This is a genomic window from Mycobacterium sp. NGS59, from assembly GCF_059812345.1.
Genome location: NZ_JCALCN010000004.1, coordinates 1 through 55,844 on the forward strand (window position 1 = coordinate 1; position 55,844 = coordinate 55,844).

The window sequence follows — 55,844 nt, forward strand, 5'->3', positions numbered from 1 at the left end:
ATCCCCCGACTGAAGTCGAGGGCTTGCGCCGAAGAAAGCTTCGGTCACGCTTGGACGTCGGCCACGACACCGCGCATCGGCTAGGAGTCGGACTTCGGCGGCAGTTGCGCGGGACAGTAGACGCCCGCCGCGATAGCGGTGAACCGGGCGGCGTTCTCTTGCGACAGACCGGGATTCGCTCCCTGGAGCATCTGGACGACCTCGACTCCCGACTCACCCGATGCGGCCATGTCGCACACGGCTTTTCCGGTGGTGATCACGCTCGCGGGGTCCTTGTACTTGATTCCGGCCGCGTTCAGGGATACCAGCAGGGCTTGGTCCTGGCTGGGATCTGCGTGCACCGGCGCCGCTGCGGCAGTCAGCGCGACGAGACCGGTCAATGCCAGCAGCACCCTCATAGCTTGGTGATGGTCCCAGAGGTGGACCGCACCCGCATCTCGAACGGAAGGCCAGCGCAGCCAGCCGTCAACCCACGGTTGACTCAGGCCACCGCGTCAACCTATCGTTGACGGCATGGTCGAACCGACTCAAATTGCCTACCCGGTCCGCCTGGACGATCTGATCGACGTGATCAAGACCGTGCACACCGGCGCACTGGACCAACTGACCGACGCCGTCCTGGCGGCCGAAAGCCTCGGCGAGATCGCCGACCACCTGATCGGGCACTTCGTCGACCAGGCCCGCCGTTCGGGTGCCTCCTGGACCGAGATCGGCAAAGCGATGGGCGTCACCAAACAGGCCGCCCAGAAGCGATTCGTACCCAAGGCCGACGCCGCTCCACTGGACCCCGATCAGGGCTTCTCACGGTTCACCCCCCGGGCCCGCAACGCGGTGGTCGCTGCCCAGAACGCCGCGCACCAGGCCGGCAACAACCAGATCGCACCCGACCATCTGCTGCTTGGCGTTCTTGCCGATCCGGCCGCACTGGCCACCGCGCTGCTTCGACAACAGCAGGTCGACACCGAAGCATTGGGTCAGTCCGTCGAACTTCCTGCGCGCGCCGAGGAAGTACCCGCGCTGATCCCATTCAGCGGACCCGCACGCAAAGTGCTCGAACTGACCTTCCGCGAGGCACTCCGGTTGGGCCACAACTACATTGGCACCGAACACATGTTGCTGGCGCTACTCGAACTCGAGGACGGCGCCGGGCCGCTGCACCGAGCGGGCGTCGACAAGCAACGGGTCGAGACCGATCTGCGGGTCGCCCTACAGTCACTGACCACCGGCGGGCCCAACCCAACCTGAACAATCCCCTCCCCTCGGCGTCACCGCATGTGTAATCATGCGATGATGCGCCGCTGGTTGATCGTCCTTTCCGCCTTCCTCGTCATGGGGTCCGGCGTGCTGTCGGTGGATGCCGCGCTGCCGCGCGCCCACGCCGGCGACGCACCGATCGGTCACCTGGGCGACACCTTGCGGGTGGACACCGGCACCTATGTCGCCGACGTCACCGTCACCAGCGTGGTGCCGGTCGAACCGCCGCCGGGATTCGGCTACACGCGCAGCGGCGTCCCGGTCAAGAGCTTCCCCGACAGCACGGTGGCCCGCGCCGACGTGGTGGTTCGTGCGGTACGGGTGCCCAATTCCTTCATCATGGCGAACAACTTCAGCTTCGACGGGGTCACGCCGTTCGCCGACGCCTACAAGCCGCGGCCGTGCGACGCCCCCGACTGGCTGGACGCCGCCCTGGCCAGCGCGCCGCAGGGTTCGGTGGTGCGGGGCGGGGTCTACTGGGACGCGTATCGGGACCCGGTGAGCGTGGTTGTCCTGCTGGACCGCAAGACCGGCGTGCACCTGGCGCAATGGAATCTCTGATCTGAAGATCGAACGCGCCGATCCCGGTGACGCCCAAGAATTGGCCGACGTTGCCGCGCGCACCTTTCCGTTGGCTTGCCCTCCGTGGTCGCGTCCGCAGGACATCGCCGCGTTCGTCGACACCAATCTGTCGACGGCCTGTTTCGCCGCGTACCTGAACGATCCCCGGCGCGCGATATTCGTCGCCCGCGAACAGAGCCGAATCGTCGGTTACGCCATGCTGATTCGCGGTGTTCCCGACGACGAGAACATTCAGCGCGCCGTGCCGCTGCGGCCGGCGGTCGAATTGTCGAAGCTGTACCTGTTGCCCGACTTTCATGGCAACGGTGTGGCCACGGAGCTGATGAACGCCGCAGTGGCCACCGCCGCAGCATGGGGCGCCCGCTGCATGTGGCTCGGCACCAACGAGAAAAACACCCGCGCACTGCGTTTCTACGTCAAGAGCGGCTTTGCGATCAACGGCGCCAAGACGTTTCAGATGGGCGAGTTCGTCGAAGACGACCACGTCATGATCCGGGAAATCCCCCCGCCGTGAGCGCCAGCAACCGCGACGTGGCCCGCAGGTACTTCTTGCGGTAACCACCGTCCAGCATCTCGTCGCTGAAGACGGTGTCCAGCTTCGCCCCGGAGGCAACCACCGGAATGCCTGCGTCGTACAGCCGGTCGGTCAGCGCCACCAACCGCAACGCCACGTTCTGGTCGTCGAGACGGTGCACGCCGGTCAGAAACACCGCCGTCACGCCCTCGATCAACGTCAGGTACCGGGACGGGTGCATCGTGGCCAGGTGCGCGCACAGCGCGTCGAAGTCGTCCAGCGTGGCCCCCGGCCGATCGGCGGCGCCGGCGGCTACCTCCTCGTCGGACAACGGCGGCGGTGCCGGCGGCAGGTCGCGGTGCCGGTAGTCGGGTCCCTCGATCCGCACGGTGCTGAAAATGCTTGCCAGCGTGTTGATCTCACGCAGAAAGTCCTGCGCGGCGAACCGGCCCTCGCCGAGTTGTTCGGGCAGCGTGTTGGATGTGGCGGCCACCGACACACCGCGCTCGACCAAAGACGACAGCATTCGCGAGATCAGCGTGGTGTTGCCCGGATCGTCGAGTTCGAACTCGTCGATACAGACCGCGGTGTAGTCGGCCAGCAGCTCGATGCATTCGGCGAAACCGAAAACCCCGGCCAGCTGGGTCAATTCACCGAACGTCGCGAACGCCTTGGGTTTGTCGTCGGGCAGTTGGTAGTACGCCGACGCCAGCAGATGCGTCTTGCCGACGCCGAAACCGCCGTCCAGATACATCCCGACGCCGGGCAGCACCTCGCGGCGACCGAACAGCTTTTTGCGGCCTGCCCGTCGCTGCTCGGCCTGCTCGCAGAACTCCCGGCAGGACGCGACGGCGGCGGCCTGGGTGGGTTCAGCCGGATCCGGTCGGTACGTCGCGAAGCTGACGTCGGCGAACGTCGGCGGCGGCCGCAACTGGCCGATCAGCCGTTCCGAGGACACCGACGGGTGCCGATCCACCAGGTGCCCAACCTCCCCCGAATCGGCCCCGTGCATGAAGGAACTGTATCGGCGTGTTGCAATCAACCTCGTGTCCGAGTTCGACGCCACGCTGCGACTGCTCGGCCCGGCGCGCGAAGTCGGCGACGCCGAACTGCCTCAGCTCTACTTCTATCCCCCGGACCGCAGCTGGGTCCGCGCGAACTTCATCACCAGCCTGGACGGCGGTGCCACCGTCGAAGGCCTCAGCGGCGCCCTGGGCAGCGCCGGTGACCGGGCCGTCTTCGTGGTGCTGCGCGAACTTGCCGACGTCATCGTCGTCGGCGCGGGAACGGTGCGCTCGGAGGGTTACGCCGGTGCGCACCTGAGCGTGGCCGCGCGCCAACAGCGGCAGGCCCGTGGCCAGGGCGAGGTGCCGCCGATCGCGATCGTCACCAAGACCGGCCACCTGGACCACGAATTGGCCGTCTTCACCCGCACCGAGGTGGCCCCGCTGGTGCTGACCTGTGCCGCTGCCGCCGACGACGTCCGCCGGCGACTGGCCGGACTGGTCGACGACGTCGTCGCCTGCTCGTCCGACGATCCCGGCGAGGTCGATGTGGCCACCGTCGTGACCGCCCTGCAGTCCCGCGGCCTGTCGCGCATCCTGACCGAGGGAGGGCCCACCCTGCTGGGTGCGTTCATCGAACGCGACCTGCTCGACGAGCTGTGCCTGACCATCGCGCCCTTCGTCGTCGGCGGCGTGGCCCACCGCATCGCCGCGGGGCTGGGCCAGGTGCAGACCCGGATGCGCTGTGCCCACGTTCTCGCCGACGACGCCGGCTATCTGTACGCGCGCTACGTCAGGGAGTAGTCGGGGGGTCCCGCTACTGTGGTCCGCATGAGTCGGCGCATCATGCCCGCCACGATCCTGATCGTGGTGGCCGCCATGCTGTCCGGCTGCGTCCCGCTTTTCGGCGCCGACCCCCGGTTCGCCACCAATTCCGGAGCCCGCCCGCAGGGCGTGTCCACCACCAAACCGCCGCCCAGCGGCCCGGCGCCGATCGCGGTACCCAAGAACGACCTGTCCTGGCGCGACTGCACGTCCAAGGTCAACGCCGACGCCGGTGTACCCGGCGCACCCGGGGTCAAGCTGGAATGCGCCACCTTCGACGCCGACCTCGACCCGGTCAACGGCAGTTCGGGATCGGTGAGCATCGGCGTCGTCCGTGCCCGCTCCGGCCAAACCCCCAAGGACGCCGGGCCGCTGATCTTCACCACCGGATCCGACATCGCGTCCTCGACGCAGCTGCCGGTCTGGCTGTCCCGCGCCGGGGCGGACGTGCTGCGCAGTCATCCCATCGTCGCCATCGACCGCCGCGGCATCGGCACGTCGAGCCCGATCGACTGCCGCGACCGCCTCGACCGCGAAGAGATGCGCGACCAGGCGCAGTTCCAGACCGGCGACGACCCGGTGGCCAACCTGTCTGAGGTCTCCAACACGGCCACCACCAACTGCACCGACGCGATCGCGCCCGGCGACTCCGCCTACGACAACACCCACGCGGCGTCCGACATCGAGCGGCTGCGCAACATCTGGGACGTCCCCGCGGTCGCGCTGATCGGCATCGGCGACGGCGCGCAGGTGGCACTGACGTATGCCGGGTCCCGCCCGGACAAAGTGGCCCGGCTGATCCTGGACTCGCCGGTCGCGCTGGGCGCCAGCGCCGAGGCCGTCGCCGAACAACAGGTCAAAGGTCAGCAGGCCGCGCTCGACGCGTTCGCCGGACAGTGCGTGGCGGTCAACTGCGCTTTGGGACCCGACCCGAAAGGCGCCATCAGCGCGCTGCTGTCGTCGGCGCGCAGCGGTCAGGGCCTGGGCGGCGCCTCGGTGGCCTCGATCGCCATGGCCATCACCACCGCGCTGGGGTTCCCGGTCGGCGACCGCGTCGGCAACACCACCAACCTGGCCAACGCGCTGGCCGCCGCCCGCTCCGGCGACATGAACCAGCTGAACAACCTGATCAACCGCGCTGAGACCGTCCAACACAGCGACGGGCAGTTCGTCAACGACTGCAGCGACGCGGTGAACCGGCCGACTCCGGACCGGGTGCGCGAGCTGGTGGTCGCCTGGGGCAAGCTCTACCCGCAGTTCGGCACCGTCGCGGCGCTCAACCTGGTCAAGTGCGTGCACTGGCCGACCGGTTCTACGCCGCAGCCTCCCAAACAGCTCAAGGTCGACGTGCTGTTGCTGGGCGTGCAGAACGACCCGATCGCCGGCAACGAAGGGGTCGCGGCGACGGCGGCCGCCGTCATCAACGCCAACGCCGCCAGCAAGCGGGTGATGTGGCAGGGCATCGGCCACGGCGCCAGCATCTACTCCTCCTGCGCGGTTCCGCCGCTGACCGGCTATCTCGACAACGGCAAGCTGCCCGGCACCGACACCTACTGCCCCGCCTGAACGCCCCGTAGTACGGTGCGCTGGTGACGGCAGCTGACTCGACCAGAACCGGCTTGCGGGAATCCGCGCAGGCCGCTTTCCGTCCCGGTCCCACGAGCACCGCATCAGTCCTTCGGGCAGTGCTGTGGCCGGTCGCCATCCTCTCGGTGCTGCACCGCAGCATCGTGCTGACCACCAACGGAAACATCACCGACGACTTCAAACCGGTCCACCGGGCGGTGTCCAATTTCCGGCACGGCCTGGAGATCTACAACGAGCATTTCGACTACGTCGACCCGCACTACCTGTACCCGCCGGGCGGCACGCTGCTGATGGCGCCGTTCGGGTATCTGCCGTTCGCGCCGTCGCGCTACCTGTTCATCTCGATCAACACCGTGGCCATCCTCGTCGCCGCCTACCTGCTGCTGCGGATGTTCAACTTCACGCTGTCCTCGGTGGCGGCTCCCGCGCTGACCCTGGCGATGTTCTGCACCGAGACGGTGACCAACACGCTGGTATTCACCAACATCAACGGCTGCATCCTGCTGCTCGAGGTGCTGTTCCTGAAGTGGCTGCTCGACGGTAGGGCCAGCCGGCAGTGGGCGGCCGGACTGGCGATCGGGCTGACGCTGGTGCTCAAACCGCTGCTCGGACCGCTGCTGCTGTTGCCGCTGCTGAACCGGCAGTGGCGGGCGTGGGTCACCGCGCTGGTCGTGCCATTGGTCGTCAACCTCGCTGCGTTCCCGGTGGTGCCGCACGCGACGGACTTCTTCACCCGCACCCTGCCCTACATCCTGGGCACCCGGGACTACTTCAACAGCTCGATCCAGGGCAACGGCATGTACTTCGGTCTGCCGACCTGGCTGATCGTCGGGCTGCGGCTGCTGTTCACCGCGATCGCGATCGGCGCGTTGTGGCTGCTGTACCGCTACTACCGCACCCGTGACCCGCTGTTCTGGTTCACCACGTCCTCGGGCGTGCTGTTGCTGTGGTCGTGGCTGGTGTTGTCGCTGGCCCAGGGTTACTACTCGATGATGTTGTTCCCGTTCCTGATGACGGTGGTGCTGCCGAACTCGGTGATCCGCAACTGGCCGGCCTGGCTGGGGATCTACGGCTTCATGACCCTGGACCGCTGGTTGCTGTTCAACTGGATGCGGTGGGGCCGCGCGATGGAGTACCTGAAGATCACCTACGGCTGGTCGTTGCTGCTGATCGTGACGTTCACGGTGCTCTATTTCCGCTACCTGGACGCCAAGGCGGAGAACCGGCTGGACGACGGCATCGATCCGGTGTGGCTCACCCCGCCCGCCGACCGCGCTAGCGTGGAAGCAGCACCCGTACCAGATCTGGGAAGGAGCGGCGCGACGTGACCGACATCGCCCGTCCGAAACTGCAGCTGTCCGACGACGAGTGGCGCAAGAGGCTCAATCCGCAGGAGTTCGACGTGCTGCGCCGCGCCGGCACCGAGCGTCCGTTCACCGGCGAGTACACCGCCACCAAGACCCAGGGCATCTACCAGTGCCGGGCCTGCGGCGCCGAATTGTTCCGCAGCACAGAGAAATTCGAGTCGCACTGCGGCTGGCCGTCGTTCTTCGACCCGTCGAGTTCCGACGCGGTGATCCTGCGCCCCGATCACTCCTTGGGCGCGATCCGCACCGAGGTGCTGTGCGCGAACTGCCACAGCCACCTGGGCCATGTGTTCTCCGGCGAGGGTTACCCGACGCCGACCGATCAGCGGTACTGCATCAACTCGATCTCGCTGCGGTTGGTCCCGGACCAGGCTTGAGGCCCCCTAGCCGGCTGCTGCGCCGAGTGGGAATCTGGCGACACGCAATCGGCGTGTCTCGTCGTGGAATTCACCCTCGGCCGGCGCGTCAGGGCAGCGCGTTGACCAATTGCTCGACCCCCACCCGCGGCCCGGTGAAGAAAGGCGTCTCCTCCCGGGTGTGCCGCCGGGCGTCGGTGGCGCGCAGTTCGCGCATCAGGTCGACGATGCGGTCCAGTTCGGGCGCCTCGAAGGCCAGGATCCACTCGTAGTCGCCCAACGCGAACGCGGGCACCGTGTTGGCGCGAACGTCCTTGTACTCCCGCGCGGCCATCCCGTGCTCGGCCAGCATGCGGCGCCGCTCCTCGTCGGGCAGCAGGTACCACTCGTAGGACCGCACGAACGGATACACGCAGATGTAGTTGCCGGGGTCCTCACCGGCCAGGAACGCGGGAATGTGGCTCTTGTTGAACTCAGCCGGGCGGTGCAACGCCACGCTGCTCCACACCGGCGTGCACGCGCGACCCAGCGTGGTGGTGCGCCGGAAGTCGGCGTAGGTCGCCTGCAGCGCTTCGACCCGCTCGGCGTGGGTCCAGATCATGAAGTCGGCGTCGGCGCGCAGACCCGCGACGTCGTAGAGACCGCGGACCACGACGCCGCGTTCCTCCTGCTGCTTGATGAAGGTGGCGGTTTCGTCGACGACGGCTTCGCGGTCCTCGCCCAACTCGCCTGCCTTCACCGAGAACACCGAGAACATCAGGTAGCGGATGGTGGCGTTGAGGGCGTCGAAGTCGAGGCGTGACATGCCTTCTATGGTGCCATCACGCTGGCGACCGCCCGGCCGGCCGCCCCGATGCAGGCCGGCACACCGATCCCGTCCAGATAGCTGCCCGCCACGGCCAGTGTCGGCGGCAGGCCGGCGCGCAACTCGGCGATCAGTCCGGCATGCCCGGGCCCGTACTGCGGCATGGCGTCGATCCAGCGCTGCACCCGGGCGTCGAGCAATTCGACGGACAGATCGAACACGTCGACCAGGTCGCTCAGCGCCCAACCCAGCAGCTCGTCATCAGACGCTCGCACAGCGAGGTCGTCGCCGAATCGTCCGAACGACAGCCGCAACAGCTGCACCTCCCCTGCCATCCCCCATTTGCGCGACGACAACGTGATCGCCTTGGCGCGCAAGCGTTCTCCGGTGGCGACCAGCACACCGGACGACTGTGGGAACGGGGTCTCGGCCGGTACCGCGAGCGCTACGACCACCGACGAGGCCGTCAGGATCCGGGAGGCGGCCGACGACGCGGAAGGGGCCACCGTCTGAACCAGACGCGCGACCTCCGCCGCCGGAACCGCCAGAATTACGCCGTCGGCCTGCCAACAGCCACCGGTCGAATCGCGCAACGTCCAGCCCGGTTCCAGCGCGTCGATCCCGGCCCGAACCCACCGGACGCCGCTGCGCTTCACCAGCTCGTCGAGCAGCACCTGGTAGCCGCCTCGCAGCGAGCCGAACACCGGTCCGCCGCCGGCCGGCGGCAAGACGCCCCGTAACGCGTCGGTCAGGCTGGCCGCACCGCGGTCCAGCGCCGCCGCCACGCCGGGAACCGCCGCGCGCAACCCGATGGTCGCCGCCGAGCCCGCGTACACCCCGCCCAGCAGCGGGTCCACCGACCGGGCTACCACCTGCTCGCCGAACCGGTCGGCCACCAACTCGGCCACCGCCGGGTCGCTGCCCGGGGTCCAGCGCAATGCCCGTTCGGGTTCGGCTTCGATGCGCGCGACCGTCGCCTCGTCGACCAGACCCACCACTGAGGCGGCCGACGAGGGGATCCCGGCCACCGTGTCCGACGGCAAAGGATTCAACCGTCGCCCGCTGTAAATCAGCGGCCGCACCCCGGTGCTGGCCCGCTGCTGATCCGACAGGCCCAGTTCGGCCAGCAGCGCCGGCATCTCGGGACGACGCAGCACGAACGCCTCGGCGCCCAGGTCCATCGGCTGCCCGCCCACCAGCTCGGTCCGCAGCACCCCGCCGAGCCGGTCTGCCGGGTCGAACAGCGTGATGTCCGCATCGGCATCGGCCAACCGCAGTCGGTACGCTGCCGTCAGCCCCGAAATGCCGCCGCCCACAACGCAATACGAGCGGGCTGTCATAGCGAGTGGACCAGCGACACCAACTCGGTCAGCACACCGGGATCGGTCTCCGGCAGCACACCGTGACCGAGGTTGAAGACATGTCCCGCAGCCCCGGCATCGACGGCGCGGCGCCCGTCGTCGACGACGGCCCGCGCCACCCGCTCGGTCACCGCCCAGCCGGCCAGCACCACCACCGGATCGAGGTTTCCCTGCAGCGCCGTGCCGGGAACGACCCGGGCGGCGGCGTCACTCAACGAGGTCCGCCAATCCACCCCGACCGCGCGAGCACGTCCCGGCTGCACCGCCTCCGACATCGCGCCCAGCAATTCCGCGGTGCCGACCCCGAAGTGCGTCATCGGCACGTCATGTTCGGCCAGCGTGGCGAACACGCGCGCGCTGTGCGGCAGCACGTACTCGCGGTAGTCGGCCAGCGACAGCGTCCCGGCCCACGAGTCGAACAGCTGGATCGCGTCCACGCCGGCACCGATCTGGCCGCGCAGAAACTCGATGGTCAGGTCGGTCAGCCTGGTCATCAACGCATGCCAGTTGGCCGGTTCGGCCAGCATCATCGCTTTAGTGCGGGCATGGTTGCGGCTCGGCCCGCCCTCGACCAGATAGGACGCCAACGTGAACGGTGCCCCGGCGAACCCGATCAGCGGAACGTCACCCAATGCCGCCACCAGCAGGCCGACAGCATCCAGCACCGGCTGAATCGCTTGCGCATCAAGGGGTTTCATGGCTTCGATGTCTGCGGTCGTGCGGATCGGGTCGGCGATCACCGGCCCCACGTCGGGAACGATGTCCAGGTCGATGCCGGCCGCGCGCAACGGCACCACGATGTCGGAGAACAGGATCGCCGCGTCGGTGCCGTAGCGGCGAATCGGCTGCAACGTGATCTCGCATGCCACCTCGGGCTCGAAGCAGGCCGCCAGCATGCTGTGCCGTTCCCGCAACGCCCGGTACTCGGGCAGCGAACGCCCGGCCTGCCGCATGAACCACACCGGTGTGCGGGTGGGCTTACGACCGGCGACCGCGGCCAGGTAGGGCGACTGCGGAAGGTCACGACGGGTACTCATCGGCATCAATGCTGCCACGCGGCCGCGGCGGCCCGGCCCGTAACATCACGCCAATGCCCGCCACCTACGACGACTTCCCCAGCCTGCGCTGCGAACTCACCGGTAACGGCCTGCTCAACCTGGTGCTCGACGCACCCGGACTGAACTCGGTTGGCCCGCAGATGCACCGCGACCTCGCCGACATCTGGCCGGTGATCGACCGCGACCCCGCGGTGCGGGTGGTGCTGGTCCGCGGCGAAGGCAGGGCGTTCTCCTCGGGCGGCAGCTTCGAGTTGATCGACGAGACCATCAACGACTACGAGGGCCGGCTGCGCATCATGCGCGAGGCCCGCGACCTGGTGCTCAACCTGGTCAACTTCGGCAAGCCGGTGGTGTCGGCGATCACCGGCCCGGCCGTCGGCGCCGGACTGGTGGTGGCGCTGCTCGCCGACATCTCGGTGGCGGGCCGGTCGGCGAAGATCATCGACGGACACACCAAGCTGGGCGTGGCGGCAGGCGACCACGCCGCGATCTGCTGGCCGCTGCTGGCCGGCATGGCCAAAGCCAAGTACTACCTGCTCACCTGCGAACCGCTCGACGGCGAAGAGGCCGAGCGCATCGGCCTGGTCTCGACCTGCGTCGACGACGGCGACGTGCTGGCCACCGCAACGCGGCTCGCGGAGAACCTCGCGGACGGCGCCCAGAACGCGATCCGCTGGACCAAACACAGCCTCAATCACTGGTACCGCATGTTCGCACCCGCGTTCGAGACCTCCCTCGGCCTGGAATTCATCGGGTTCGCCGGCCCCGACGTGCGCGAAGGCCTGGCCGCGCACCGGGAAAAGCGGCCCGCCCGCTTCAATGAACGCCGCGACAGCTGAGTGCGGATCGGCGCGCCTGATTTCGCTGGTTGGACGATGGGTCTACCGTCGGAAGCTGTGAGGCGGGCCCACAACGATGCGAAGCGCGGCTTAGAGCTGGAGCTGCGTTCATGACCTCGGCCGAACCCCAACCGTTCCGCGAGGCGGTCGCGGCGATGAACGCCGTCACCGTGCGTTCAGAGATCGAGCTGGGCCCCATCCGTCCCCCGCAGCGCCTGGCGCCCTACAGCTACGCGCTGGGGGCCGAAGTCAAACACCCCGAACTCGACATCGTCCCCGAGCGGTCCGAGGGCGACGCCTTCGGTCGGCTGATCCTGCTGTATGACCCGGAAGGCTCCGACGCCTGGGACGGCACCTTGCGGCTGGTCGCCTACATCCAGGCCGACCTGGACTCGCACGAGGCCATCGACCCGCTGCTGCCGGAAGTCGCATGGAGCTGGCTGTCCGAGGCGCTGGATTCGCACACCGAACACATGACCGCGCTCGGCGGCACCGTCACCGCGACCACGTCGGTCCGCTACGGCGACATCTCCGGTCCGCCTCGCGCGCACCAGCTGGAACTGCGCGCATCCTGGACGGCCACCACCCCGGACGTGAGCAGCCACGTCCAGGCGTTCTGCGATGTGCTGGAGCACGCGGCGGGTCTGCCGCCGGCGGGAGTCACCGACCTGAGCTCACGGTCACGCGCCTGACATGCCTGCGGAGACTGATCCGCCGGGTGGCACCGAACCCGAGCCCACCCCGCTGTTGCACCCGGCCGACGGCATGCCCGACCTCTCCGTCACCGCCCGCCAGATCGCCTCGGCCGCAGCGCAATTGGACCGCGGACGCGGCCCGTTCGCGGTGGACGCCGAACGGGCTTCGGGTTTCCGGTACTCCAACCGGGCCTATCTGATCCAGATCCGGCGCTCCGGCGCCGGCACCGTGCTCATCGACCCGGTCAGTCATGGCGGTGACCCCCTGACGGTGCTGCAGCCGGTCGCCGAGGTGCTCGGGCAGGACGAATGGATTCTGCACTCCGCGGATCAGGATCTGCCCTGCCTGGCCGAGGTCGGTCTACGGCCGCCGGCGCTCTACGACACCGAACTGGCCGGACGGCTGGCCGGCTTCGACCGGGTGAACCTGGCCACCATGGTCGAACGGCTGCTCAGCCAGGGACTGGCCAAGGGGCACGGTGCGGCCGACTGGTCCAAACGGCCGCTGCCCCCGGCGTGGCTCAACTACGCCGCCCTGGACGTCGAACTGCTCATCGAGCTGCGCGCGGCGATCTCCGACATCTTGGCGCAGCAGGGCAAAACCGATTGGGCCGCACAGGAATTCGAGTATCTGAGAACGTTCGAGGACCGGGTGGCCCCGATCACCCGCCGGGACCGCTGGCGGCGCACGTCGGGCATCCACAAGGTGCATGATCGACGGGCGCTGGCCGCGGTGCGGGAATTGTGGACCACCCGCGACCGGATCGCCGAGCGCCGCGACATCGCGCCGCGGCGGATCCTGCCGGATTCGGCCATCATCGACGCCGCCATCGCCGACCCGGCAACGGTCGACGACCTGACCGCACTGCCGATATTCGGCGGGCGCAACCAGCGTCGCAACGCCTCGATGTGGCTGTCGGCGTTGCAGAAAGCGCGGGCGAACCCGGATCCGCCGCAGGTGGCGGATGCGCCGTACGGTCCGCCGCCGCCGGCGCGGTGGAGCCGGCGCAAACCCGATGCGGCCGCCCGGTTGGAGGCGGCCCGTGCGGGGCTGGCCGAATTGTCGGAGCGGGTACAGATCCCGGCGGAGAACCTGATCGCCCCCGACCTGGTGCGACGGCTGTGCTGGGAATGGGACACATTGGCGCCGGCGTCCGGCACCACCGATGCGGTCGCGGTCACCGAGGGATATCTGCGCGCCGGGCAGGCCCGGCCGTGGCAGCGCGAACTTGTAGTGCCGGTGCTGAGCGCGGCGGTGCTGCGGGCAGCGCAACCGGAAAGTTAGTCGAGCTGCTCGCTGATCTTCGTCTGCTCCACCGGCGAACTCGCCAGTGCGGCAACCCAACCCGTGATCCGGCGAGCCACATCCTGGTCGGTGAGTCCCAGATCGGCCAGCACCTCGCCCCGCGACGCATGGTCGTAGAAGTCCTGCGGCAACCCGACATCGCGGCACGGGACGTCGACGTCGGCACGCCGCAACGCCGCCGACACCGCGGAACCGATACCGCCGGCCACCCCGTTGTCCTCCAACGTCACCAGCAGCTTGTGCTCAACTGCCAACTCGCGCAACACCTCCGGCACCGGCAACACCCAGCGCGGGTCGATCACCGTCACGCCGATGCCCTGCTTGTGCAGTCGCTTGGCGACCGCGAGGGCCATCGACGCGAACGGGCCGACCGCGACCAGCAGCACATCCTTGTTCAGGCCCGCGGCCGGGAGCGCCAGCACGTCCACCCCCGCAAGACCCGCGCCCCGCCGTTCCAGGGCCGGAATGTCCTCGCCCACATCGCCTTTCGGGAAGCGCAACGCCGTCGGTCCGTCGTCGACATCCAGGGCTTCGCCGAGTTCCTCCCGAAGCCGGGCGGCGTCGCGCGGGGCGGCCACCCGCATGCCGGGCACGACGCCCAGGATGGACAAGTCCCACATGCCGTTGTGGCTCGGGCCGTCGTTGCCGGTGACACCGGCGCGGTCGAGCACCATCGTGACCGGCAGCTTGTGCAGCGCCACGTCCATCATGATCTGGTCGAACGCCCGGTTCAGGAACGTCGAATAGATCGCCACCACCGGGTGGATGCCGCCCATCGCCAGCCCGGCCGCCGATGTCATCGCGTGCTGCTCGGCGATGCCGACGTCGAACAAGCGGTCCGGGAAGGCTTCCCCGAACGCCTTCAACCCGGTGGGACCGGGCATCGCGGCGGTGATGGCGACCACGTCGCGCCGGGTGCGGCCGATCGCGATCAGCGCGTCGGCGAACGACGCGGTCCATCCGGGCCCGGCGACCTTGGTGGACAGGCCGGTCAGCGGGTCCAGCGGTCCCGTCGAGTGCATCTGCTCGGCCTCGTCGGCCTCGGCGGGGCCGTAACCCATCCCCTTGCGGGTGACGACGTGCACGATCACCGGGCCGCCGAAGCCGCGGGCGCTACGCAGCGCGACCTCCACCGCACGCTCGTCGTGACCGTCGACCGGGCCGACGTACTTCAAACCGAGGTCGGTGAACAGCAGTTGCGGCGCCAGGGAGTCCTTGATGCCGGCTTTGACGCTGTGCATGAGGTGGTAGGCGGCCTCGCCGACCAGCGGCACCGACCGCATCGCGTTGCGGCCACGCTCCAGCAGCTGTTCGTAGGCCGGCTGCAATCGAAGCGTGGCCAGGTGATCGGCGACGCCGCCGATGGTCGGGGCGTAGCTGCGTCCGTTGTCGTTGACGACGACGATCACCGGCCGGTTCGAAGCGGCGATGTTGTTCAGTGCCTCCCAGCACATGCCGCCGGTGAGCGCGCCGTCGCCGACGATCGCGACCACGTGCCGGTTGCGGTGCCCGGTCAGTTCGAACGCCTTGGCCAGGCCGTCGGCGTAGGACAGCGCCGCGCTGGCGTGGCTGGACTCCACCCAGTCGTGCTCACTCTCGGCCCGCGACGGATAACCCGACAGGCCGCCCTTCTTGCGCAAGGTCTCGAAATCCTGCGCGCGCCCGGTCAGCATCTTGTGCACGTAGGCCTGATGACCGGTGTCGAAGATGATCGGGTCGTGCGGCGAATCGAACACCCGGTGCAGCGCGAGCGTCAGCTCGACGACACCGAGGTTCGGGCCGAGATGTCCCCCGGTGGCAGCAACCTTGTGGATCAGGAACTCGCGGATTTCCTGCGCCAGGTCGCGAAGTTGCTGTTGGGAAAGGTGCTGCAGATCGGCGGGCCCCCGGATCTGTTCGAGCATCAGGCCAGTCTACGCAGCAGGCACGAGAGCGACACTCCTACGAAGCGCCGAACACTTCGGCCAAGGAGCCGCGCAGGTCGGGGTCGGCCAGTACGACGACCTCGTCGCCGGCCCGCAGTTCGGTGTCGCCGCGCACCGGCACCAGTCCGGTGTTGCGCACCACGATGCTGACCCAGATGTCGCCGACCCGGTCGCCGAGACCTTCGATGGTGCATCCCTCGGCAGCCGAGCCGGCCGCGACGTGCAGGCGATGGACGCCTTCCGGTTCGTCCTGGAGGCGGACACCGATCTCCCACGGTTGCGGTTCCACGGTCCGCATGGGCAGCCGCAGCAGTCGCGCGACGCCGGGCACCGAGCTGCCCTGCACCAGCACGGAGAAGGCGACGACAACCACCACGATGCCGTAGAGGCGTTCGGCGTCGGGCACATGAGCCGCCCGCAGGAACTCACCCAGCAGAATCGGGACCGCACCCTTGAGGCCCGCGAAGAGAATGAAGAGTCGCTCGTTGCGCGCCAGGTCGACGGGAACCAGGCAGGCGCCCACCGCCAGTGGTCGGATCAGCACCGTCAGGGCCACCCCCAGGATCAACCCGGGAATCCATACCTCGGGCCGGACCAGCACGTCGACGTTCACAGTCAAACCCAACACCGCGAACGCGACTATTTCCGCCAGCCCGGCCAGGGCGGCGTGGAATCGCTTGATGTCGGGTTTGTGGGGTGCCCGCGCGTCCCCGATCACGATGCCGGCGACGAAGACCGCCAGGAAACCCGATCCGTGCGCCAGCGTGGCGAGCCCGTACAACATCAGGCAGGACGCCAACGTACGTAGCGAGTACAGCCCTTCGCTGGGCAGCGCCACCCGCCGCATGAACACGAGCAGGGCCCGCCCGCCGATCACCCCCACCGCCAGGCCGATCGCCATCTGCAGCGCGAATTCGGTTCCTACGCGGGCGAATCCGGCCGCGCTGAGGCCACCGGCGGCGATCAGACTGCTCAGCAACGAGATGCCGACCGGATCGTTGGCACCGGATTCACCCTCCAGGATGGTGCTGCTGCGGCCGGCGATCTCACGTTTGCCCAGGACCGAGAAGACGACCGCCGGGTCGGTGGGGGCCACCGCGGTGGCCACCAGTGCCGCTGCGTACCAACTGATTCCGCATGTGTAGTGCAACAGCACCGCCGCACCGGCAGCGGTCAGGGCGGTACCGATGACGCCGACCGAGAGGATCGGGACCATCGCGGCCCGGAAGCGCGCCGCTCCGATGTGCATTCCCCCGTCGAACAACACCAAGACCAGCGCGATGGTGAGCACCCGTTCCACGGTCCGTTCGGACGGCGGCTGCACCGCGGGCACCAGCCGCACCGCGGCGGCAGCACCGAGCAGTACCAGCAGAGCCACTGGGACTTTCACCTTCTCGGTGAGACGGTTGGCGAGCACGGCAACCAATCCGACGGCGCTGCAGAACAAGACGATCAGCGCGTAGCGCAGAGTCTCGCTCACAGCGGGGAAGCCTTCCGGTCGGTCGACAACGACAGCGCCGACCAGACTTCCCGGCACACCGCGACGGAGTCTAGCGGGTCAGCAACGCGACGCATTCCACGTGATGTGTCAGCGGGAACGCGTCGAAAACCCTGATCGCCTCGGCGACATAGCCGTGCCCTCGGTAGAGGCCGACGTCACGCGCGAAAGACGCTGCCTCACAGCCGATATGAACGATCCGGGGCACTCCGGCCGCGGCCAGCAGGTCGATCAACTCGCGTCCGGCGCCCGTTCGGGGCGGGTCCAGCACCGCGACGTCGGCAGTCATGTCCCGGGCCGCCAGCACCCGTCGCACCGAATCGGTGACGACGTCGACCTGGGGTAGGTCAGCCAGCGCGGCACGCGCCGCTCCGGTCGCGCCCCGCGAGGTGTCGACCGTCAGCACCCGGCCGGACTCCCCCACCGCGGCAGCGAGCTGCGCGGCGAAAACTCCGGCCCCGCCGTAGAGGTCCCAGGCCGTCATCCCAGAACCCACACCCGACCAGTCCGCGATCAGGGCGCTGTACACCCGCGCGGCGTCGCGATGCGACTGCCAGAACGCGGTCACCGGCACCCGCCAGCTTCGCGTCCCGACCCGCTGTACCGCGTGGTAGTCGCCTTCGATCACCTTGGCGACGGTCCGCTTACCCTGCCGCACGGTGCGCACCACGTGTCGTTGCCCGTCGTCGTCGACGGCGACATGCAGGTGCGCCCCCCGCGGCCAGTCGGGGTGATCCAGCCCGTCCAGCATCTCGGTGGGCAGTTGCCCGCAGTGCAGATCGGTGACAAGTTCGTCGCTGTGGTAGCGGTGAAACCCGGGGCGTCCGTCCGCTCCGACTTGCAGCCGAACGCGGGTACGCCACCCGGTGACGCTCTCCGACAACGGCTCCGCCGTCCCCGACCATTCGTGCCCGCCGAGCCGTTCCAGCTGATTGGCCACCACCGCCGCCTTGAGCGCGCGGGCCGCCGCGGGCTGCGCAAACGCCAGATCGCAACACCCGGCGCCGTCCACACCGGCGATCGGGCACAACGACTCGGTGCGATCCGGCGACGGTTCGACTACCTCGATGACCTCTGCGTGCCAATAGGATCCACGCTCCTCGGTCACCCGCACCCGGACCCGTTCCCCCGGCAGGGCATAGCGAACGAAGACCACCCGGCCGTCATGATGCGCTATGCAGCTGCCGCCGTTCGCTGCGGCTTCGGTGGTTAAAAGCGCTTCCCGACAGGGGAATTCGGAATTCAATCGAAGATGCCCCGGCGCGCGTCACCGGGAGCCGACTGCGGTTGCAACGCTTTGACCCGATCCGACGAAGTCAGCTGCCACGGAACCGAAGTCACCATCACCCCGGGCATGAACAACAGCCGCCCTTTGAGCCGTAGCGCACTCTGGTTGTGCAGCAACTGTTCCCACCACCGGCCCACCACATACTCCGGGATGAACACCGTGACCACGGTGCGCACCGACTCCTTGCTGAGCCGCTTGACGTATTCCAGCACCGGACCGGTGATCTCCCGGTACGGGGAAGCGATGACCTTCAGCGGAATGCTGATGTCGCTCTCCTCCCATTCACGCTGCAACTGCCTGGATTCGCCTTCGTCGACGCTGACCGTGACGGCCTCGAGCACGTCGGGCCGGGTCGCGCGCGCGTAGGCGAGCGCGCGCAGCGTGGGCAGGTGCAGTTTCGACACCAGCACCAACGCGTGATTGCGGCTGGGCAGCACGATCTCGTCGCCGTGCTCGGCTGCCTCCTCGGCCAGTTCCCTGCTGACCCCGTCGTAATGACGGCGGATCAACCTCATCAGCATGAACAGCATCGCCATGGTGACCAGGGCGATCCACGCCCCGGCCAGGAACTTGGTGACCATGACCACCAGCAACACCGTCCCCGTCGCGATGAACCCGATGGTGTTGACGACCCGCGAGCGCATCATGCGCCGACGCGCCACTTGGTCGGTCTCGGTGCGCAGCAGCCTGGTCCAGTGCCGCACCATGCCGATCTGGCTCAGCGTGAACGAAATGAACACACCCACGATGTACAGCTGGATCAGCGCGGACAGCTCGGCCCGGAAAGCCACGATCGCCAGCAGGGCCGATATCGACAGGAACGCGATGCCGTTGGAGAACGCCAGCCGGTCGCCGCGGGTGTGGAACTGGCGAGGCAGGTAACTGTGCTGGGCCAGCACCGAACCCAGCACCGGGAAGCCGTTGAACGCGGTGTTGGCCGCCAGCACCAGGATCAGTGCGGTCACGGCGGTGATCAGGACGAAGCCGATGTGGAAGTTGCCGAAGACCGTTTCCGCCAGCTGAGTGACCAGCGTTTTCTGGTAATAGCCGGCCGGTGTCCCGGACAGCTGCGATGCGGGATCACTGACCAGCTGAACCCCGATCCGCTTGGCGAGCAGGATGATGCCCATCAACAACGCCACCGCGATGGCGCCCAGCATCAGCAGAGTCGTCGCGGCGTTCTTCGACTTCGGTTTCTCGAAGGCGGGCACCCCGTTGCTGATCGCTTCCACACCGGTCAGCGCCGCGCAGCCGGAGGAGAACGCGCGCGCCATCAGGAACACCAACGCGAACCCGGCGATCTGACCGTGCTCGGAATGCATCTGGAATCCCGCGGATTCGGCTTTGAGCGGATCGCCCAACACCACGATCCGGAACAGTCCCCAGCCCAGCATCCCGGCCATGCCGATGATGAACGCGTAGGTGGGGATGGCGAACGCCAGCCCGGACTCCCGCACTCCGCGCAGATTCAGCGCCGTCACCAGCAGGATCGCGCCCACGCAGAACCACACCTTGTGGTGAGCCACCAACGGAACCGCCGAGCCGATGTTCGACATCGCCGAAGCCGTCGAAACCGCAACGGTGAGAACGTAATCCACCATCAGGGCACTCGCCACGGTCAGGCCCGCGTTGGCCCCGAGGTTGGTGGTCACCACCTCATAGTCGCCGCCGCCGGAAGGGTAGGCATGCACGTTCTGCCGGTAGCTGGCCACCACCACCAACATGACCGCGGCCACCGCCAGCCCGATCCACGGGGACAGCGAGTACGCGGCCAGGCCACCCACCGACAGCATCAGGAATACCTCTTCGGGGGCATATGCCACAGAAGACAGCGCGTCCGAGGCGAACACCGGCAGGGCGATCCGCTTCGGCAGCAGCGTGTGGCTCAGCCGGTCGCTACGAAACGGCCGCCCGATGAGCAGCCGGCGCGTAGCGGTTGAAAGTTTGGACACGAGAGCCAAGAGTAAGCCCACGCGGGTTTGGCGGTAGCGTTCCGTAGGCGAGAATCTTCACGACCGGAATCCACGCAGTACACAACCGAAAGGACCTCCACGTGCGGGTGGTTGTGATGGGCTGTGGCCGGGTCGGGTCTTCGGTGGCGGACGGACTGTCGCGGATCGGCCATGACGTCTCGGTCATCGACCGCGACAGCGCCGCATTCAACCGGCTCAGCCCGGAATTCGCCGGCGACCGGGTGCTCGGCCAGGGCTTCGACCGGGACGTGCTGCTGCGTGCGGGCATCGAAGGCGCCGACGCGTTCGCTGCCGTGTCCTCCGGTGACAACTCGAACATCATCTCCGCGCGGCTGGCCCGCGAGACTTTCGGTGTGCGGCGCGTGGTCGCCCGGATCTATGACGCCAAGCGCGCCGAGGTCTACGAACGCCTCGGCATCCCGACGATCGCCACGGTGCCGTGGACTACCGACCGGCTGCTGAACGCCCTGACGCAGGAGACCGAGACCGCGAAGTGGCGGGACCCGACCGGTACCGTCGCCGTCGCCCAGGTGGTGCTGCACGAGGACTGGGTGGGGCACCGCGTCACCGCTCTCGAACAGGCCACCGACGCGCGAGTCGCGTTCCTGATCCGGTTCGGCAAAGGCGTCCTGCCCGAGCCGAAGACCGTCTTGCAGGACGGCGACCAGGTCTACGTCGCGGCCATCTCGGGCCGGGCCGCCGAAGCGGTGGCCATCGCGGCGCTGCCGCCCAGTGAGGACCTGGACAGATGAGGCGCGCATGAAGGTAGCTGTCGCCGGGGCGGGCGCCGTCGGCCGCTCGGTCACCCGTGAGCTCGTCGCGAACTCGCACGACGTCACGCTCATCGAGCGCAACGCCGACCACCTGGACACCGACGCCATCCCGGCCGCGCACTGGCTGCTGGGTGACGCCTGCGAACTGAGCCTGCTTGAGCAGATGCACCTGGAGGACTTCGACGTCGTGGTGGCCGCCACCGGCGACGACAAGGTCAACGTGGTGCTCAGCCTGCTGGCCAAGACCGAGTTCGCGGTGCCCCGGGTGGTGGCCCGGGTCAACGACCCGCGCAACGAATGGCTGTTCACCGATGCCTGGGGCGTCGACGTGGCCGTCTCCACCCCGCGCATGCTGGCCTCGCTGATCGAAGAGGCGGTCGCCGTCGGCGATCTGGTGCGGCTGATGGAGTTCCGCAAGGGTCAGGCCAATCTCGTCGAGATCACCCTGCCCGACGACACGCCGTGGGGCGGCAAAGCGGTGCGCAAACTGCGGCTACCGCGCGACGCCGCGCTGGTGACCATCCTGCGCGGACCCCGGGTGATCGTGCCGCAGGGCGATGAACCGCTGGAAGGCGGTGACGAGTTGCTGTTCGTCGCGGTCGCCGAGGTGGAAGAGGAGCTGCGCGGGTTGCTGCTGCCGGCTTCCGACCGCGTCGACTAGTCGAGGACGGCCCTGCCGTCGATATCCGCGTCGTCGGGCTCGGTCTCGGGCTCGGTCTCGGCCTCGGTCTCGGCGGGACCCTGCGCGGTCGCGCGCAGCACGGTTTTGATCGCCGCATACGTCGCCAACGCCGCCAGCGCGGTCAGCGGCCACCCCATCGCTATCCGAGTCGCCCCGAGCCAACCGGTCTTGCCCAGCTCATAGAGCTGCCCTTGGACGACGAACCGAGCGACGAACACCAACGTCCAGCACAGCGTCGCCAGATCGAACGCGTAGAGCGCCCGCGTCACCCCGCGCCAACTGTTGTCGCGTCCGCTGGCCCAGCTCCACAGGTAACCCACCACCGGCCGGCGGATCAGTATCGACACCGCGAACACCACGGCCCACGCCAACGACATCCAGATGCCGAGCAGGAAGTAGCCCTTGGACTGCCCGACCAGGTAGGCGATCAAGGCGCAAACGGCGACTCCGAAGAACCCGGACACGGCCGGTTGCACCGATTCCCGCCGGATCAGCCGCCACAGCATGATCAGAGCCGCCGCGCCCAGAGCTGCGCCGATAGCGGGCAGCAGTCCGGCGACGCTGGAGGCGATCACGAACACCAGCACCGGCAGCGACGAGTAGATGAGACCGCCGAGGCCACCGGCCTGTGCCAGTAGACGTTCGGCCCGGTGGCTGCTCACGGGGATCCGGTGCGTCCCAGGATGGAAAAGCCCGTCACCGCTGAATTTCGTAGTGCGGGTTGTAGATGGCCTTCGTCCCGTTCTCCAGCTTGCCGAGACGACCGCGCACCCGCAGCGTGCGACCCGAGTCGATGCCCGGGATGCGCCGTTGACCCAGCCACACCAGCGTCACGGTGTCACTGCCGTCGAACAATTCCGCGCGGACGCCGCCCGCACAACCCTTGCCGTTGGTCTCGACACTGCGCAGCGTGCCCACCATGGTGACCTCCTGGCCACGCTGGCAGTCGATGGCGCGCTGCGCGCCGGTATTGAGGACTTCGTCAGAGAGTTCTTCGACGTCGCGTTGCTCCGGGTCCTCCGTCAACCGACGGGTGAGCCGGCGTAGATAACCTTGGGCCCCCATGGCCACTCCTGAAAATTCGACGTCGTTGTGAATGCTCTATAGCCGACAACATTCCACCATGCCAACGGTCACCGTAGACGTGTTGGTTCCCGTATGCCACACCGGTGAAACCACCGATTCCTGGGCGTCCGCGGCACCGGGCACTATGAGGAGGTGGCTGTCGAGTTGCGTGGTGTCACCACGGTGCTGTTAGCGGGCACCGGATCCGACGACGACTACGTCTACCGGGCGTTTTCCGGTCCGCTACGCGACGTCGGTGCGGTGTTGGTCACACCCGCGCCGCAGCCGGACCGGTTGATCGACGGCTACCTGACCGCCCTGGACGTCGCCGTTGCCGCCGCGGGTGGCCGGAGGATCGCAGTCGGCGGTGTGTCCATCGGCGCCGTGGTCGCAGCGACGTGGGCGCTGGCCCATCCCGAATGCACCGTGGGTGTGCTGGCCGCGTTGCCGCCGTGGACCGGGGACTCGAGCTCGGCTCCGGCCGCCCACGCGGCGCGATACACGGCGTCGCAGTTGCGCCGCGACGGACTGGACGCAACGACGTCGCAGATGCGTGCCTCCAGCCCGCCCTGGCTGGCCGACGAGCTGTCCCGATCCTGGCGGGTGCAGTGGCCGAAGTTGCCCGACGCCATGGAAGAAGCGGCGGCGTATCCGGCGCCGACGTGCGCCGATCTGGCCCGATTGGCCCCGCCGCTGGGTGTGGCGGCGGCGGTCGATGATCCGATCCACCCGCTGCAGGTCGGCGTCGATTGGGTGACCGCGGCGCCCCATGCGGCGCTGCGCACCGTGACACTCGACGAGATCGGTTGCGACACAGCCGCTTTGGGCGCGGCATGCCTGGCAGCGCTGGCCGCGGCGACCCCGCCGGCTTAGCCGCCGGTGATCGTGGAGCGCAACTGCTGCATCGCCGAACCCTCGGCGCTGCGACGCGCGACCGGCTCGTTGGACGGCTGGACCGGATCGGCCTGTGCTTGTGCCTCTGCTTGTTCGGAGGCCTGCTGGGCGGCCGCGGCCTCCCGCAACTGCTCCACCATCGGTTCGGGCAGCTGCACCGGCAACGGTGTGCGCACCGGCAGCGGGGTGTCGCCGCGGCGAACCACCGTGTCGGTCAAGGCTTCCCGCGCTTCCTCGGTGAGCGCGTCGATGGTTTCGTGCGGGCCGTTGACCACGCACCGGATCATCCAGCGGTACCCGTCCACCCCGATGAAGCGCACCACCCCGGAAGCGGTGCCGACCACTTCCCGTCCCCACGGACCGTCCTTGATCGAGACCTTGGCCGAGTCCTTTCGCAGCGACTCCGCGAGCTCGCCGGCCACTTCGCGCCACAGGCCGGGGCTCTTCGGAGCGGCGTAGGCCGCGATGGTGAAACGACCGTTGGGAGTCACCACCCACACCGCGCTGGGAACTCCGGTCTCGGTCAACTCGACCTGCACCTGACCTGCCGTCGGCATCGGGATCAGCACCGACCCCAGGTCCAGTCGGGCCACCTCGGCCGCGGCCGGGTCGTCGAAGTCTTCGATGTCGAACGGGCCCTCGAGTTCCCCGTCGGCTGGGGGCTCTTCGACGACGGCTTCGTTCTCCGCCGGGTCCTGAGTCGGTTCGCCCGAAGTGTCGTCTTTGCGTCTACCAAATGCCATCACAAACTCGCATGTCCGCCGGAGGAACCGTGACCGCCTTCGCCACGGGAGGTTTGGGCCAGCCCGGCTTCGTCGAACGACGACACCTCGACCAGCTCGACTAATTCGACCCGCTGCACCAGCAACTGCGCGATGCGGTCACCTCGGTGCACCACGATCGGCGTGGCAGGGTCCAGATTGATCAGCGCAACCTTGATTTCGCCACGATAACCCGCGTCGATGGTGCCGGGACTGTTGACGATCGAAAGACCCACGCGCGACGCCAAACCCGAGCGCGGATGGATCAGCCCGACCATGCCGAACGGAACCGCGACCGCGACGCCCGTCCCCACCAGCGCCCGGTGGCCGGGTGCCAACTCCACGTCCTCGGCACTGAACAGGTCGACCCCGGCGTCACCCTCGTGCGCGCGATTCGGCAACGGGAGCCCGGGGTCGAGACGGACGATGGCCAATCTGGTCGACACGGGGGCACAGATTACCCTTGACCGCGTGTCCGATACGCGCGACATCGCGCCGCAGAGCGTGCGATATCGCGAGCGACTGTGGGTGCCGTGGTGGTGGTGGCCGCTGGGCTTTGCGCTCGCCGCACTCATCGCCGCCGAAGTGAACGTGGGTATGCGCTCGCTGCCTGACTGGTTGCCGTTCGGCACGATGTTCGCGGTCGCCGCCGCCACGTTGTTGTGGCTGGGCCGCGTCGAGGTGCGGGTGAGCGCCGGCGCCGGCGGGGTCGAACTGTGGGTCGGACAAGCACATCTGCCCGTCACCGTGATCTCCCGCTCCGCCGCGATCGCCCGTAGCGCCAAGTCAGCGGCATTGGGCCGCCAACTCGACCCGGCGGCTTTCGTGGTGCACCGGGCCTGGGTAGGTCCGATGGTCTTGTTGGTCCTCGACGATCCTGATGATCCGACGCCGTACTGGTTGGTGAGCTGCCGCCACCCCGAGCGGGTGCTGTCGGCCCTGAGAAGTTGATCAGGCCGCGCAGTCCGTACAGATCATCACGCCGTTCTTCTCACTGGCCAGCCGGCTGCGGTGTTGCACTAGAAAGCAACTCGAGCAGGTGAACTCGTCGGCCTGCTTGGGAACCACCCGCACCGACAGTTCTTCGCCGGACAAGTCGGCGCCGGGCAACTCGAAGTTCTCGGCGGATTCGGATTCGTCGACGTCGACCACCGCCGACGCAGCCTCGTTCCGCCGCGCCTTGAGTTCCTCCAGCGAGTCCTCAGAGACGTCGTCGGTCTCGGTGCGTCGTGGAGCGTCGTAGTCGGTAGGCATCTTCTTTCCCCGTCCTGTCCCCTCAAAGCACGCACAAGTTCAAGCAACGCTTTGTACCAGCGTCGAACGCATGCACCAAATGATTCGTGCCCGTATTGCGGGTGAATAGAGTGTGATTTGCGTCACAGAGGCGCATCGGGGCTCGTGGTCGGCCCGAAACGGTGCGATTACGGTGCGATTAGAGTGCATGTGTGGTTGCACACATCACCGAGGGTACGGCCTTCGACAAGCACGGCCGGCCGTTCCGGCGGCGCAATCCGCGCCCCGCCATCATCGTGGTGATTTTCCTGGTCGTCGTGACGGGCGTGGTGTGGACGGTCGCGCTCACCCGTCCAACCGACGTCCACGAGGTCGCGGTGTGCAACCCTCCGCCGGAGCCCGCGGGCACGGCCGCCAACTCCGGACCAGCCAAGCTCGGTGAGCCGGTGTCGCGCTCGGACATGGTCGACGTGACACCGGCCAAACTCAGCGAAACAAAGGTCCGCGTGCTCAATGCGAGCGGGCGCGGCGGTCAGGCCGGCGACATCGCCGGTGCCCTGCAGGATCTGGGCTTTGCGAACCCGACCGCCAGCAACGACCCGATCTACGCAGGCACCCGCCTGACCTGTCAGGGTCAGATTCGGTTCGGCACGGCCGGACAGGCCACGGCGGCAGCGCTCTGGCTGGTCGCGCCGTGCACCGAGTTGTTCCGCGACAGCCGCGGCGACGATTCCGTCGACCTGGCGCTGGGCACCGACTTCAACTCGCTGGCCCACAACGACGACATCGACTCCGTGTTGGCCACCCTGCGTCCCGGTGCCACCGAGCCGGCAGATCACGCGCTGCTGACCAAGATCCACTCGAACAGCTGCTGACGCGGTCAGCCCAGCGGTTCCAGGGCTCCGATGTCCGCTAGCGTCGCCAGCAACGCGTCCGCAATGCCGGGCGCGGCCGCCACCACCAAGCCGGCACCGTCGACATCGGGTGCGGGCAGCAGAACCCGGGCACCGGCCTCCGCGGCGATCAATGCGCCCGCCGCCCGATCCCACACCTGCAGTCCGTGCTCGTAATAGGCGTCCAGCCGGCCCGCCGCGACCATGCACAGGTCCAGCGCGGCCGACCCGATCCGGCGCACGTCACGCACGATCGGCAGCATCTGGGCCAACAGCGCGGCCTGCCGGACGCGGCGCCGCGGCGAGTACCCGAACCCGGTACCCAGCAACGCCATCGACAACTCGTCGACCGCGGTGCAGTGCAGCGCCCGCCTGCCGTCCGAGTCGGTGACGTGGGCACCAAGACCAAGCCCCGCCGAAAACACCTGCTGCCCAACCACATCGGCGACAGCACCGGCCACCGAGATGCCCGCGACCTGGGCGCCGACCGAAACCGCGTAGGCCGGGACGCCGTAGACGAAATTCACCGTGCCGTCGATCGGGTCGAGCACCCAGGTGACCGAGTCTGCACCGGTCCGCGCATCGGCCGGCCCACCGCCCTCTTCACCGAGAATCGGATCACCGGGCCGCAACTGCGCCAGCCGATCTCGCAGCAGCCGCTCGGTCTCGGTGTCGACCACGGTCACCGGATCGGTCGGCGTGGTCTTGGCGCGCACCGCGCTCGCGTCTGATCCTGCGCCGCCGCCGAATACCTCGACACGCCGCCGGCGCACGAACGCGGCCGCCTCGGCCGCGAGCGTTTCGGCCACCGAGCGCAAATCCGCGCGCTGGGCAAGAGTTCCCTCGGCTGGGCTCACCGGTCTATCGCATCACAGAGCGGCGACTTCACAACGGGCCCATCCCGCCTCACCGCTTCGGCGCCGCGGGGTCGCTAAGGTGAGCGAACAACCCGATCTCGCCGAGGAGATTTCGATGACCAGCACCGTCCCTGCTACCGATGGCCAGCAGCGTCGTGGATTCGGCATCGACGTCGGGGGCAGTGGCATCAAGGGCGCGATCGTCGACCTGGACAGCGGGGCACTGATCGGCGACCGCATCAAGCTGCCGACCCCACAGCCGGCAACGCCCGCGGCAGTCGCCAAGACCATCGCCGAGGTCGTCGACGGATTCGGGTGGACCGGCCCACTCGGAGTGACCTATCCCGGCGTCGTCACCCACGGCATCGTGCAGACCGCCGCCAACGTGGACAAAGCCTGGATCGGAACCAATGCGCGCGACGTGATCAGCGCCGAACTCGACGGCCAGGACGTCACGATCCTCAACGACGCCGACGCGGCGGGACTCGCCGAGGAACGCTATGGGGCTGGCCAGGGCCATGCGGGTTTGGTCGTGCTGCTCACCTTCGGGACGGGGATCGGTTCGGCGGTCATCCACAACGGAAAACTCATACCCAACACCGAATTCGGTCACCTCGAGGTCGGCGGCAAGGAGGCTGAGCACCGGGCCGCGTCGTCGGTGAAGGAGAAAAACGGCTGGACCTACGAGAAGTGGACCCAACAGGTGACCCGGGTGCTGATCGCCATCGAGAACGCGATCTGGCCCGACCTGTTCATCGCCGGCGGTGGGATCAGCCGCAAGGCCGATAAATGGATGCATCTGCTGAAGAACCGGACCCCGGTCGTGGCCGCGACGTTGCAGAACACCGCCGGTATCGTGGGGGCGGCCATGGCCGCGACCGGGGACGTGACGCACTGATTTGCGGCGCTCGGCTGGTACGAGGTCCTGGTGAAGTTACAATGGTCGTCGGCGGCCGCCCAAACCGATAGCGCGCGATACTCACGCTGATATCAAACGCCGACATTCGACATAGCAGCACTTTCGGTCAAACATGCCCAGATCCACCGGAAGTGCGTCCGACCGAAGGGGTGTATGTGGCAGCGACGAAGGCTACTCCGGCGACCGATGAGCCGGTGAAACGCACAGCCACGAAGTCTCCCGCCAAACGCACGGCCGCGAAGGCCGCCAACGGCACCGCACCGGCCAAACGGGCTACCAAAACCGCCGCGTCGGACTCCGACGGCGCGGCGAGCGCGGCTCCGAAGAAGACTCGCGCCAAGGCCGCCGTGAAGGCTCCGGCTGCGCGCGGCGCCGCGAAATCCAAAGACGCCGACACCTCGTCCGACGCCGAAGTGACGTTGGAAGCTGCCGAGGAACTCGACACCGACATCGACGTCGAGCCCGGCGAAGATCTCGAAATCGATGCCGCCGATCTCGCTCTCGAGGACCTCGAGGACGACGAGACACCCGACGCCGAGGACGCCGACATCGATGCGGCCGACACCGAAGCCGACGCCGAAGACAGCGAGCCCGCCGCGGCCACCGAGTCCAGCGGGGCTGCCGGCGAGGACGAAGAGGAGATCGCCGAGCCCACCGAAAAGGACAAGGCCTCCGGCGATTTCGTCTGGGACGAGGACGAGTCCGAGGCGTTGCGGCAGGCACGCAAGGACGCCGAGCTCACCGCATCGGCCGACTCGGTGCGTGCCTACCTCAAGCAGATCGGCAAGGTGGCGCTGCTCAACGCCGAGGAAGAGGTCGAGCTGGCCAAGCGGATCGAGGCGGGCCTCTACGCGACGCAGCTGATGCTGGAACTGACCGACCGGGGCGAGAAGCTGCCCGCCGCGCAGCGCCGCGACATGATGTGGATCTGCCGCGACGGCGATCGCGCCAAGAACCATCTGCTGGAGGCCAACCTGCGTCTGGTGGTGTCGCTGGCCAAGCGCTACACCGGCCGCGGCATGGCGTTCCTGGACCTCATCCAGGAAGGCAACCTGGGCCTGATCCGCGCCGTGGAGAAGTTCGACTACACCAAGGGCTACAAGTTCTCCACCTACGCCACGTGGTGGATCCGGCAGGCCATCACCCGGGCGATGGCCGACCAGGCGCGCACCATCCGTATCCCGGTGCACATGGTCGAGGTCATCAACAAGCTCGGCCGCATCCAGCGCGAGCTGCTGCAGGACCTGGGCCGCGAGCCGACCCCGGAAGAGCTCGCCAAGGAAATGGACATCACCCCGGAGAAGGTGCTGGAGATCCAGCAGTACGCCCGGGAGCCGATCTCGCTGGACCAGACCATCGGCGACGAGGGCGACAGTCAGCTCGGTGACTTCATCGAGGACAGCGAGGCCGTGGTGGCCGTCGACGCCGTCTCATTCACGCTGTTGCAGGACCAGCTTCAGTCGGTGCTGGACACCCTGTCCGAGCGCGAAGCCGGCGTAGTGCGGTTGCGCTTCGGTCTGACCGACGGCCAGCCGCGCACTTTGGACGAGATCGGCCAGGTCTACGGCGTTACCCGCGAGCGGATCCGGCAGATCGAGTCCAAGACCATGTCCAAGCTGCGCCACCCCAGCCGCTCGCAGGTGCTGCGCGACTACCTGGACTAACCGGGAAAGTGCTCTGATCAGCGCATCGCACAGCGCTATCAGTCAAGATATCGGGGAAAGTCCGGTGCCCGGACTGAATGAGCCGAGGAGTCGTCATGGCTGCTGTGAACACCCCGTACGAACTGAGACTGAGCTGGAGCCCAGTCGGCAGGATGCCGGCGGTGGCAACCGGGGTGCACGGCTCGTATCACGTGATTGGAAACGGCCCCTACGAAGTGTTCTACCGGACCCGGCGCGGCCAGCAAGACTTGTCCGAGAAGATCGGCGCCCGCCTGAACGCCAGCGACGCCTACCAACTCTGCGTTGCCCACAATAAGGCCACTCTGCGCGTCCTGAGTCCGGTTGAGGCGCGCGCGCAGCGCCATGAACAACCTTGCACCGACTGCGGTCTCGTGCATGCCGGTGAGTGCTGACGCCTGGCGTAGAACTGGTGCGGGGCTTGGCCCGCAACCAGCGGAGCTAACCACCTGAAAGCCGAATTGCCAAGGGCTGCAATAAAACTCGTGCACATGTCGCCACCAGCACAAATACCGGAACCGGTCGGTGCGCGGTGATATGTGCCGTCGCTTCCGCACCCGGTCCTCTCGACTGCCGATGTTGAGCGCATCCTCGTGTCTCTTGCCGGTAAAGCATTGGTCCAGCCCACGGGACCGTCAGTACGTACTGTGACCAGATGGCAGCCACCCGCCGCAATGTTGCTTCCGAGTCCGACTTCGAATCGGTCGTCGGTTATTCGCGAGCGGTGCGCGTGGGCCAGCATGTCGCGGTTGCGGGGACGACGGGCAGTGGAGCCGGCGTGGCCGATCAAACCCGAGATGCGTTGCGTCGCATCGAGATTGCACTGCAACAGGCCGGTGCGACATTGGCCGACGTCGTCCGCACCCGCATTTATGTCACCGACATCTCCCGTTGGCGCGAAGTCGGCGACGTGCACGCACAGATCTTCGGCGAGGTCCAGCCGGCGGCCACCATGGTCGAGGTATCTGCGCTGATCGCGCCAGATCTGCTGGTGGAGATCGAGGCGGACGCCTACATCGAGCCATCGCCGGCGCCTAGCGGCGCAAACGAGCCGTCGGCACCTGGCCGGTAATCCTCGACCTTGAGCACCGCCGCGACCGGCAGCGGACCGTACAGATGGGGAAACAGCATCGACTCCGGGTCACTCGGCACGCCGGGCTCCCAGCGGACCGGCGAGTCCAGGGCGGCGGCGTCGAGGTAGAGCAGCACCAAGTCACGGCGACCGCTATATAGACGGTTCGCCGGCAGGTGCACCTGCGCCGCGGTCGACAAATGAACGAAGCCCTCCGCGGGCTCCGGAAGGATCGCGCCGTGCTCGCGGGCGGCCGCCCACTCCTGTTCGGAACACAAACGCACCAACAGTTTGTCGGAGTTTTCCAACATGACGATTACCCTGCCCGAATTCGGGGCAAATATGCGTGAGAAACGACACACCCAATAACGGTCGGGGAACAAGGCAAAAACTCCGAACGTCTGACAGAGTGAAATTACCGCCAGAACGGAGGAGCCATGAACGCAACTCTGACCAGCCCCGAGCTCACTCGCGCAGACCGCTGCGATCGCTGCGGTGCCGCGGCCCGGGTCCGCGCCAAGCTGCCTTCGGGAGCTGAGCTCCTCTTCTGCCAGCACCACGCCAACAAGCACGAAGCGAAGTTGGCCGAACTGGCGGCCGTGCTCGAAGTCAGCAGCCAGTAATTGCCGAGGAACTCGCCCGGCCCAATGTCGACCGGGCGAGGCCCTATCGGTAATGCTGGACGGGTATGAGCGACCAGGCCGCAAAACCGTCCCGCCACCACATCTGGCAAATCAGCCGTAGGACACTGTCCAAAGCCTGGGACGATTCGATATTTTCCGAATCAGCCGAAGCCGGCTTTTGGACCTGTCTCTCCACGCCGCCGCTGCTGTTGGGGATTCTGGGGACTTTGGCTTGGGTGGCGCCGCTTTTCGGCCCCGACACGTTGTCCTCCATCATCAAGAGCCTTCTGTCCACGGCCCGAAACTTCTTCTCCCCCAACGTCGTAGACCAGATCATCCAGCCGACCATCCGCGACATCACCGGAATCGCCGGGGGTGAGGTGGCATCGCTGGGATTCCTGATTTCGCTGTGGGCGGGCTCCTCGGCGATTTCGTCCTTCGTCGACGCGATCGTGGAAGCACACGACCAGACCCCGTTACGCCATCCCGTCCGGCAGCGCCTCTTTGCGCTGTTTATCTACATCGTGATGCTGCTGTTCGTCGTGGCGACTGCGCCCGTCGCGGTGGTCGGCCCCCGCAAGGTCAGCGAGCACATTCCCGAGGGCACGCAGAACCTGCTGCACTACGGCTACTACCCGGCGCTGATCCTCGGTCTGATGGCCGGAGTGACCGTGTTGTACCGAGTGGCGCTTCCGGTGCCGCTGCCCACCCACCGGCTGATACCCGGCACGGTGCTGGCCACGGTGGTGTTCGCGGTCGCGACCCTGGGACTGCGGTTCTACCTGAAGTGGATCGGCAGCACCGGCTACACCTACGGCGCCCTGGCCACACCGATCGCTTTCCTGCTGTTCGCGTTCTTCGGCGGGTTCTCCATCATGATCGGCGCCGAACTCAACGCGGCAATTCAGGAAGAGTGGCCGGCGCCGGCCACGCACGCGCACCGGCTGCGCACGTGGTTGGTCCGTCGCGGTTCCGCTATCGCCGGAAAGGACGAACCGGAACTGCCCAAGCCGAGCGCCGACCCGGATCCGGCTTCCGCGGAGACAAAAGCCTGATCAGCCCTTCTTGAGCCGGTCGTAGATCTGCTTGCAGTCCGGGCAGACCGGCGAACCCGGCTTAGCCGCCTTTGTCACGGGAAACACCTCTCCGCACAAGGCAACAACGTGATTACCCATGACCGCGCTCTCGGCGATCTTGTCCTTCTTGACGTAATGGAAGTACTTGGGTGTGTCGCTGCCGGTCCCGTCATCGGCGCGTTCGTCGGCGTCGGTGCGCTCAATCGTCTGGGTCTGCATGTCCTACATTCTGCCTCGCGGCCGGCGGCACCACACCGGAGAACCACTATCGGATTTCATGTGCCACAGTGGAGTGATGAAGCGCGGCCCCGAGCTGAGTTTCGACGACTTCGACGAACACGGTCGCCCGGTACTGATCACTGCTGCTGCACCCTCCTACGAGGTGCAGCACCGGGCGCGGGTGCGCAAATACCTGACGCTCATGTCGTTTCGGATCCCGGCGCTGATCCTGGCCGCAATCGCCTACGGGACCTGGCACAACGGCCTGATCTCACTTCTCATCGTGGCGGCGTCGATCCCGTTGCCATGGATGGCCGTGCTGATCGCCAACGACCGACCGCCGCGCAGCCCCGACGAGCCGCGACGCTTCGAAGGCACCGGGCGCCGGACACCGTTGTTCCCGACGGCCGAGCGGCCGGCACTGGAGCCTCGGCCGCACCCGGTGCGGCAACCGGAATGGCAGACGATCGACCCGGACAGTTCCGACTGAGCGCCTCCGCGGCGCCACTTCTCAGGACATTCTCAGGTCACCGCCGTATTCCCGCACGTCACAGCGTGTGAGATGGCTACCTCGTGGGAACTCTCGGTGCGGGCTTCTCGTTACAACACATGACAAGACAAGCCAATCGGGAGGGCGCAATGGCACATGCCACCACAGGCCGGTTTGACGGCGATTTGGATGCTCAGAGCCCAGCTGCAGACCTGGTGCGCGTATATCTGAACGGCATCGGCAAGACGGCGTTGCTCAACGCCGCCGACGAAGTCGAGTTGGCCAAGCGCATCGAGGCCGGGCTGTACGCCGAGCACCTGCTGGCAACCCGGAAGCGCCTCGGCGAGAACCGAAAACGCGATCTGGCAACCGTCGTTCGCGACGGGCAGGCGGCGCGCCGGCACCTGCTGGAAGCGAACCTGCGCCTGGTGGTTTCGCTGGCCAAGCGCTACACCGGTCGCGGTATGCCGTTGCTGGACCTCATCCAGGAAGGCAACCTGGGTCTCATCCGAGCGATGGAAAAGTTCGACTACACAAAGGGTTTCAAGTTCTCCACCTACGCCACCTGGTGGATCCGACAGGCGATCACCCGCGGCATGGCCGACCAGAGCCGCACCATCCGGCTGCCGGTCCACCTCGTGGAGCAGGTCAACAAGCTGGCGCGGATCAAGCGTGAGATGCACCAGAACCTGGGCCGTGAGGCCACCGACGAGGAACTCGCCGAAGAATCGGGCATCCCGGTCGAAAAGATCAACGACTTGCTGGAACACAGCCGCGACCCGGTCAGCCTGGACATGCCGGTCGGTTCGGAAGAGGAAGCGCCGCTTGGTGATTTCATCGAAGACGCCGAGGCGATGTCGGCCGAGAATGCGGTGATCGCCGAGCTGCTGCACACCGACATCCGCAGTGTGCTGGCCACTCTCGACGAGCGTGAGCATCAGGTGATCCGGCTGCGGTTCGGCTTGGACGACGGTCAGCCGCGCACGCTCGACCAGATCGGCAAGCTGTTCGGTCTGTCCCGGGAACGGGTCCGGCAGATCGAGCGCGACGTCATGTGCAAGCTGCGACACGGCGAGCGGGCCGACCGGTTACGGTCTTACGCCAGCTGAGGTGCGAATAGGCTAGCCAGACAAGCTTCACCGGAGACGGTGTGCCCGCCGCGAAATCGCGGCGGGCATACTGCTGCCGTGGGGCGTTTTGGACGAACCACTCGCAGGGCTGGCGAAGTAGACTCGGCGGCAACGGAGGATGGGCGAATGAACGACTTGGTTGACACCACCGAGATGTACCTGCGGACGATCTACGACCTCGAAGAAGAGGGCGTGACGCCGCTGCGTGCCCGGATCGCCGAACGCCTCGAACAAAGCGGTCCCACCGTCAGCCAGACCGTCTCCCGGATGGAACGCGACGGGCTGCTGCGGGTGGCCGGCGACCGTCATCTCGAACTCACCGACAAGGGCCGCGCACTGGCCGTCGCGGTGATGCGCAAGCACCGTCTGGCCGAGCGCCTGCTGGTGGACGTGATCGGGTTGCCGTGGGAAGAGGTGCACGCCGAAGCCTGCCGGTGGGAGCACGTGATGAGTGAGGACGTCGAACGTCGGCTGGTCCAGGTGCTCAACAATCCGACGACGTCCCCGTTCGGCAACCCCATCCCGGGACTTCTGGACCTCGGTGTCGGTCCCGAGTTCGGCGCCGAGGGCGCCAACCTGGTCCGGCTGACCGAACTGCCCGCCGGTTCGCCGGTCGCGGTCGTCGTCCGCCAGCTCACCGAGCATGTCCAGGGTGACATCGACCTGATCACCCGGCTCAAGGACGCCGGCGTGGTGCCCAACGCGCGCGTCACCGTCGAGACCGGTGTCGGAGGCGGCGTGACCATCGTCATCCCCGGCCACGAAAACGTCACCCTCCCGCACGAGATGGCGCACGCGGTCAAGGTCGAGAAGGTCTGACCCCCGTCACCCCGCGCGGCGGCCAAGCGGCTGGCGCGGTGGCAGCCGGACGCCGAGTCGCTCAGCCAGCCGGTAACCCGTACTCGCCAGTCGCTGAATGTCTTTGGGACGCAACCCCGACTGCAACGCCCTGTCCAGCATGCTCGCCATGCGATGGCTCGGGTCGCAGCGCAGCGCGGCGTCCAGCGATACCCCCGCCAGGGGTCCGTCGCCGCGCACGTAGGCGCTGAAAGCCAGCAGCACCAACGCCTCCACGCGCCACGGTTCGGGCAGCACCCGCGCCAGCACCGACCACAACGACTCGGCGGCATCAGCGCTCTCGGCGACAGCCAAGCCATACAGCGTGTCGCGGACCTGTACGTCGCTCAACGCGCAGCCCAGTTGCGCCACCTCGGCGTCCGACAGCGACTTACCGTCGGCGACGCGGGCCGCGGCGGCCATCGCGTTCTCCACGTCGCGTCGACAACAGCCGGTTGGGTCACTGTCGTGCGCTTCCGCGCGGGTGAGTGCCGCCTGCTCGACCGCGGGCACCAGAGCCGCGCTGCGCACGGGATCGGCCGCGATCACCGCCTGCAGGTCGGCCCGCCGCGGGTAGAGCCGCCGGCCATCCACCACCGCCGCGGCAGCCAGTGGTGAAGCCGACGGATCGTCGATCTCCCCACTCTCGCCGCAGAGCTCGACGCAGTGCCAGCGCCCACCGCGCACGATCTCGTCGACGACATGTGCCGAACGACGCTCGATGCCGTGCCGGCCCAACGCGTCGGTCAGCGCGTCGCACAGCCGGCGGTATCCGTCGTTGCACACCGAACAATGCGCGCCTTCCTGATCGACGACCACCAAGATCGCCCCGTCCGGCTCCGCCGCCGCCGCAACCTGCGCGAGGTGATCCACCTCGTCGATCAGGTCGTCGGACAGGTCGGCCCGTATCACCGAGCCGAGCCCGCCGCCCTCCAGGGAGACCAGCACCAGCGATTTTTCGGGCACGAACCCGAGGATGGCCGGCAGCGCCGCGATCAGGGCGGCGGGGCGAGTGAGCTGAAAGTTTTCTCGATGTTTCGTCATGCGGTCCACGCTGACGACCGGCACCGTCAGTTCGTGCTCGCGCAGCGTGATTCAGCCGCGTGCTTGTGGAGAAAGTCTCGACTGTGGGCTTTATCGTCTACTCATGACTTCGATGCGCGAGTACGACCTGGTCGTCATCGGCTCCGGTCCCGGCGGTCAAAAGGCCGCCATCGCCGCGGCCAAGCTGGGCAAGTCGGTGGCGATCGTCGAGCGCGGGCGCATGGTCGGCGGGGTCTGCGTGAACACCGGCACGATCCCGTCGAAAACACTGCGCGAGGCCGTCGTCTATCTCACCGGGATGAGCCAGCGCGAGCTGTACGGCGCCAGCTACCGGGTCAAGGACAAGATCACCCCGGCCGACCTGTTGGCGCGGACCCAGCACGTGATCGGCAAACAGGTCGACGTGGTGCGTTCGCAGCTGATGCGCAACCGGATCGACCTGGTCCTGGGCCATGGCCGCTTCGTGGACCCGCACACCGTCCTGGTGGAGGAGGACGCCCAGGGCGAGCGGGTGACGGTCAGCGGGGATTACATCGTCATCGCCACCGGCACCAAGCCGGTGCGCCCGTCTGGCGTGGAGTTCGACGAGCGACGGGTACTGGATTCCGACGGCATCCTCGATCTGCGGACGCTGCCGGCGTCCATGGTCGTCGTTGGTGCCGGCGTGATCGGCATCGAGTACGCCTCGATGTTCGCCGCCCTCGGCACCAAGGTCACCGTGGTGGAGAAGCGCGACACGATGCTGGACTTCTGCGACCCCGAGATCGTCGAAGCGCTGAAGTTCCATCTGCGCGACCTGGCGGTGACGTTCCGGTTCGGCGAGGAAGTGACAGCCGTCGACGTCGGCGCTTCGGGCACCGTCACCACGCTGGGCAGCGGCAAGCAGATCCCCGCCGAGACGGTGATGTACTCCGCCGGCCGGGAGGGCCAGACCGCGGACCTGGGCCTGGAGAACTCCGGACTCGAAACCGACAATCGCGGAAGGATTTTCGTCGACGACCAGTTCCAGACCAAAGTCGAACACATCTACGCGGTCGGAGACGTGATCGGCTTTCCGGCGCTGGCGGCGACCTCGATGGATCAGGGCCGGCTGGCCGCCTACCACGCGTTCGGTGAACCGACCGATGGCATCACCGCGCTGCAGCCCATCGGGATCTACTCGATACCGGAGATCTCCTATGTCGGCGCGACCGAGGTGGAACTGACCAAGAACTCGATCCCCTACGAGGTGGGTGTGTGCCGGTACCGCGAGCTGGCCCGCGGTCAGATAGCCGGCGACTCCTACGGCATGCTCAAGCTGCTGGTGTCCACTCGCGACCGCACGCTGCTCGGCGCGCACATCTTCGGCACCAGCGCCACCGAGATGGTGCACATCGGACAGGCCGTGATGGGTTGCGGCGGAACCGTGGACTACCTGGTCGACGCCGTGTTCAACTACCCCACGTTCTCGGAGGCCTACAAGGTCGCCGCGCTGGACGTGACCAACAAGATGCGGGCCCTCAGCCAGTTCCTGCGCTGATCAGCACCCGTCGTCGTAATCGGTCGGCGCCGTGTCACCGGCCCCGCCGGCCTCGGCACGGGCCAGCAACTGCGCGGTGCGTTCGTCGAACGGCGACGAGTACGACAGGTCTGCGGTGCAGCCCCCGCCTTCGAAACCGCCGACCACGCCGACGACCATAGAGCCGTGGACCCAGGGCGCGCCGCTGGTGCCACCGACCAGCCCCGCGCACGGCAGCGACGGGAAACCGCTCCCGGTGCGGCCCGAAGTGCCCTGGCAACCGACGGGCTCACCACCGGTCCCGGCGGGATAGCCGGTGACGCTTACCCCGGTGCCCGGGGCGGGGTCACTGCCCAAAGTCAGCGCGGCACCGGCCCGGCCTTCCAGCGTGCCGCGGGTGCCGCTTACCCGGGCGAAGGCGTAATCCGCGCGCGGGTCCCGACTGTCGAGCCAGCGCTCGTCGAAGTACACCGCCTCGACCGTCCAGGTGTCGGCGGGCCCGGCCGAACCGCGAAAACCCGGAACGAACGTCGTCTTCGCAGGCCCGAGCAGGCAGTGCGCGGCTGTCAACACAAGGTCACCGCCTTTGGCATGCACCACCGCACCGGTGCAGGTGTGCACGTTGCTGTCGCCCCGGAAAACGGCGCCGACGCGCGGGTCCGGTGTTACGGCTTCGTGGGCAGCGCACGACGCCGAGACCACCGCCAGGCCGACCACGACCGTCACTGCGCGCATGGCGTCCCATCATGCCCGATCGGATTTCCCAGCAAGCGAATAGAAAACCGTCCCAATGCGTTGATGGATGTGCCAGCAAATTGTGGCAGTCACGTCCGCACTTTCTACGGTGGGTGCGGTGTCGATTAGGCGAGACTGGTTAGGGCACCCTAGAGAGACCCATGAGCCCCCCGAAAGGAGGCACACTCATGTCCGATCATCCCGGCGAAGCTCAGGAATACCACCGCGGACAGCCAGGCATGTACGAGCTTGAGTTCCCCGCGCCGCAATTGTCGGCATCCGATGGCCGCGGCCCGGTTCTGGTGCACGCCTTGGAGGGTTTCTCCGACGCCGGTCACGCGATCCGGCTGGCCGCCGCTCACCTGAAGGCGGCGCTGGACACCGAGCTGGTCGCGTCCTTCGCGATAGACGAACTCCTGGACTACCGGTCCCGGCGGCCGCTGATGACGTTCAAGACCGACCACTTCACCAAGTACGACGATCCCGAACTGAACCTGTATGCGTTGCGCGACAGCGTCGGAACGCCGTTCCTGCTGTTGGCCGGGTTGGAACCGGACCTGAAGTGGGAACGTTTCATCAACGCGGTACGCCTGCTGGCCGAGCGACTCGGGGTGCGGCAGACGATCGGCCTGGGCACCGTCCCGATGGCCGTTCCGCACACCCGGCCCGTCACGATGACGGCGCACTCCAACAACGCCGAATTGATCGCCGACTTCACGCCGTGGATCTCCGAGATCCAGGTACCGGGCAGCGCGTCGAACCTGCTGGAGTACCGGATGGCGCAACACGGTCACGAGGTGGTCGGATTCACGGTCCACGTCCCGCACTACCTGACCCAGACCGATTACCCCGCCGCGGCGCAGGCCCTGCTGGAGCAGGTGGCCAAGACCGGATCGCTGGACCTGCCGGTGACGGCGCTGACCGAAGCGGCCGCGGAGATCCGGACCAAGATCGACGAACAGGTTCAGGCGAGCGCGGAGGTCGCTCAAGTGGTGAGCGCGCTTGAGCGCCAGTACGATGCGTTCATCGACGCTCAGGAAAACAGATCCCTGCTCGCCCGTGACGAGGATCTGCCCAGCGGAGACGAGCTCGGTGCGGAGTTCGAGCGCTTCCTGGCCCAGCAGGCCGAGAAAAAGCATGACGATCACGACCCTGGTTAGCCCCGGACGCCTTTGCAAGGCTCGATGACAAGGTTGGCGACATGACCGTGCGGACGCGCAATCTTCGCCCGGTGCGGGAAGTGACATCCCCGTCGCTGCAGTACCGCACCATCCACGGCTATAAGCGGGCGTTCCGCATCGCCGGGTCCGGTCCGGCGATCCTGCTGATCCACGGCATCGGTGACAACTCCACGACCTGGACCGGTGTCCACGCCAAGCTCGCCCAGCGGTTCACGGTCATCGCGCCGGATCTGTTGGGGCACGGCAAGTCTGACAAGCCGCGTGCCGACTACTCGGCGGCGGCGTACGCCAACGGCATGCGTGACCTGCTCAGCGTGCTGGACGTCGAGCGGGTCACCATCATCGGTCATTCCCTCGGTGGCGGGGTGGCGATGCAGTTCGCCTATCAGTTCCCCCACCTGGTCGAGCGACTGGTCCTGGTCGGCGCCGGCGGCGTCACCAAGGACGTCAACATCGCGCTGCGGTTCGCCTCGTTGCCGATGGGTGCCGAAGCGCTGGCGTTATTGCGGCTGCCCTTGGTGCTGCCCGCGGTCCAGTTGCTGGGCCGGGTGGCCGGTTTGGCCATCGGTTCGACGGCCATCGGCCGGGATCTGCCCAACATGCTGCGGATCCTGGACGACTTGCCGGAACCAACAGCCTCGTCGGCGTTCACCCGCACCCTGCGTGCGGTCGTGGACTGGCGCGGTCAGATCGTCACCATGCTGGACCGATGTTATTTGACCCAGGCCGTCCCGGTGCTGATCATCTGGGGCCGCAGAGATTCGGTCATCCCCGTGCGGCACGCCTACCTGGCGCACGCCGCCATGCCGGGCTCCCAACTCGAAATCTTCGAGGACGCAGCCCATTTCCCGTTTCACGACGACCCGGCTCGGTTCCTCGATCTCGTGCAGAGCTTCATCGACACCACCGCACCCCCCGACCACGACCAGGCCGCGCTGCGCGAACTACTCCGCAGCGGTGGCGGCGAAGCGACGGTCTCCGGGCCCGCCGACACCCGGCTGGCCGTGCTAAACGCCATAGGGGCCGACGAACGCAGCGCCACCTGAATCACGGCCGTCGACGTTGAGGTCTCAGGACTGTCGGCGCAACGTCGCGGACAGGTGGTGCTGGAGGCGTTGGCCGACAGCGGCCATGCGCAGCGAGTAGGACAGCTCGTTGCCGTCGACCCGGACCGACCGGGCCAGTGCCGACACTTCTTTGGCAGTCGGGGTCATTCCGACATCGGTTGTGGCCAAGTCGATTTCGACGACGCCGTCGCGCACCGAGTAGCTGCCGCCTTCGATCTCGGTGATGCCGCTGGGATGGGCAACCACCAGTTCCAGGTGGCCCTGTCGCGGCACTCGAAGATAGCCCGTCTCGGCGTGCAGCGGTTTGCCGTCGGCGACGGCTTTCGTTTTCTGTCCATAGCTCAGGAAAGGCTTGCCCACGTGGGAGAAGACGACCTCTTCGAAGTATTCGAACGACTCGATGGTCGGGTACTCCCCCGCCCCACGCCCCGCCCAGGTACCCAGCAGCGGCGCCAGCGCAGCGACGTCGGGATGAAGTTGGGCGGCCATCGGTCGGAAGACGCCGTTCAGCCCGGGGCCGATACGTTGCGGTGCGCGCGCAGCGCCTCGATCTCGCGTTCGAAATCGTCGGCTGAGGAAAAGGACCGGTACACCGAGGCGAAGCGCAGGTAGGCGACTTCGTCGAGTTCGCGCAACGGACCCAGGATGGCCAGCCCGACCTCATGGCTGGGGACCTCCGGCCCGGCGGCCCGCACCGCGTCTTCCACCTGTTGGGCGAGCAGGTTCAGCGCGTCGTCGTCGACCTGGCGCCCCTGGCAGGCGCGGCGCACACCACTGATCACTTTCTCCCGGCTGAACGGCTCGGTGACGCCGCTGCGCTTGACCACTGCGAGCACCGCGGTCTCGACGGTGGTGAAGCGGCGTCCGCATTCCGGACACGACCGGCGACGGCGAATTGCCTGGCCTTCATCGGTTTCCCGGGAGTCAATGACCCGGGAATCGGGATGCCGGCAGAAAGGGCAGTGCAATGGCCGCTCCTTTGCCACGCCGTGACGTCCGGATAACAGAACACCCCGAGAGTACCCGCGCGACCTGCCGAGCCCGGGTTGCGGCCGGTCAGCCGACCGGTGCGATCAGGGTCTGGCCTGCGGTCACCGCGCTGGAGTCCAGCGCGTTGAGGTCACGGATGCGTTCGACGACGTCGCGCACGGGTGCGCCCGGCGCCACGCGGACCGCGAGATCCTGCAGAGACTCGCCCGGCTCGACCCGCACCACCGCCAGCGCGGCGGGCACCTGCGGCGCCGCCTCGACCGATTCGCCGTGGACCATGCTGCCGAAGTTGGCCATCAGCCCTAACCAGAGGGTGATGACACCGGCGGCCAGGGCCAGCCCGATCGTGGTTGCCACACTGACCGGCCGTCTGCGGTGGACAACGGTCGACCTCGCGACACCGGTGCCGTAGTAGCGCATCGGCGCGCCCGCCGGGCGCGACGGGCCCGGCCTGTTCGACCGTGGCTGACCGGACCGATAGGAGGGAAACTCGCGAATCGGCCTGTTCAGAGGCCTGTTCAACGGGCTCTGCGCGTTGCTGGCGCGATGCGGACCCGCGTAGATGAGTGTCATGCCGTTTCCCTCCGGTCGACTACTTATCGCTCGTGTGTTCGACACTAGTCGCTCATGTGTTCGACAACCGAACATTTGAGCGAGCGTGTCGCACGAGCAAAACCGTAGACCTCACCACCGACAAGTTTTTTGTCGGTGCAACCAGCTGGTGACTTTCAGATACCCGGTACGCGCCGAAGTTACACACTTGTGATTCATTTTGTTTCCGCAGATCGGCGGCCCTCGACGGCGCGACGACACGCCGGTCGAACACATGTTTGATTCTTGGACGGAGTGGGGTTACATTCAGTGCCATGAGCGACAGCAACGACACCCCGGCCGATGCGACGCTGACTGACCGACAGCGAACAATCCTGGACGTCATCCGCGCGTCGGTGACCACCCGCGGATATCCGCCGAGCATCCGGGAGATCGGTGATGCCGTCGGTCTGACGTCGACGTCCTCGGTGGCACACCAACTGCGCACCCTGGAGCGCAAGGGCTACTTGCGGCGGGACCCGAACCGCCCGCGTGCTGTCGACGTGCGCAGCGCCGACGACACGGTGACGCCTCCGCTCACCGATGTAGCGGGTTCGGATGCGTTGCCGGAGCCGACTTTCGTCCCAGTGCTGGGACGCATCGCCGCCGGCGGGCCGATCCTGGCCGAGGAGGCCGTCGAGGACGTCTTCCCCCTACCCCGCGAGCTGGTCGGCGAAGGGACGCTGTTCCTGCTCAAGGTCGTCGGTGAGTCCATGGTCGAAGCCGCCATCTGCGATGGGGACTGGGTGGTGGTGCGCCAGCAGAACGTCGCCGACAACGGCGACATCGTCGCGGCGATGATCGACGGCGAGGCCACCGTCAAGACATTCAAGCGGGCCGGCGGTCAGGTGTGGCTGATGCCGCACAACCCGGCATTCGACCCGATTCCCGGCAACGACGCGATCGTGCTGGGCAAGGTGGTCACCGTCATCCGCAAGGTGTAGCCGCCGGCGTCAGTCGGCCCGGACGAAACCGTTGGCGCGCGCGGCGTCCTCGTTGGCGAACCAGATCTCGGCCAGTGTGTCGTGATAGAGCGCGCTGTTGGGCGTGTAATACAGACCGAACCGGGCGCTGGCCTTGATCGGATAGCCGTCCGGGGCCCGGTAGGGGTCGTCGTCGAGCGGCAGGTGGATCGTCGGACGCACCGCGGCGCTGCCGGCCGGTGCCGCCGCCGGCGCCTCGGCCTGCGGAGCCGCTCCGAACGGCGTGCCGGCTTCGGCGGCGTAGCCGGCCGGGTCCGCGGCCGCATGCCGTCCCGTTCTCGCCTCGGGCACCGGATCGGTGTCCGGTGGCGACGCCAGGTCGGGTGACTCGCCTTCCGCGTCGTCCCTGAGTTCGTCTTGCGGGTAGCGGGCCCCCGCATATTCGTCGAGGTATGGCTCGTCCGGCTCGATTTCCGGGATCTCCGGAACTTCCGGGATTTCCGGCTCTTCCCGGGAGTGCGGCACTTCGGGGACGTCCGCGTCCGGCACGTACGTCGGTGGCGCCGAGAGTTCGGGCACGTAGTCCTCCGGCCCTACCCGTTCCGGAACCCGCGGCTCCTCCTCGAAAGGTTCCCCGTAGCCCTCGTGCGACACCACCGGGATGGGCGTGGTGCCCACCGCGTCGGGGTCCTCGTCGTACTCCTCATACGAGGACGAGTCGTAGCTCTCGTCGGCATCGTGGGTGAATTCGTCGTCGTCGGCGTCCTGCTCGACCGGGAGGACCGCCGTCGCCCCACCCCGGGACCAGCTGACCCGGGCTCCCGAGCCGGCGTCGGGATGGTCCTCGACGTGCTGGTCGTGCTCGTCGGCCGGGGGGAACCGCTCAGAACCGTAATCGATGTCCTCGCGCGGCCAGCGCCCTTCCGCGCCGGGGTCATAGTCCACACCGGCGTTGCGGTCCGGGTCCGGGTCGAAGACGGGTGCATCGGGACCCGCGGCGCGGCGCCTGCGCAGACCCAACACCACCAACACGCACATCAGGACCAGCAACAGCACCGGCACGGCCGCGATCAGCCACCACCAGTGGAAGGTGAACTTCTTGCCCGCCGGGGGTGAGGCCGAATTGCTGGGCTGATTCTGTCCCGAAACCTGGAGTCCGGACAGCAGCGGCGCCAGATTCGCCGGATCGGTGCTGAAGGTGTTCTTGGCGCGGTTCCAGGAGATCTTGCCGCCGGTGAACTTCTGCGACACCACGTCACCGTCCACCGTCTGGTCAGCCACCGGCGCACCGAGTTTGCCGGTGGCGCCCTTGAGCTTGTCCCACGCGGCCTTCATGGCCCCGCGCACGACGAAGGCGCCGTGGTCGGGGGTCCAGAAGATCACCGGCTTGTCCGCCGCGGAGAACGTCGCGACGCGGCTGGCTGGAGTGATCCCGCCGTCTGCCTCGTTGGCGACGGGGAAGCCCAGATCGCTGCTGACCGGCCCGCCCAGCGCCTCATACTTCTGCAGGATCGGTCCCTCGACGGCGTTGGCGCCGGTCGCCGGGCTGAAGAAGATCTTGCCGCCGTTGAAGTCCTGAGCGACGCCGTCGCCGCCGATCGGGTACTGGTTGCCCTTCTTGGCGCCCAGCGGCCCGTTGGCGCCGCCGGCGGCACGCCAGGACATGTTGATGGCGGCGGTGGGGTCGATCGCCACCTGCAGCCCCTTGAGCTGCTCGGCCAGGCCCGGCGGATTGGTGCTGAACTCCTTGGTCTTGCGGTTCCAGGACACCTCACCACCGGTGAACTTCTGCGAAGTCACCTCGGCGTCATAGGTCTCGTCGCCGATCGGGGCGCCCAGCACCCCGCCCGAGCTGCCCAGCTTGTCCCAGGCGGCGTTGAGCGCGCCACGCACCACGAACGCGCCGTGGTCGGGCGTCCAGAAGATCACCGGGTTGTCGCTGGCTGCGAACGTGCTGACGCGGCTGTCCGGTCCGGCGAGGCCCGGAACTTCGTTGATGGACGGAAATCCCAGGTCGCTGCCCGCCGGTCCGCCCAAAGATTCGTACTTGTCCAGAATGGGGCCGAACATGAACTTGGCGCCGGTAGCCGGCGTGAAGTACATCTTGCCGCCGTCGAAGTCCAGCGCGAATCCGTCGCCCACGGGATAGACGTCGCCCTTCCGGGCGCCCAGCGTGGACGTGTCGCCGCCGGCCTTCTCCCACGCGGCCATCATGGCCGCCTCGGCGTCGCCGATCGGAGACGCCGACGCTGTCGGCGCCAGCAGCGTGACGGCCAACGCGCCAGCCGCCAAGCCCAGCAGCGCCCGCCCGACCAGCTTGCTCAAATGACCTCTCCGCCCGTTCACCAAGCCTCCCAGCTGATGCCCTGCCCACCCGGCGAGCCGGCGGATCCACCGCCGTGGGCCGTTCCCCAGCTACGAATCGCATCGCGGCCGGGCTCGCATAACTTTGCTCTAGCGAACGAGAAATGCGAAGTCAAATTGTAGATACTACGGAAACGGATATCGACCCGATGTCGAAATGATGCGGTGCTGCGTCCGTGTCGCGAGAAATCCCGGAGCCGGCTGAGGGTCCTGCGGATCGTCGCCGACGGTCCGGCAAATTCTCTACCGTAGCGGGACAAAGCCCAGCTCACGACGGCCCTGCACACCGGGCAACGGAATGCACCTCGTCCCCGTCAACGCACGCGCTACGCACGCACCGACGTTACGTCAGGACTCGATCCCGTCAACGTTGTGCATCGGGTCCGTACGCGATGTGTCCGGCGGACGAACAACGCGAGGCGGCCTCGGTCAGACGCCCAGGCTGCGGCCGATGATCTCCTTCATGATCTCGGTCGTCCCGCCGTAGATGGTCTGCACCCGAGCGTCCAGATAGGCACGCGCGACGTTGTATTCGCGCATGTAGCCGTATCCGCCGTGCAGCTGCAGGCAGCGGTCGATCAGGTGGACCTGCTTCTCGGTGGAGTACCACTTGGCCATCGCGGCCTGCTCGGCGGTCAACTTGCCTTCCAGGTGCAGCGCCAGGAACTGGTCGACCATGATGCGCACCACGGTGGCCTCGGTGGCCAGCTCGGCCAGCAGGAAGCGGCTGTTCTGGAAGCTGCCGATCGGTTTGCGGAATGCCTTGCGCTCCTTGGTGTACTGCAAGGTCTCTTCCAGCACGGTCTCCATCGCCGTGGCGGCCATGACGGCGATGTTGATCCGCTCCTGCGGCAGGTTCTGCATCAGGTAGATGAACCCCATGCCTTCTTCGCCGAGCAGGTTCTCCGCCGGCACCTTGACGTCGGTGAACGACAGCTCGGCGGTGTCCTGGGCGTCCAGGCCGATCTTGTCCAGGTGGCGGCCCCGCTCGAAGCCCTCCATGCCCCGTTCGACGACCAGCAAGCTGAACCCCTGAGCACCCTTGTCGGGGTCGGTCTGGGCCACCACGATCACCAGGTCGGAGTTGATCCCGTTGGTGATGAACGTCTTCGCGCCGTTCAGTACGTAGTGATCGCCTTCTTTGACCGCTCGGGTCTTGATGCCCTGCAGGTCGCTGCCCGTTCCCGGCTCGGTCATCGCGATCGCGGTGATCAGTTCGCCGCTGCAGAACTTGGGCAACCAGCGCTGCTTCTGCTCGTCGGTGGCCAGGTGCAACAGGTAGGGCGCGATGATGTCGTTGTGCAGGCCGAACCCGATGCCGCTGTAGCGGCCGCGGGTGGTTTCCTCGGTGACGATCGTGTTGTACCGGAAGTCGGGATTGCCCCCGCCGCCGTACTCCTCGGGCACCGCCATGCCGAGGAACCCTTGTTTGCCGGCCTCCAGCCACACCCCGCGGTCGACGATCTTGGCCTTCTCCCACTCCTCGTGGTAGGGCGCGACGTGACGATCCAGGAAGGTCCGGTAGGACTCCCGGAACAGATCGTGCTCGGGTTCGAACAGTGTGCGCTGGTATTTGACGGCACTACCCATGGATTACCTCCGGCGATGAAGTCTCTCCGCCCCAAGATATACCAACCGGGTGGTTGGTCGGCACGGGGACGCCGCTAGGCGCGCGGCGCGAACTCCTGCAGCGCGGCGGCCAGTGCGAACGGGACTCTGGCTTGGATCCGGGTGCCGTCCGCCTGGTGCTCGGCCTGCTGCACCCGTCCGTCGGAGTGCAGCCGGGCCACCAGATCACCGCGGTCGTAGGGGATCACCACGTCGATCGCGGTGTCGGTCGGCGCCGCGAGTTCGGCCATCCGCCGGCGCAGCGCGTCGATCCCCTCCCCGGTGCGAGCGGAGACGAAAACCGCGCCGGGCAGTTCGTGACGCAGCCTGGCCAGCATCAAATCGTCCGCCGCGTCGATCTTGTTCACCACCAGCAGTTCCGGCGCGGCATCGCCGTGATGATCCGCGATCACCTCCGAAACGACCTGCCGCACCGCGCTGATCTGCGCGAACGGGTTGACGTCGGAACCGTCGACCACGTGCACCAGCAGGTCGGCGTCCACCACCTCTTCCAACGTGGACCGGAACGCCTCCACCAGTTGGGTCGGCAGGTGCCGGACGAAGCCGACGGTGTCGGTGAGCACGAACGCCCGGCCGTCGTCCCATTCGGCGCGCCGGGTGGTGGGTTCCAGGGTGGCGAACAGCGCGTCCTGCACCAGGACGCCGGCTCCGGTCAGCGCGTTGAGCACGCTGGATTTCCCGGCGTTGGTGTAGCCGACGATGGCGATCGAGGGCATGTCGGCCTGCAACCGGCGACTGCGCTGAGTGTCGCGGACCTGCTTCATCGCCTTGATGTCACGACGCAGCTTGGCCATCCGCTCGCGGATGCGGCGCCGGTCGGTCTCGATCTTGGTCTCACCCGGACCGCGCAGGCCCACCCCGCCGCCGCTGCCGCCGGCGCGGCCACCGGCCTGGCGCGACATCGACTCACCCCAACCGCGCAGCCGCGGAAGCATGTACTCCATCTGCGCGAGCGCCACCTGCGCCTTGCCTTCCCGGCTGGTGGCGTGCTGGGCGAAGATGTCCAGAATCAGCGCGGTGCGGTCGATGACCTTGACCTTGACCGCCTTCTCCAACGCGGTCAACTGCGCCGGGGACAGCTCGCCGTCGCAGATCACCGTGTCGGCGCCGGTGGCCACCACCACTTCGCGCAGCTCCTGGGCCTTGCCCGAGCCGATGTAGGTGGACGGGTCGGGCCGGTCGCGGCGCTGGATGAGCCCTTCGAGCACCTCGGAGCCGGCGGTCTCGGCCAGGGCGGCCAGCTCGGCCATGCTGGCCTGGTTGTCGGACGCGCTGCCCTCGGTCCACACCCCGACCAGCACCACCCGTTCCAGCCGCAGCTGTCGGTACTCGACCTCGGAGACGTCGGTGAGTTCGGTCGACAGTCCGGCGACCCGGCGCAGCGCGGATCGATCCTCGAGGGCCAGCTCACCGACGCTGGGCAAGGATTCCGGTAGGCCCGTCTCGGGCGAATCTGGATAATTCATAAGCAATTTCGATGGTGGCACGTCGCGACGGCCGACGCACCCGAATATCAGGCTTGTGACGCCCACCAGCCGTCGTCGAGTTCCCCGCGCGCCACCAGTACCGAGGGCCCGCGCAGGAAACTGGTCGCGTCTGTGACGGTGACGAGGACGTCGCCGCCGGGCACCCGCACGGTGACTGTCCCGGTCTCGGCGTGCTCGGTGGCCAACGCCGCGACCGCGGCGGCCACCGTCCCGGTTCCGCAGGAGCGGGTCTCCCCCACCCCGCGTTCGTGCACCCGCATGCACACCACGCCCTGCGCGGGTGCGGTGAGAACCTCGACGTTGACGCCTTCGGGAAACTGCCGGCGGTCGAAGCTGACCGGCGCCGCGACGTCCAGCGCCGCCAGTTCCGCGGGGGTCAGCTGCGGGTCGACGCAGGCCAGGTGCGGGTTGCCCACGTCGACGGCCACGCCGGTGAATCGCCTGCCGCCCACCACCGCTTCGCCGCTGCCGAGCCGGTTGGCCTTGCCCATGTCGACGGTGACGTCGGCGTTGGACGCATCGACGCTGTGCATGGTGACCTGCCGCGGTCCGGCGAGTGACCCGACGACGAACTCGTTGCGCGACTCCAGCCCGCTGGCCCGCAGGTAGTGAGCGAAAACCCGCACACCGTTGCCGCACATCTGCGCGGTGGATCCGTCGGCGTTGCGGTAGTCCATGTACCAGTCGTCGGCGCGTACCCCGTCGGGCATCCGATCGAGCGCGCCGACGGTCAGCGCTGCTCCGGCTGTGGTGACCCGCAGGACTCCGTCGGCTCCCAAGCCCCGGCGCCGGTCGCATAACGCGGCGACCCGGGCAGCGGACAGGTCGGTCTCGGCCCGGACGTCGGGCAGCAGCACGAAGTCGTTCTGGGTGCCGTGGCCCTTGGCGAAGTGCACCCGATCAGGGTACGTGCCGCCATGCCCGCACCGCCTCGTCCACGGCGTCGGAGGCGGACCCGTCGATCCAGCGCACCCGATGATCGCGGCGGAACCAGGATCGCTGCCGTCGCACATACCGGCGGGTACCGACGAAGGTCTGTTGCTGCGCGTCTTCCAGCAACGCCGGCGTTGCGCCGGCATCCAGCGCCGCGATCACCTGCGCGTACCCCAGCGCGCGGCATGCGGTGACGCCCTCGCGCAGGCCGCGGGTGAGCAACCCGCGCACCTCCTCGACCAGGCCGTCGGCGAACATCGTTTCGGTGCGTCGCGCCAGCCGCTCGTCGAGAACCGTTGTCTCGCAGTCCAATCCGACGATCATCGTGTCCCAGCGCGGGGCTCCGATGCGCGGTGCCGACGCGGCGAACGGTTGGCCGGTGAGTTCGATGACCTCCAGTGCGCGCACCGTGCGGCGACCGTCGGTGGGCAGGATCGTCGCGGCCGCGGCGGGATCCCGGCGGGCCAGTTCGGCGTGCAACTCGCCGACACCGATTTCGGCGAGGCGGCGTTCCCACCGGGCCCGCACGGCGGGGTCGGTCGCCGGAAACGACCAGTCGTCCAGCAGCGACTGAAGGTAGAGCATCGACCCGCCGACCACGATCGGCACCGCTCCCCGGCCCAGGATCGCTTCGATGTCAGCCGCGGCGGCCTGCTGGTAGTTGGCCACGGTCGCGGTCTCGGTGACGTCCAGCACGTCGAGTTGGTGATGCGGGATGCCGCGGCGCTGCGCGGCGGGCAACTTGGCGGTCCCGATATCCATGCCGCGGTAGAGCTGCATCGCGTCGGCGTTCACTATCTCCGCCCGACTGCCGAGCCTCTCGGCGACGTCAAGTGCCAGTTGCGACTTGCCGGTGCCGGTTGGACCGACGATTGCCAGCGGTCTCACGGCTGCCAGACACCGACGAAATAGCCGACACCGCAAGGGAATCCGCGGTACAGCTCCTTGACGGTACGGGGGCCGGGCTCGGCCACGCCGGCCAGCACCGCGAACGCCGTACGCCCCAGGACCCGGTCCGGCAGCCGGGTCAGGGCCTCGACGTCGCCGCGGGCCAGGGCGTCATCGAGGGTGTGCTGCGCCTCGGTGCCGGCGGGGTCGTAGCCCCCGGGTGCGCGGGCGGTGAGGGTATTGGCGCCGTCGGCCACGATCAGCACGCCGACCGGTTCGGGGTCGCGGTCGATCTCGGCGCGCAGCCGGCGCCCGCAGGCCAGCGCGTCGGCGGCGTCCTGGCCGGCCTCGTACACCTGGACTCGCGCGCTGCCGCCGGGTCGGACCCGACCGCGCAGCCAAGCCGCGATGAGGGCGCACAGCGGTAGGTCCATCGGGGATCGATCCTCGTCGTGCGGTGCCAGCGCGACCCGCACGTCGACCCCGAATCCCGCGAAAGTACCCGCACTTCCGGGACCGAACACCGCATCGGTTTCGCCGATGCCCACGGCGATCCAGCGCGCGGGCAGGACGGCGGCCGCCGCGGTCACCGCCGCGCTCAGATCGGCGATCTCGGCGTCGGCCGCGCCGGCGAGTTCGGGGACGAGCACCGGCGCGGACGGCACGATCGCGACGGCGCTGAGCACGCCACCAAACTAAACGTCCGGTGCGGAGTCGGGGCCGCCTACCCGGGCGTGGGTCCGAGGGCGGCGCCGTCGGCCGCGATCGCGGTCGGGGTGGGTGACGGCGCGGGTTCCTCGTCCCGGGGGCTGTCGGCGCCGGCGTCGGCGACGATCTGAGCGGCCTCGCCGCGCGCCAGCGCCACGGTGGCGACGATCACCAGGGCGACGGCCGCGAGCAAGACGAAAGCCTCTGCGCCGTCGGCGTCGATCGTCTCGGAGAGCACCAGGATGCCCAGCGTCGCGGCCACCACGGGCTTGGCGACGGTCATCGTCGGCAACGATGCGGTCAGCGCGCCGGCGCGGAAAGCGGACTGCTGGAAGATCATCCCGCACAGCATCGTCACCAACCACGGAATGAACTCCGGCGACGTCAGCGCGGCCCCGAGGCCGTCGTCGTGCAGCACGTGGACGACACCCTTGGTGAGCACCGCGAACAGCGCCAGCGACGAACCCGCGACGAATGCCAACAGCACCGCCGCTTGCGGCCGTCCGTGCCACACCTTCGCCGCAATCAGACACGACACCAGGATCGGTCCCATCACCGCGGCGACAATCAGCCAGGTCAGCAGGGGCGCGCGTTCATTGCCGTGCGCCGGGTCGCCGACTTTGATCACCACCGCCAGGGCCGCGGCCAGCGTGACGGCCCACACCCATTCCGACCGGGTGATCTTGTGGTGGGTGAGACGTGAGTAGATCGGCAACGCGAACAGCAGGGCGGTCACCTGAAGCGTGGTCACCAGCATCACCGATGCCCAGATCAACGCCACCGCCTGCAGGCTGTAGTTCAGGATCGCGCACAGACCGCCGGTCCACCAGCGAAGGTCGCGCAACGACATGCCGAAGAGCTTGAGATGGCCGACCTCTTCATCGGTGATCTCGTGGGCGGAGCGCTGCCGGATCACGTCACCGGTTGCCGATGCGAACGCCGCGACAAGGGCGATGCCCCCGGCGATACCAACCATTGACATCGCGATCCTCAATTCCCCAAACTTCGCTACCAGCGTTCCCCACGGTGCCAGGTGCGTACACCTGGTTTTCACTGGTAGTTAACCGACTACTTTATGGCTCGGCCCCGGCTGTGAACAGTGACTCAGCCGGTCGCCTACCGTTTTCCGACGCCTCCGATACTCGACTTTGTCGACCCACAGCTTTGCTCATCGAACTGAGCGCCACCCAGGTCTAGCTATGTGGCAGCTGTGAACACCACGATGGAGTCGCGCCCATCGCTACGGTACCCGCACGCCTGAGACGGCTATCCGGTGCAACTGAACGGGAACCGATTCGTTACCCCCGCCATCGGCTTCACCGACTGGTCGCCGTGGTGCAGACAGCATCGGTGACCCAAGGTGGCCGCGCAGCGCACGCCGAACTGCTTCAATACTTGTGGAAAACCGGTTGGCGACCGAGACGGAACTGCCAACCGTCGAGGTGCCGCTTCGCGCGGCAGCTGCGCGGGAAGTCGACCGCGCGATCGGAGAAGGATAGGTGACGAGCGTTATGACGGGTGACCAGCCCCGTGGCAACGACTCCGCAGAGTCGATCAGTGAACCCGCCGCCAGGCCGGTGCCAGGACCCCGTCCGAGGCCACGTCCCGGGCCGGCGCCCGGATCTGGTTCCCGCCCCGCGGCCGCACATCACCTGGCGAAGGCCCCGCACAGCGATCCGCACCGGTTCGGCCGGGTCGACGACGACGGCACCGTGTGGTTGATCAGCCGATCCGGCGAGCGTGTCGTCGGCTCGTGGCAGGCCGGAGACCGGGAAGCCGCGTTCGCGCACTTCGGCAGGCGTTTCGACGATCTGTCCACCGAGGTCACCCTGATGGAGGAGCGGCTGGTATCCGGGACCGGAGATCCCCGCAAGATCAACGCCAACGCCGCGGCACTGGCCGAGACGCTCTCGACGGCGGCGGTGCTCGGCGACGTGGACGCGCTGGCCGGCCGGTTGTCCGACATTCGCGCCCGCATCGACGTCTACGTCACCGCGCACCGATCCCGTCGCGAAGAGCATCGGGCCGCGCAGACCGCCCGCAAGGAGGCGCTGGCCGTCGAGGCCGAAGATCTGGCCGCCAACTCCACCCAGTGGAAGGTTGCCGGCGACCGTCTGCGCGCCATCCTCGAGGAGTGGAAGACGATCAGCGGGCTGGACCGTAAGGTCGACGACGCGCTGTGGAAGCGTTACTCGAGTGCCCGTGAGACGTTCAACCGGCGGCGCGGATCCCACTTCGCCGAACTGGATCGGGAGCGGTCGGGTGTGCGCCAGACCAAGGAGCGGCTGTGCCAGCGCGCCGAATCGTTGTCGGACTCCACGGACTGGGCCGCCACCAGCGCGGAGTTCCGCAAACTCCTGACGGAATGGAAAGCAGCGGGGCGCGCCAGCAAGGACGTCGACGACGCGCTGTGGCGCCGCTTCAAGGCGGCACAGGATTCCTTCTTCACCGCACGCAATGCCGTCACCGCGGAGAAGGACGCCGAGTTGCGCGCCAACGCGCTGGCCAAGGAGGCGCTGCTGGCCGAGGCCGAGAAGATCGATCCCAGCAACCAGGACGCCGCCCGGGCCGCGTTGCGCACGATCGGTGACAAGTGGGACGCCATCGGCAAGGTGCCGCGGGAGCGGTCCGCGGATCTCGAGCGACGGCTGCGCGCAGTGGAGAAGAAGGTGCGCGATGCCGGGGAGTCGGACCGCACCGACCCGCAGGCGCAGGCCCGCGCCGAGCAGTTCCGCTCGCGCGCCGAGCAGTACGAGCAGCAGGCCGCGAAGGCTGTCGCGGCGGGCAAGACCAAGGAAGCCGAAACGGCGAAGGCGAATGCCGAGCAGTGGCGGCAGTGGGCGGATGCCGCTGCCAAGGCGCTGACCCGCAGGTCCTAGCCGTCGTCCGGGTCGGGTTTGTCGGTCTGGTCCAGGTTGTCCAAGAGCGTTTTGGACTGGTGTTGCGCGACCACTCGGCGACGCTGTTCCTCGGCGGCCAGTTGCACGATGGTGCGCTGCCAGACCACTCGCGCCCAGTGGAACGCCAGCAGGATTACCGAGATCCAGCAGACGAACAGCCCGATACCCGGGCCGGGCTGGCCTGCCGGGACGGTCTGTCGTGACCAGACGGCCAGCAGTCCGGTGGCGCTGGCCAACGCCGAACCCGCCAGCGCCACCCAGGCCACCGCCCAGCGCCGGGTCAGCAACGCCAGCATCGAGAACCCGACCGCGAACACCAGCGTCAACCAGACGAAGACCCGCAACGGCAGCGCCGACACGGTGCCCGCTGCGCCGTGGGTGTTGAACAGCAGGTCCCAGCCGCGCACGCTGCCGGTGTGCGGCAGTACGAACGATCCCAGCAAAACGAAAACCAGGATTGCCACGACCAGCGCCCGCGCCCCGGGATCGATCTCCCGTGCGACGCGGCGCTCCGCAGCCTCGATTTCAGACCGGTAGGCGTCGAAATCCGCCGCGTTCGGTTGCTCGCTCATCTCGTTCCAGCCTATCCGCGGCAGCCGAGGGTCTGGACCGCGGCGCTGGGCTGCCCGACGCCGGGCATCCCGAGACCGACACCGCCCGGGCGCCGGCCGGTTGCGTGAGCATCGCCGGCACGGGTGCGACGGTGGGTCAGGATGCCGGCATCGGCGATCAAATGGTGCGGAGCGGCATCGGTGACCTGCACGGTGACGACGTCGCCGGGCCGCACCGACTCGCCATCGGTTTTGAAGTGGACCAGCCGGCCGTCGCGTGCCCGCCCGCTCATTCGTGCGGTGCTGGCATCCTTGCGCCCTTCGCCGGTGGCGATGAGCAGCTCGACGGTCCGGCCGATTAGGGCGCGATTGTGTTCGAGCGAGATCCGCTCCTGCAGCTCGACCAGCCGTTCATAACGTTCCTGCACAACGGCTTTCGGAAGCTGGTCGGGCAGCTCCGCGGCCGGGGTACCGGGGCGCTGGGAGTACTGGAAGGTGAACGCGGCGGCGAAGCGAGCCTGGGCCACGACGTCGAGGGTGGCTGCGAAGTCCTCTTCGGTTTCGCCGGGGAAACCGACGATCAGGTCGGTGGTGATGGCGGCGTGCGGCATGGCCGCGCGCACGCGTTCGATGATGCCCAGGTAGCGCTCGGCGCGATAGGAGCGGCGCATCGCGCGCAGGATCCGATCAGATCCGGACTGCAACGGCATGTGCAGCGCCGGGCAGACGTTGGGGGTCTGGGCCATCGCTTCGATGACGTCGTCGGTGAACTCGGCGGGGTGCGGCGAGGTGAACCGGACCCGCTCCAGGCCGTCGATGTCGCCGCAGGCCCGCAGCAGCTCGGCGAAAGCTCCCCGGTTGCGCGGTATCGCCGGGTCGGCGAAGGAGACGCCGTAGGCGTTCACGTTCTGG

The 55,844-nt window shown here is 67.8% G+C and carries 59 protein-coding genes and 1 pseudogene (1 of these 60 running past the window's edge); 29 read left to right on the top strand and 31 right to left on the bottom strand.

What is annotated here, in order from left to right; translation table 11 throughout:
• Positions 1-80: 80 nt before the first annotated feature.
• The gene (locus AC5Y46_RS06520) at positions 81-392 is read right to left on the bottom strand and encodes a DUF732 domain-containing protein (protein WP_499946249.1); all 312 of its coding nucleotides are present in this window, start codon (positions 390-392) and stop codon (positions 81-83) included.
• A gap of 121 nt (positions 393-513) precedes the next feature.
• Here AC5Y46_RS06520 and AC5Y46_RS06525 point away from each other — a divergent pair, with 121 nt between their 5' ends.
• The 3 genes from AC5Y46_RS06525 to AC5Y46_RS06535 are packed head-to-tail and all read left to right on the top strand — an operon-like array spanning position 514 to position 2,350.
• Positions 514-1,245: a Clp protease N-terminal domain-containing protein gene (locus AC5Y46_RS06525; protein ID WP_499946250.1), complete on the top strand. Its 732-nt coding sequence runs from the start codon at positions 514-516 to the stop codon at positions 1,243-1,245.
• Positions 1,246-1,290: 45 nt separating this feature from the next.
• Complete coding sequence (locus AC5Y46_RS06530) at positions 1,291-1,815, top strand: hypothetical protein (RefSeq protein ID WP_499946251.1); 525 nt, start codon at positions 1,291-1,293, stop codon at positions 1,813-1,815.
• A gap of 1 nt (position 1,816) precedes the next feature.
• Complete coding sequence (locus AC5Y46_RS06535; RefSeq protein WP_499946295.1) at positions 1,817-2,350, top strand: GNAT family N-acetyltransferase; 534 nt, start codon at positions 1,817-1,819, stop codon at positions 2,348-2,350.
• Here AC5Y46_RS06535 and zapE read toward each other — a convergent pair.
• A complete protein-coding gene (zapE, locus tag AC5Y46_RS06540) occupies positions 2,322-3,362 on the bottom strand; it encodes a cell division protein ZapE (protein ID WP_499946252.1) in 1,041 nt (346 codons plus the stop codon). The two genes, AC5Y46_RS06535 and zapE, sit on opposite strands and share 29 nt — an antisense overlap.
• Between zapE and AC5Y46_RS06545 the strand changes: the two genes are divergently transcribed.
• From AC5Y46_RS06545 to msrB, 4 genes are read left to right on the top strand one after another with little or no spacing between them, the layout of a single operon-like run.
• Positions 3,361-4,158, top strand: coding sequence for a pyrimidine reductase family protein (locus AC5Y46_RS06545; RefSeq protein ID WP_499946253.1), 798 nt, complete (start codon positions 3,361-3,363; stop codon positions 4,156-4,158). The two genes, zapE and AC5Y46_RS06545, sit on opposite strands and share 2 nt — an antisense overlap.
• Positions 4,159-4,185: 27 nt before the next feature.
• On the top strand, positions 4,186-5,745 hold the full coding sequence (locus AC5Y46_RS06550; RefSeq protein WP_499946254.1) for an alpha/beta fold hydrolase: 1,560 nt from the start codon (positions 4,186-4,188) through the stop codon (positions 5,743-5,745).
• Between the two features lie 20 nt (positions 5,746-5,765).
• Positions 5,766-7,094: an arabinofuranan 3-O-arabinosyltransferase gene (gene aftC, locus AC5Y46_RS06555; protein WP_499946296.1), complete on the top strand. Its 1,329-nt coding sequence runs from the start codon at positions 5,766-5,768 to the stop codon at positions 7,092-7,094.
• 5 nt (positions 7,095-7,099) lie between these two features.
• Positions 7,100-7,510, top strand: a complete 411-nt coding sequence (gene msrB / locus AC5Y46_RS06560; RefSeq protein ID WP_499946297.1) for a peptide-methionine (R)-S-oxide reductase MsrB — start codon at positions 7,100-7,102, stop codon at positions 7,508-7,510.
• 88 nt (positions 7,511-7,598) lie between these two features.
• On the opposite strand, the gene hemQ is transcribed toward msrB, so the two are convergent.
• The 3 genes from hemQ to hemE are packed head-to-tail and all read right to left on the bottom strand — an operon-like array spanning position 7,599 to position 10,692.
• A complete protein-coding gene (hemQ, locus tag AC5Y46_RS06565; RefSeq protein ID WP_499946255.1) occupies positions 7,599-8,294 on the bottom strand; it encodes a hydrogen peroxide-dependent heme synthase in 696 nt (231 codons plus the stop codon).
• A gap of 5 nt (positions 8,295-8,299) precedes the next feature.
• Positions 8,300-9,634, bottom strand: a complete 1,335-nt coding sequence (locus AC5Y46_RS06570; RefSeq protein ID WP_499946256.1) for a protoporphyrinogen oxidase — start codon at positions 9,632-9,634, stop codon at positions 8,300-8,302.
• Positions 9,631-10,692 (bottom strand): uroporphyrinogen decarboxylase, encoded by a 1,062-nt coding sequence (hemE, locus tag AC5Y46_RS06575; protein WP_499946257.1) that lies wholly within the window; start codon positions 10,690-10,692, stop codon positions 9,631-9,633. Before hemE ends, AC5Y46_RS06570 begins: the two co-directional genes overlap by 4 nt.
• A gap of 53 nt (positions 10,693-10,745) precedes the next feature.
• On the opposite strand from hemE, the gene AC5Y46_RS06580 reads away from it, so the two are divergent.
• From AC5Y46_RS06580 to AC5Y46_RS06590, 3 genes and pseudogenes are all read left to right on the top strand, one after another.
• Positions 10,746-11,552 carry an enoyl-CoA hydratase/isomerase family protein gene (locus AC5Y46_RS06580; protein ID WP_499946258.1) on the top strand — a complete coding sequence of 269 codons (807 nt, stop codon included), beginning with the start codon at positions 10,746-10,748 and terminating at the stop codon, positions 11,550-11,552.
• A 36-nt stretch (positions 11,553-11,588) separates the two neighbouring features.
• A pseudogene (locus tag AC5Y46_RS06585) lies at positions 11,589-12,244 on the top strand (DUF3000 domain-containing protein).
• Position 12,245: 1 nt separating this feature from the next.
• Positions 12,246-13,532, top strand: coding sequence for an HRDC domain-containing protein (locus tag AC5Y46_RS06590; RefSeq protein WP_499946259.1), 1,287 nt, complete (start codon positions 12,246-12,248; stop codon positions 13,530-13,532).
• Here AC5Y46_RS06590 and dxs read toward each other — a convergent pair.
• The 4 genes from dxs to AC5Y46_RS06610 all read right to left on the bottom strand — a co-directional run bounded on the left by dxs (position 13,529) and on the right by AC5Y46_RS06610 (position 20,216).
• Entirely contained in the window at positions 13,529-15,457 is a 1,929-nt protein-coding gene (dxs, locus tag AC5Y46_RS06595; RefSeq protein WP_499946260.1) for a 1-deoxy-D-xylulose-5-phosphate synthase, read from the bottom strand. The two genes, AC5Y46_RS06590 and dxs, sit on opposite strands and share 4 nt — an antisense overlap.
• 37 nt (positions 15,458-15,494) lie before the next feature.
• Positions 15,495-16,958: a cation:proton antiporter domain-containing protein gene (locus AC5Y46_RS06600; protein ID WP_499946261.1), complete on the bottom strand. Its 1,464-nt coding sequence runs from the start codon at positions 16,956-16,958 to the stop codon at positions 15,495-15,497.
• Between the two features lie 70 nt (positions 16,959-17,028).
• Positions 17,029-18,222 carry a class I SAM-dependent RNA methyltransferase gene (locus tag AC5Y46_RS06605; protein WP_499946262.1) on the bottom strand — a complete coding sequence of 398 codons (1,194 nt, stop codon included), beginning with the start codon at positions 18,220-18,222 and terminating at the stop codon, positions 17,029-17,031.
• Entirely contained in the window at positions 18,219-20,216 is a 1,998-nt protein-coding gene (locus AC5Y46_RS06610; protein ID WP_499946263.1) for an APC family permease, read from the bottom strand. The genes AC5Y46_RS06605 and AC5Y46_RS06610 overlap by 4 nt, the downstream gene beginning before the upstream one ends.
• Before the next feature lie 101 nt (positions 20,217-20,317).
• Here AC5Y46_RS06610 and AC5Y46_RS06615 point away from each other — a divergent pair, with 101 nt between their 5' ends.
• A complete protein-coding gene (locus tag AC5Y46_RS06615; protein WP_499946264.1) occupies positions 20,318-20,989 on the top strand; it encodes a potassium channel family protein in 672 nt (223 codons plus the stop codon).
• A gap of 7 nt (positions 20,990-20,996) precedes the next feature.
• Entirely contained in the window at positions 20,997-21,671 is a 675-nt protein-coding gene (locus tag AC5Y46_RS06620; RefSeq protein ID WP_499946265.1) for a potassium channel family protein, read from the top strand.
• Here AC5Y46_RS06620 and AC5Y46_RS06625 read toward each other — a convergent pair.
• Together AC5Y46_RS06625 and AC5Y46_RS06630 are read right to left on the bottom strand one after the other, a co-directional pair.
• A complete protein-coding gene (locus AC5Y46_RS06625) occupies positions 21,668-22,360 on the bottom strand; it encodes a DUF3159 domain-containing protein (protein ID WP_499946298.1) in 693 nt (230 codons plus the stop codon). The genes AC5Y46_RS06620 and AC5Y46_RS06625 overlap by 4 nt on opposite strands.
• A gap of 28 nt (positions 22,361-22,388) precedes the next feature.
• A complete protein-coding gene (locus AC5Y46_RS06630) occupies positions 22,389-22,757 on the bottom strand; it encodes an OB-fold nucleic acid binding domain-containing protein (RefSeq protein ID WP_463755996.1) in 369 nt (122 codons plus the stop codon).
• A 153-nt stretch (positions 22,758-22,910) separates the two neighbouring features.
• Between AC5Y46_RS06630 and AC5Y46_RS06635 the strand changes: the two genes are divergently transcribed.
• Complete coding sequence (locus AC5Y46_RS06635; protein ID WP_499946266.1) at positions 22,911-23,630, top strand: alpha/beta hydrolase; 720 nt, start codon at positions 22,911-22,913, stop codon at positions 23,628-23,630.
• On the opposite strand, the gene AC5Y46_RS06640 is transcribed toward AC5Y46_RS06635, so the two are convergent.
• Positions 23,627-24,394, bottom strand: coding sequence for a DUF3710 domain-containing protein (locus AC5Y46_RS06640; protein ID WP_499946267.1), 768 nt, complete (start codon positions 24,392-24,394; stop codon positions 23,627-23,629). The genes AC5Y46_RS06635 and AC5Y46_RS06640 overlap by 4 nt on opposite strands.
• Entirely contained in the window at positions 24,394-24,858 is a 465-nt protein-coding gene (gene dut / locus AC5Y46_RS06645) for a dUTP diphosphatase (protein ID WP_499946268.1), read from the bottom strand. The genes AC5Y46_RS06640 and dut overlap by 1 nt, the downstream gene beginning before the upstream one ends.
• A gap of 25 nt (positions 24,859-24,883) precedes the next feature.
• On the opposite strand from dut, the gene AC5Y46_RS06650 reads away from it, so the two are divergent.
• Complete coding sequence (locus AC5Y46_RS06650) at positions 24,884-25,363, top strand: DUF3093 domain-containing protein (RefSeq protein WP_499946269.1); 480 nt, start codon at positions 24,884-24,886, stop codon at positions 25,361-25,363.
• Here the strand turns inward: AC5Y46_RS06650 and AC5Y46_RS06655 are convergent, their stop codons facing one another.
• Positions 25,364-25,666 carry a DUF4193 domain-containing protein gene (locus tag AC5Y46_RS06655; protein WP_008258544.1) on the bottom strand — a complete coding sequence of 101 codons (303 nt, stop codon included), beginning with the start codon at positions 25,664-25,666 and terminating at the stop codon, positions 25,364-25,366.
• Positions 25,667-25,857: 191 nt separating this feature from the next.
• Here AC5Y46_RS06655 and cei point away from each other — a divergent pair, with 191 nt between their 5' ends.
• A complete protein-coding gene (gene cei / locus AC5Y46_RS06660) occupies positions 25,858-26,520 on the top strand; it encodes an envelope integrity protein Cei (protein ID WP_499946270.1) in 663 nt (220 codons plus the stop codon).
• A gap of 5 nt (positions 26,521-26,525) precedes the next feature.
• Here cei and AC5Y46_RS06665 read toward each other — a convergent pair whose 3' ends face one another.
• Positions 26,526-27,395, bottom strand: coding sequence for an inositol monophosphatase family protein (locus AC5Y46_RS06665; RefSeq protein WP_499946271.1), 870 nt, complete (start codon positions 27,393-27,395; stop codon positions 26,526-26,528).
• Positions 27,396-27,510: 115 nt separating this feature from the next.
• Here AC5Y46_RS06665 and ppgK point away from each other — a divergent pair, with 115 nt between their 5' ends.
• The 4 genes from ppgK (at position 27,511) to AC5Y46_RS06685 (ending at position 31,068) form a co-directional block, all read left to right on the top strand.
• Entirely contained in the window at positions 27,511-28,293 is a 783-nt protein-coding gene (gene ppgK / locus AC5Y46_RS06670; protein ID WP_499946299.1) for a polyphosphate--glucose phosphotransferase, read from the top strand.
• Between the two features lie 176 nt (positions 28,294-28,469).
• Positions 28,470-29,978: an RNA polymerase sigma factor gene (locus AC5Y46_RS06675; protein WP_499946272.1), complete on the top strand. Its 1,509-nt coding sequence runs from the start codon at positions 28,470-28,472 to the stop codon at positions 29,976-29,978.
• Positions 29,979-30,073: 95 nt separating this feature from the next.
• A complete protein-coding gene (locus AC5Y46_RS06680; protein ID WP_499946273.1) occupies positions 30,074-30,391 on the top strand; it encodes a hypothetical protein in 318 nt (105 codons plus the stop codon).
• Positions 30,392-30,651: 260 nt separating this feature from the next.
• A complete protein-coding gene (locus AC5Y46_RS06685; protein WP_499946274.1) occupies positions 30,652-31,068 on the top strand; it encodes a RidA family protein in 417 nt (138 codons plus the stop codon).
• Here AC5Y46_RS06685 and AC5Y46_RS06690 read toward each other — a convergent pair.
• Positions 31,008-31,379, bottom strand: coding sequence for a DUF952 domain-containing protein (locus AC5Y46_RS06690; protein WP_499946275.1), 372 nt, complete (start codon positions 31,377-31,379; stop codon positions 31,008-31,010). The genes AC5Y46_RS06685 and AC5Y46_RS06690 overlap by 61 nt on opposite strands.
• Positions 31,380-31,505: 126 nt before the next feature.
• Here AC5Y46_RS06690 and AC5Y46_RS06695 point away from each other — a divergent pair, with 126 nt between their 5' ends.
• The gene (locus AC5Y46_RS06695; RefSeq protein ID WP_306241216.1) at positions 31,506-31,691 is read left to right on the top strand and encodes a DUF7455 domain-containing protein; all 186 of its coding nucleotides are present in this window, start codon (positions 31,506-31,508) and stop codon (positions 31,689-31,691) included.
• A gap of 65 nt (positions 31,692-31,756) precedes the next feature.
• Positions 31,757-32,746: a YihY/virulence factor BrkB family protein gene (locus tag AC5Y46_RS06700; protein ID WP_499946276.1), complete on the top strand. Its 990-nt coding sequence runs from the start codon at positions 31,757-31,759 to the stop codon at positions 32,744-32,746.
• Here AC5Y46_RS06700 and AC5Y46_RS06705 read toward each other — a convergent pair whose 3' ends face one another.
• Complete coding sequence (locus AC5Y46_RS06705) at positions 32,747-32,986, bottom strand: DUF3039 domain-containing protein (protein WP_499946277.1); 240 nt, start codon at positions 32,984-32,986, stop codon at positions 32,747-32,749.
• Between the two features lie 58 nt (positions 32,987-33,044).
• Between AC5Y46_RS06705 and AC5Y46_RS06710 the strand changes: the two genes are divergently transcribed.
• The 3 genes from AC5Y46_RS06710 (at position 33,045) to ideR (ending at position 35,425) form a co-directional block, all read left to right on the top strand.
• Positions 33,045-33,476 carry a DUF3099 domain-containing protein gene (locus AC5Y46_RS06710; protein WP_499946278.1) on the top strand — a complete coding sequence of 144 codons (432 nt, stop codon included), beginning with the start codon at positions 33,045-33,047 and terminating at the stop codon, positions 33,474-33,476.
• Positions 33,477-33,595: 119 nt separating this feature from the next.
• Positions 33,596-34,585 (top strand): sigma-70 family RNA polymerase sigma factor SigB, encoded by a 990-nt coding sequence (gene sigB, locus AC5Y46_RS06715; RefSeq protein ID WP_499946279.1) that lies wholly within the window; start codon positions 33,596-33,598, stop codon positions 34,583-34,585.
• 147 nt (positions 34,586-34,732) lie between these two features.
• Positions 34,733-35,425, top strand: coding sequence for an iron-dependent transcriptional regulator IdeR (gene ideR, locus AC5Y46_RS06720; protein ID WP_499946280.1), 693 nt, complete (start codon positions 34,733-34,735; stop codon positions 35,423-35,425).
• Between the two features lie 6 nt (positions 35,426-35,431).
• On the opposite strand, the gene AC5Y46_RS06725 is transcribed toward ideR, so the two are convergent.
• Positions 35,432-36,487: a DUF4192 domain-containing protein gene (locus AC5Y46_RS06725; RefSeq protein WP_499946281.1), complete on the bottom strand. Its 1,056-nt coding sequence runs from the start codon at positions 36,485-36,487 to the stop codon at positions 35,432-35,434.
• Between the two features lie 112 nt (positions 36,488-36,599).
• On the opposite strand from AC5Y46_RS06725, the gene sthA reads away from it, so the two are divergent.
• Positions 36,600-38,006, top strand: a complete 1,407-nt coding sequence (sthA, locus tag AC5Y46_RS06730) for a Si-specific NAD(P)(+) transhydrogenase (RefSeq protein ID WP_499946300.1) — start codon at positions 36,600-36,602, stop codon at positions 38,004-38,006.
• On the opposite strand, the gene AC5Y46_RS06735 is transcribed toward sthA, so the two are convergent.
• Positions 38,007-38,720 carry a trypsin-like serine peptidase gene (locus tag AC5Y46_RS06735; protein WP_499946282.1) on the bottom strand — a complete coding sequence of 238 codons (714 nt, stop codon included), beginning with the start codon at positions 38,718-38,720 and terminating at the stop codon, positions 38,007-38,009.
• Between the two features lie 188 nt (positions 38,721-38,908).
• On the opposite strand from AC5Y46_RS06735, the gene AC5Y46_RS06740 reads away from it, so the two are divergent.
• Both AC5Y46_RS06740 and AC5Y46_RS06745 read left to right on the top strand, forming a co-directional pair.
• Entirely contained in the window at positions 38,909-39,880 is a 972-nt protein-coding gene (locus AC5Y46_RS06740) for a proteasome assembly chaperone family protein (protein ID WP_499946283.1), read from the top strand.
• Between the two features lie 41 nt (positions 39,881-39,921).
• Positions 39,922-40,947, top strand: a complete 1,026-nt coding sequence (locus tag AC5Y46_RS06745; protein WP_499946284.1) for an alpha/beta fold hydrolase — start codon at positions 39,922-39,924, stop codon at positions 40,945-40,947.
• Positions 40,948-40,971: 24 nt separating this feature from the next.
• Here the strand turns inward: AC5Y46_RS06745 and AC5Y46_RS06750 are convergent, their stop codons facing one another.
• From AC5Y46_RS06750 to AC5Y46_RS06760, 3 genes are all read right to left on the bottom strand, one after another.
• Entirely contained in the window at positions 40,972-41,457 is a 486-nt protein-coding gene (locus AC5Y46_RS06750; RefSeq protein WP_499946285.1) for a peroxynitrite isomerase, read from the bottom strand.
• A 17-nt stretch (positions 41,458-41,474) separates the two neighbouring features.
• Positions 41,475-41,936: a transcriptional regulator NrdR gene (gene nrdR / locus AC5Y46_RS06755; protein WP_499946286.1), complete on the bottom strand. Its 462-nt coding sequence runs from the start codon at positions 41,934-41,936 to the stop codon at positions 41,475-41,477.
• 88 nt (positions 41,937-42,024) lie between these two features.
• Positions 42,025-42,531 (bottom strand): LysM peptidoglycan-binding domain-containing protein, encoded by a 507-nt coding sequence (locus AC5Y46_RS06760; RefSeq protein ID WP_499946287.1) that lies wholly within the window; start codon positions 42,529-42,531, stop codon positions 42,025-42,027.
• 293 nt (positions 42,532-42,824) lie between these two features.
• Here AC5Y46_RS06760 and lexA point away from each other — a divergent pair, with 293 nt between their 5' ends.
• Positions 42,825-43,493 carry a transcriptional repressor LexA gene (lexA, locus tag AC5Y46_RS06765; RefSeq protein WP_499946288.1) on the top strand — a complete coding sequence of 223 codons (669 nt, stop codon included), beginning with the start codon at positions 42,825-42,827 and terminating at the stop codon, positions 43,491-43,493.
• 9 nt (positions 43,494-43,502) lie between these two features.
• Here the strand turns inward: lexA and AC5Y46_RS06770 are convergent, their stop codons facing one another.
• The 7 genes from AC5Y46_RS06770 to AC5Y46_RS06800 all read right to left on the bottom strand — a co-directional run bounded on the left by AC5Y46_RS06770 (position 43,503) and on the right by AC5Y46_RS06800 (position 52,463).
• A complete protein-coding gene (locus tag AC5Y46_RS06770) occupies positions 43,503-45,818 on the bottom strand; it encodes an LGFP repeat-containing protein (RefSeq protein ID WP_499946289.1) in 2,316 nt (771 codons plus the stop codon).
• Positions 45,819-46,265: 447 nt separating this feature from the next.
• The gene (locus tag AC5Y46_RS06775) at positions 46,266-47,426 is read right to left on the bottom strand and encodes an acyl-CoA dehydrogenase family protein (RefSeq protein ID WP_499946290.1); all 1,161 of its coding nucleotides are present in this window, start codon (positions 47,424-47,426) and stop codon (positions 46,266-46,268) included.
• A 74-nt stretch (positions 47,427-47,500) separates the two neighbouring features.
• A complete protein-coding gene (gene hflX / locus AC5Y46_RS06780; RefSeq protein WP_499946291.1) occupies positions 47,501-48,931 on the bottom strand; it encodes a GTPase HflX in 1,431 nt (476 codons plus the stop codon).
• A gap of 47 nt (positions 48,932-48,978) precedes the next feature.
• Positions 48,979-49,848, bottom strand: coding sequence for a diaminopimelate epimerase (gene dapF, locus AC5Y46_RS06785; RefSeq protein ID WP_499990496.1), 870 nt, complete (start codon positions 49,846-49,848; stop codon positions 48,979-48,981).
• Positions 49,849-49,852: 4 nt separating this feature from the next.
• The gene (gene miaA, locus AC5Y46_RS06790) at positions 49,853-50,773 is read right to left on the bottom strand and encodes a tRNA (adenosine(37)-N6)-dimethylallyltransferase MiaA (RefSeq protein ID WP_499946293.1); all 921 of its coding nucleotides are present in this window, start codon (positions 50,771-50,773) and stop codon (positions 49,853-49,855) included.
• On the bottom strand, positions 50,770-51,459 hold the full coding sequence (locus tag AC5Y46_RS06795; protein WP_499990498.1) for a class III extradiol ring-cleavage dioxygenase family protein: 690 nt from the start codon (positions 51,457-51,459) through the stop codon (positions 50,770-50,772). Before AC5Y46_RS06795 ends, miaA begins: the two co-directional genes overlap by 4 nt.
• 38 nt (positions 51,460-51,497) lie before the next feature.
• Positions 51,498-52,463 (bottom strand): DMT family transporter, encoded by a 966-nt coding sequence (locus AC5Y46_RS06800; protein ID WP_499942338.1) that lies wholly within the window; start codon positions 52,461-52,463, stop codon positions 51,498-51,500.
• Positions 52,464-52,992: 529 nt separating this feature from the next.
• Between AC5Y46_RS06800 and AC5Y46_RS06805 the strand changes: the two genes are divergently transcribed.
• On the top strand, positions 52,993-54,360 hold the full coding sequence (locus AC5Y46_RS06805; RefSeq protein WP_499942387.1) for a DUF349 domain-containing protein: 1,368 nt from the start codon (positions 52,993-52,995) through the stop codon (positions 54,358-54,360).
• Here AC5Y46_RS06805 and AC5Y46_RS06810 read toward each other — a convergent pair.
• A complete protein-coding gene (locus tag AC5Y46_RS06810) occupies positions 54,357-54,953 on the bottom strand; it encodes an Rv2732c family membrane protein (protein ID WP_499942337.1) in 597 nt (198 codons plus the stop codon). The genes AC5Y46_RS06805 and AC5Y46_RS06810 overlap by 4 nt on opposite strands.
• A gap of 11 nt (positions 54,954-54,964) precedes the next feature.
• Positions 54,965-55,844 carry the 3' portion of a tRNA (N6-isopentenyl adenosine(37)-C2)-methylthiotransferase MiaB gene (miaB, locus tag AC5Y46_RS06815; protein WP_499942335.1) on the bottom strand. Its footprint extends 644 nt past the window's final position, so 880 of the gene's 1,524 nt are visible here — the last part of the coding sequence; the start codon falls outside the window, past its right edge; its stop codon occupies positions 54,965-54,967.

Excerpts from the sequence above, each read along its gene's own strand:
- hemE (WP_499946257.1), bottom strand. The coding sequence starts at position 10,692 with ATGAGTACCCGTCGTGACCTTCCGCAGTCGCCCTACCTGGCCGCGGTC.
- AC5Y46_RS06710 (WP_499946278.1), top strand. The coding sequence starts at position 33,045 with ATGTGCCACAGTGGAGTGATGAAGCGCGGCCCCGAGCTGAGTTTCGAC.
- AC5Y46_RS06805 (WP_499942387.1), top strand. The coding sequence starts at position 52,993 with ATGACGGGTGACCAGCCCCGTGGCAACGACTCCGCAGAGTCGATCAGT.
- AC5Y46_RS06620 (WP_499946265.1), top strand. The coding sequence starts at position 20,997 with ATGAAGGTAGCTGTCGCCGGGGCGGGCGCCGTCGGCCGCTCGGTCACC.
- AC5Y46_RS06705 (WP_499946277.1), bottom strand. The coding sequence starts at position 32,986 with ATGCAGACCCAGACGATTGAGCGCACCGACGCCGACGAACGCGCCGAT.
- AC5Y46_RS06725 (WP_499946281.1), bottom strand. The coding sequence starts at position 36,487 with ATGACGAAACATCGAGAAAACTTTCAGCTCACTCGCCCCGCCGCCCTG.
- AC5Y46_RS06800 (WP_499942338.1), bottom strand. The coding sequence starts at position 52,463 with ATGTCAATGGTTGGTATCGCCGGGGGCATCGCCCTTGTCGCGGCGTTC.
- AC5Y46_RS06700 (WP_499946276.1), top strand. The coding sequence starts at position 31,757 with ATGAGCGACCAGGCCGCAAAACCGTCCCGCCACCACATCTGGCAAATC.
- AC5Y46_RS06570 (WP_499946256.1), bottom strand. The coding sequence starts at position 9,634 with ATGACAGCCCGCTCGTATTGCGTTGTGGGCGGCGGCATTTCGGGGCTG.
- AC5Y46_RS06735 (WP_499946282.1), bottom strand. The coding sequence starts at position 38,720 with ATGCGCGCAGTGACGGTCGTGGTCGGCCTGGCGGTGGTCTCGGCGTCG.
- AC5Y46_RS06750 (WP_499946285.1), bottom strand. The coding sequence starts at position 41,457 with ATGGCCGCCCAACTTCATCCCGACGTCGCTGCGCTGGCGCCGCTGCTG.
- AC5Y46_RS06775 (WP_499946290.1), bottom strand. The coding sequence starts at position 47,426 with ATGGGTAGTGCCGTCAAATACCAGCGCACACTGTTCGAACCCGAGCAC.
- AC5Y46_RS06580 (WP_499946258.1), top strand. The coding sequence starts at position 10,746 with ATGCCCGCCACCTACGACGACTTCCCCAGCCTGCGCTGCGAACTCACC.
- AC5Y46_RS06760 (WP_499946287.1), bottom strand. The coding sequence starts at position 42,531 with ATGACACTCATCTACGCGGGTCCGCATCGCGCCAGCAACGCGCAGAGC.
- AC5Y46_RS06810 (WP_499942337.1), bottom strand. The coding sequence starts at position 54,953 with ATGAGCGAGCAACCGAACGCGGCGGATTTCGACGCCTACCGGTCTGAA.
- zapE (WP_499946252.1), bottom strand. The coding sequence starts at position 3,362 with ATGCACGGGGCCGATTCGGGGGAGGTTGGGCACCTGGTGGATCGGCAC.
- AC5Y46_RS06695 (WP_306241216.1), top strand. The coding sequence starts at position 31,506 with ATGAACGCAACTCTGACCAGCCCCGAGCTCACTCGCGCAGACCGCTGC.
- AC5Y46_RS06680 (WP_499946273.1), top strand. The coding sequence starts at position 30,074 with ATGGCTGCTGTGAACACCCCGTACGAACTGAGACTGAGCTGGAGCCCA.
- AC5Y46_RS06550 (WP_499946254.1), top strand. The coding sequence starts at position 4,186 with ATGAGTCGGCGCATCATGCCCGCCACGATCCTGATCGTGGTGGCCGCC.
- AC5Y46_RS06745 (WP_499946284.1), top strand. The coding sequence starts at position 39,922 with ATGACCGTGCGGACGCGCAATCTTCGCCCGGTGCGGGAAGTGACATCC.
- AC5Y46_RS06545 (WP_499946253.1), top strand. The coding sequence starts at position 3,361 with ATGAAGGAACTGTATCGGCGTGTTGCAATCAACCTCGTGTCCGAGTTC.
- sigB (WP_499946279.1), top strand. The coding sequence starts at position 33,596 with ATGACAAGACAAGCCAATCGGGAGGGCGCAATGGCACATGCCACCACA.
- dxs (WP_499946260.1), bottom strand. The coding sequence starts at position 15,457 with ATGCTCGAACAGATCCGGGGGCCCGCCGATCTGCAGCACCTTTCCCAA.
- ideR (WP_499946280.1), top strand. The coding sequence starts at position 34,733 with ATGAACGACTTGGTTGACACCACCGAGATGTACCTGCGGACGATCTAC.
- AC5Y46_RS06685 (WP_499946274.1), top strand. The coding sequence starts at position 30,652 with ATGGCAGCCACCCGCCGCAATGTTGCTTCCGAGTCCGACTTCGAATCG.
- hemQ (WP_499946255.1), bottom strand. The coding sequence starts at position 8,294 with ATGTCACGCCTCGACTTCGACGCCCTCAACGCCACCATCCGCTACCTG.
- lexA (WP_499946288.1), top strand. The coding sequence starts at position 42,825 with ATGAGCGACAGCAACGACACCCCGGCCGATGCGACGCTGACTGACCGA.
- AC5Y46_RS06690 (WP_499946275.1), bottom strand. The coding sequence starts at position 31,379 with ATGTTGGAAAACTCCGACAAACTGTTGGTGCGTTTGTGTTCCGAACAG.
- AC5Y46_RS06590 (WP_499946259.1), top strand. The coding sequence starts at position 12,246 with ATGCCTGCGGAGACTGATCCGCCGGGTGGCACCGAACCCGAGCCCACC.
- sthA (WP_499946300.1), top strand. The coding sequence starts at position 36,600 with ATGCGCGAGTACGACCTGGTCGTCATCGGCTCCGGTCCCGGCGGTCAA.
- AC5Y46_RS06655 (WP_008258544.1), bottom strand. The coding sequence starts at position 25,666 with ATGCCTACCGACTACGACGCTCCACGACGCACCGAGACCGACGACGTC.
- ppgK (WP_499946299.1), top strand. The coding sequence starts at position 27,511 with ATGACCAGCACCGTCCCTGCTACCGATGGCCAGCAGCGTCGTGGATTC.
- hflX (WP_499946291.1), bottom strand. The coding sequence starts at position 48,931 with ATGAATTATCCAGATTCGCCCGAGACGGGCCTACCGGAATCCTTGCCC.
- AC5Y46_RS06740 (WP_499946283.1), top strand. The coding sequence starts at position 38,909 with ATGTCCGATCATCCCGGCGAAGCTCAGGAATACCACCGCGGACAGCCA.
- AC5Y46_RS06630 (WP_463755996.1), bottom strand. The coding sequence starts at position 22,757 with ATGGGGGCCCAAGGTTATCTACGCCGGCTCACCCGTCGGTTGACGGAG.
- AC5Y46_RS06640 (WP_499946267.1), bottom strand. The coding sequence starts at position 24,394 with ATGGCATTTGGTAGACGCAAAGACGACACTTCGGGCGAACCGACTCAG.
- AC5Y46_RS06530 (WP_499946251.1), top strand. The coding sequence starts at position 1,291 with ATGCGCCGCTGGTTGATCGTCCTTTCCGCCTTCCTCGTCATGGGGTCC.
- AC5Y46_RS06525 (WP_499946250.1), top strand. The coding sequence starts at position 514 with ATGGTCGAACCGACTCAAATTGCCTACCCGGTCCGCCTGGACGATCTG.